Raw genomic sequence first — 57,671 nt, forward strand, 5'->3', positions numbered from 1 at the left:
GTTACGCTAAATGGGTATAATAAAGTTATTCAAACTAACTCAAAGGAAGTTGCCTAAATGAGCTCTAATAAACTTGATAATTTAGCAAAATTACTTGCGGATCCAAAGGTAAATCGAATTTTGGAGGCGGCTAGACCCAAAAAGGGGATTACTGTTAAGCAACTCGCTAAGATTTTAAAAGAAAAGCCATCTAACCTATACTATCCAATTCAAAAAATGACAGATTTTGGGCTCTTAAAAGTTGTGGCTGAAAACGAAATTAAGAATTTAACTGAAAAAGTGTACAGTTCGGCATCATTGTATAAACGTTCTCAACAAAAGAAACTAGGCCTTAAAGAAAATGAAATTGATTTAAGTAATGAGTATGTTTTGAATCATACGGATGATCTTTTAGAGTTTTTTATGATTAATCAAAAGCGAATGCTAACAAGCTTTGAAAAAAATATGGATTTTATCCAAGCTGGTGGAAAGGTAAACGAAGTGAATTTTTCGTGGGCAGTGTCCACTCTTGAGCTTTCTAAGCGAGGGCAGATAGAGCTATTAAAAAAAATAAATCAGTTAACCACTGATTTTAAGGATCCACATCCAGAAGATCCTCAATTTTCCTTTAACCTTGATATGACGTTATATTCTGATGATGAGCCAAAGGATAAATAGATTTTTATTAAGGATAAGTGAATTTAACAATCAAAGCTTTTCAATTGAATTAAAATATTTTTGTGGTTAATGAGTATATTTTGCGTAGAATGTTGATGCCTGATTAATTAAGTACTGTTTTGATATAATGTTTCACGTGAATCAAAAACATTTAGCTTTTCTTTTTCCATAATAGACAACATTAAAATTCTTTATTTGTTTTATTTTGTAATCACAAAGGACAGAAAGGGTGTCTTTATAAAAAGCCGGATAGCTTATTGCTCCACTATTGTCAGCGGCACATACCAAAACAACTTTTTTCTTAACAGCATAGTTAACAGCTTGCTGCAATTCACCATCGCTATCACTTCTAGTACCCATGCTTATATTAATAATATCCGGATGGAATTCATTTATGCTTTTTTTGATACTAGAAGCTAAGTCTCTCGCCCGAATCATATGGTTATCATTAAAAACTTGTACGGAAATGATAGTACTTTCTTGTATATAATTATCAATTATTTTTGTAACCGCAGAGCCATGATTCATACTAGAAGTCTCATTTTTTGAATTGTAACTAGATGAATTATATCTAACTATTTTATTTCCGTTTTGACTTTGGAAGGAATAGCAGCCCCCGTCTAAAACAACAATTTTCAAATGCATCACCTCCAGATAGTGCCATTCTGAATACAACAAACGCCTTCAATAAAATTTTGAAGGCGTTGTATTGCTATAAATATAATTAACCAACCGTTTCCTTGTAAAGTTTTACAAGTTCATCAGCGGTTTCAACTGGTTTCTTAAGTTCCTTTTTCATTGTAATTCATCTTTTTTCTTTATGTAACTTATGACCTACTTGGAATCTTTGTAAGATTCAATAACAGGACCGGCTACAGCTACTTGTTGTTTTTGACGTAATACTAAGTTTGAAAGGATTTCTTTTAAAGCCATCAATTTATTTGTCATAAGTCTCACCTCCTTTCAATTCAATCAAATTTTTAATAATGTTTACCGTGATCTTAGGAGTGGCACCCAAAAGTTTTTGAGTACTATTGGTATCAATTACTATGTTAAAAGCAGTTTCTAATTCAATTAAAAAATTTACCATTGATAAAGAATCCATGAATACTTTCTGATTATCCTTTTGTATCACAACACCAATGTCAGAATAAATAGAGCTAATTTTTAGCTTAATTTCATTTTATGAGATTGTTTTAATTTTAATCGCCTTCCTTATCATCATTTTCTAATTGACTACGAATTTACCATCATTATTTATCTTTGGCAAGGTGAAACGGACGCTTTTATTAATATTTGAGAACAAAAACATTAATATTTGATTAGCTGTTTTCCGCTTAAATAGGATCGTATTTGAAATTAATTATTTTAAATAACCATATAGAGAGAATATCGGTTATTGGTAATTTATATGTGTTAAAAAACAGGCTTTAAATTCTCCTTCTACTGAGAACTTAAAGCCTGTTTTTTATATTAAAAGCAAGTTAACCTGCCAAGATTAATAATTAGTGAAAGCCTGTGGTAAGTTCTTTTAACACTCACGACAGGCTTTTGTAACATTGGTTAGTCATAAATAGGAGGGGTGCCCAATGAATTCTCAATTTTCATATTTCCCCGTTAACAATAACAATGAAATTGCTAGGAATTTACTGTTTCATGCTTTTGTAAAGTTGCTTGCCAGTAAACCGATGACCAGCATTAGTGTTGTGGAAATTTGTAAAACGGCTGGTGTTGCTCGTTCAACATTTTATTTTAACTTCCATTCTAAAGAAGATATGTTTGATAAATACCTTGATAGTCAACTGTACGTTATGACGCGGCGCTTACGTAGGGCTGGTAAAAGTCCACATATCAATGGTTACAGCTATTTTGTTAGTTATTTACAATTGCACAAATTTTTAATTGACTTGCTAATCAAAAATAGAATGGAGGAAACTTTATCTGAACATTTGTCTACGATTGTAAAACAACTATTGCAACAAGATATTTTTATCAAAACTATTAATGCTAAATTCCAAGTTAGTTTTATTACCGGAGGCTTAATCGCCGTTATCATCACCTGGGCGCAACAAGGATATAAAGAAAATAATCAGCAACTCATGAATATTATCCTGAATTTACTGCAAGTCTTTAAAAAATAAGGAAGCACTGGTTTCAAAAACGGCACAAATTGTTCCTGTAACAGTGAGCAAGAATTTTTAGTAATTTCGAAACAACACATTTGGGGGTATGTATTTGAAATCCGAGATTGAAGTGACCAAAATTTTTGTCCGTTATGTTCAACAAGCCATTATGCACCGCTCGTTTACGCTGTACAGAAAGGAAAATCATAAAGTAGAAATTGTCTCTTATGAAAATTTGGTTATTGAGAAGCTACTGCATTATGAATCACCACACATGCTGGAAAAAATGAGCTTTAATAATATCTGGGAAATGGAGAACTTCATTGACAACAATCAACTAGCCATTGCAGTTGGGACTCTGAACACACGTCAAAAGTTTATTCTGTATTGTAAGTTTGTTGAAGAAGCCTCTGACGCTCGGATTGGTGACTTATTGGGAATTAGTAGCCAAGCCGTGAGTAAACAGAAGCGTAAAGCAATTGACTGTATTGTTGAACACTACTTTGATTAGTACGAAAGGAACTCGACAACATGGAACCCATTAATTTAGTCCCATTAATCTTAGCTGCTCAATCTGGCGATGAATTAGCCATGGCCGACTTGTTAACGCGGTTTAACCCGCTCTGCGTAAAATATGCACGATATGGTCGCGTTAGAATGAGTGATGACTATTATCAAGAATTACGGATATGTCTTGTAGAAACTATCTATAAATTCAATGTTCAAAAATTCATGACTAGCTAGCACATAAAAAAGATTGGCAAAATCGCCAATCTTTTTTTGTTTTTGGTTTCAAATTTGATTTTTTATGTGCCTGTATTAAGTGAACAGGAGTTAATCCTGTGTGCTCTTTGAAAACTTGATACTAACTGCTAAAGACATAAATCTTTAAGCGAGCCCGATTAGTTTAGCGCGATGACCAGCAATGTGAGCGATGACTGAACTTAATCAAGGTAGATTTACCACCTACTGCGTTAACCTTAAAGATGGATAATGATACTTCTGCGAAGCTCCCACGTAACGAGGAGAGGTGCGATTCCTATGTGCTTGTTGGTCACGAGCCTTTAGCGGTTTGTTGTTTCTGATTCTGATATAATGAACTTGCAAAGTCTCACTTTCAAGTTCATGCAACTATGAAAGGAGGTCTTGCTGTGCCGTTACTAGTTACTGTCACGAAAAGCGATTTAGTCGCGTTAGGTTATGGCCCGTCACGTTCAACTGATATCATCAGACTGACTAAGGCCGTAATGGTTAACAAAGGGTTTGAATACTATCGTGCTAGAAAGCTCGGCCGGGTACCGGCATCAGCAGTTGAAGAAATTTTAGGCATTCCCATTAGTGAGCTGATTGTTCCCACAAGCGGTATCTCTACGGTTAAGGAGGAACTATCTTGACCACTAAAGATATCTTTAAAAAACAAAAAAACGGAACGTATGCATTCAGAGCTAATATCGGATTTGATTCTAAAACTGGTAAACGTGTTCAACGACGTGGCAGTGGCTACCGTACTAAAATCGAAGCCAAAGAAGCCTATCGTAAAATGATGGCCGATGGCCTCGATAAGTCAGCAGAGTTATCCCAAATGACTTTTGAGCGTTTTGTAAATGATATTTTTAAGCCGTGGTACAAAACACAAGTTAGACCACAAACTTATAAACATCGTTCAGGAATCATAAACAAGCAACTATCTTATTTCTCAAATTATCTAGTTGACCAAATCAAACCGTTAGATATTCAAAAGTGGCAGATTATTCTGTTGAAAGGCCATTCTCCATCGTCTGCACGGGCCATTAATCTAATGCTAGCAAATATTTTAGAACGAGCGAAAACCTTAGGAATTGTGGAAACTAACCAGGCTCGAGTAATTGGGTACATCAAAAAGCAACAATCCGAAATTGATTTTTGGACCAAGGAAGAGTTTCAAAAAGTGATTGACCATACCGATAAAGCCGGTACCTATACCCAACATTTTGAATTTATGGTGTTGTGGTTCTTATTTATGACTGGTTTAAGAAGCGGTGAATCACGGGCCTTGTTATGGGACGATATCGACTTTGTCCATGGGACAGTTGATATCAATAAAACATTAATTTTTTACAATGCCAATGACTACTACTTCTCCACGCCAAAAACGCAAGCAGGTAAACGGGTAATTGTTTTAGATGCACAAACTAAGGAATTTTTACTTGAATGGTACGAAGACCAAAAATTAATGACGAGTTCTAAGTTTGTATTTTCGCTTGATGGTGTACCAACGCCAACAATGACCTATACACGGATTGTTACTGCTTACGCCGAAATTGCGGGTGTCCATCGAATTACCGTTCATGCGCTACGGCATTCGCACGCATCAGTGTTAATTGACATGGGAGAAAATTCATTAGCAATCAAGGAACGTTTAGGCCACGCGGACATAAAAACGACACTCGGAATTTATGGTCATCTGTACCCCAAAAGTAATCTTGAAGTTGCCAGCCGATTAAATGGTCAAATTAAGGCGCCACAGTGACAAAAAACTTAAAAACGCCAGAATGTGCCATTTTGGTGCCACTTGGCATATCTAACGCTTCAAAACATTGATATTAAAGAGTTTCAACGCAGTTGTTATGTTTCACGTGGAACAACACACAAAAAGATGGTCTGAAAAAGATCATCTTTTTTAATAACAAACTTTTAACGATTGTATCAATCACTGATTCCTTGCGGTAGCTGCGGTTGAGAAGAGTTTTTAGGCTGATTCAGTAATTTTTGTCTGCTCAAGGTTAAGACTACTGAAGTGGTGAAGATGATTAATAAAATACCAGTAATGGCAAAGATTGGCAAAGCTGACAGATGATCAAATAAGAAACCAAATACAATTGTCCCAAGTGGCATTAATAACATACTGATCGTGCTAGTTAGTGAGAAAATCCGTCCTTGCATGTGCTGCGGGATTAATTGTTGCATATACATGCCCAAAGGCGTGTTAATGAAGACCAATATTATACCGTTTAAAGTATTTAAGGCAATAAAGTAAATGGTATTTATATCGGCAGATAAGTTTAGAATTTCTGGAATTCCTACAGCAATGAAGACGAGTGATAAAAAGCCGATGTTTAAATATGAAATTAGAACTGGATGGTGTTTTAATTTCATTAGGCTCAATAAAATTCCTCCAAGAAACATCCCAACGGCCAGGGATGAATCTGTGATCCCATACTGGGTGCTGGACAATTTCAACGTTTTAACCAGGAAATAGGGTTCGCCAACGTTGACAGCAGAGAAGAAAAAATTAATGGCTGCCGAAGAAATGATTAAAATACGCATTAAACGTTGGTTACGTAAATATTGAAAACCAGCGCGAAAATTCTGCCAGACTGTTTTTGTAGAGCTTGCATCTGTTGATTGAGGTTTTTGCTCTTGAATTGCATTCTTAAAACGAAGAAACATGATTGTGAATAAAGCAATTAGTTCAAATCCAATTTCAATAAATGCAAAATTGTCTATAGAAATCAATGTATAGACGAGAGCACCAATAATTGGTGCCAAGAAAGAAGCTAACGACGAAACAGATTGGTTTAACGAATTTACTTTCTGTAGTTCATCCGAGTCAAATAATTGAACAAGGCTTGCAGTGAGCGTTGTACTGAGAGAATTATCGGTAATTTGAAGGATAACAATTAGGCCGATAAGTTCCGCAAAATATTGGGCTGGCCATAGCTGAAAAGTAAAACCAAATAAAAGTAATCCAAGACTAGTTGTGATTTGAGCGGCAATCATAACTTTACGATGGTTGAAAGTATCCACCACAAAGCCAACGAAAGGAGTCAAAAGTAGAGAAATAATTGGTCCCGTAATTAATGACACACCCATACCTAACGCAGAACCGGTTCGATGAAGAATATATAAACCGGTGGCAAAAGACAGCATGCCACTGCCAAACCCACCAGTGAACTTAATTATCAATAACCTAATGGTTTGTGCAGATAATTTAATTTTATTCATAATAGCATCCCCAATTTTGAAGTAAAATTGTCCTTCAATTATTGATTAATAGTTTCTAACGCTAAACATAATGAACTGTAATGTCGCCGATATTAAAGTTCCCGGTAATCGTGACTAAAGGTCCAGTTTTTGTGGGCTTTTCTCCTGTTTCAGCAACTTCAGTGATAAATGAACTTAATTTAATTTGTGTGTGCCATTCTTTGGGCACATACAGGTAAATCTCACCCATGCTTCCGTTGAGGCTGATATTGGCTTGATCAGCAACGATACTTGCTTGATCAAAATAAATTTTAGCGTCCCCCATCGTCACATTAATTGTTGCCTGCTGAAAATTAGCAGATTGGACGTAACGAATAGCACTCCCCATGCGTACATTGACATCGACGTAGGATTCATAGTCCGTTGTTGTACTTTCTGAATAACGCTGACCATTGCTATCGATCGTTTTATTGACAATAATGTGTTGATGGGGATGAACTTTTCGTTTTAAAGGCTGTAACACGAGTGATAATCCAATACTTAGGAGTAAAGCAGCACCCAGAATTGTCCAGGGAACTAAATTGGTGATGCCAAGGGGTTTCGCATAAAGAATACTGATAAAAGCCAGGCTGAAGACAGTGCCGCTTACGCTAAAGTAAGCCATGCTCTTGATAGTAGCAGCCACCAAAATTAAAGTTAGAAAAAGTGTCCACATCCCGATATGATAAGTAAGCCAACCTGCTTTACTAGCGATTAAGACAAAAGCACAAGCTAAGAAAAATACTCCCCAGAACCAATGACCCCATTTTATTTTTGTATTCATAATTATTACCTCATTTCATTTAATCGTTCTTGTAGTTGTTTGTAGTAACGGCGCGATGCGTAAATTTGTTTATGCGAATTGCGAAATGAAATCAGACAATTTGAAATGGATTTCGACAATGCATTAACTTGGTACAGATTAATTAAAGCTGATTTCGAAACTTGGAGAAAATAACCAGGAAGTGTATCAGCTAATTTGTAGAGATGCTTTGTACTCGTGTAAATATTGTCTGCTGTATGTATTTGTAATCGCCGGTCTGCAGTTTCAATAAAAAGGATACTATCCAACTTCAGAAAATATTCGGTTTTATCTTGATAGCACTTGATGGTGTCCGCAGTGGTTGATTTTTCCAACAAGTTTTTGAGATGTTGAACGGTCGCATCATCTTTAGGTGTTTTAATAACAACTTCTGGCTCTTGTAACGAGCTATCAATTTCTAGTCGCACTTTCATTCGCATTGCCCCCTTCCTGTTGCTTTGATATTATTAGACTACTTTTAAATGAGGAATGGAATACTTTTTGTTTAAGTGGCACAAAATTACGCGTAACCGGTTAAATGGTGAACAGCTGAGAATCTAGTTAAAAAGTTGAAATAGGTATCAAAGAACATACCATATTAGTGGTAAACTATTGCTAGTTTATTAGAGTATTGAGGATGAAAAATTATGAAGCAAAAATCACAATGGATATTACTACTGGCAACTTCAATGGTGTCATTTATGTCAACAATTGATGCCAGTATTGTTAATATTGCGGTGCCACAACTTTCCCACGACCTTCATGTTCCTATGAATGAAGCTGAATGGGTAGTGTCCGTTTACTTAGTGTTAATCTGTATGTTACTAATATTTTTTGGAAAATTGTCGGATCAAATTGGCCGTATTAAACTTTTTCAGATTGGCACTTTAATTTTTGTCATTGGCTCACTAGGCTGTGGCTTAAGTATGAATTTGCCGCTTATGCTGGGAGCTCGGGTAGTTCAGGCAATTGGAGCTTCTATGACTATGGCGACAAACTTCGGAATTATTACGCAAATTTTTCCACGCAATCGTCATGGGGTGGCATTAGGTGTTAATAGTTCATTTGTTCAGGTGGGAAATATTATGGGTCCGGGACTAGGCGGACTAATTCTTTCTGTTCTTTCCTGGCATTTTATCTTTTTCATTAACGTGCCAATTGGTTTGATTGCTTTTGTGTTTGGATACAAAATTTTTCCTAAAGAGCCTGCAATCCATGAGAAAGTACAAATTGATTTTCCCGGCTATTTGGCCTATGTGCTCGCAATAGTTAGTTTTTTCGTGGCCATTTATTGGGGTCAAGAAGTTGGGTTTGCCAAACTGAAAATCCTGGGATTATTCTGCTCAAGTGCCATTTTTATTGCCATCTTTATTTTTCACGAAAACCGAGTCGGCAACCCACTTTTAAATTTACAAATTTTCAAAAATGTGGGATTTTCAATCGGTGTTATTTCAACAATGCTAGTATTTGCGGTTGGTTATTTTAATAATATGATCATGCCTTACTATTTGCAGGAAACTCTGAAATATTCGTCTGCAGTCGCTGGGCTAATCTTGATGGCCGTCCCACTTTTGAATATTTTTTCAGCACCAGTTGGTGGCATGATTGGTGATCGAATTGGTGCGGACGAGGTTTCCTTAATCGCACTTGTGATCTTTTTAATTCCTGAACTGATTTTTATGTTCATTACGCCTAATTGGGGGATTGTTTGGCTGGTTATTGGGCTAATGTTGTTTGGTTTGGCGAATGGGGCGTTCCAAAATAGTCCAATGATAATGGGAAATGCTGGCAAACAGTTTCAAGGAATTGCGGGATCGATTGCGGCGTTGGCACGCAACTTAGGGATGTCAATTGGTCTGTCGTTGTCGACATCTCTGTTATATTTTGGTATTAGTCAAAAAGCGGGTCGGCATATTACCACGTACCCAGAACATAATCCAAACTGGTTTGTTTATGGTATGCATTTTAGTTATTGGTTTGCGTTTGCTCTGATCGGAATTGCACTGGTTTTATTGATTACTTTAGTTAAGCATCAGAAGAAGGCAGTCTAAAAAAGCGAGATTAAGCAAAAGGATTTTTCTGCTTAATCTCGTTATATTTTCCGGATATTATTTCTAAAAAGTGAAAAGAAGCAAGTTCTGCTCAGAATCTAACTGCTTTTCCCCTTTTTTATGTTTAATTACCTAGTTATTAGTTAAAAATTTAGTTAATTGAACTTCAAAAATTGGTGTCCAAACTTGCTTGTAACCCATTTGGGTAGGGTGGGCATCGTCAGCCATAAAATAGGGACTAGTTTTAATCAAATTATGGAGGACAGGATCTGCCCAGAGATCGATGATGGCGAAATGCCACTTTTTCTGTAGTTGGTATAACTGACTGATCAAACTTGCATAATCTTGATCTGGCTTACGCATGCAAGTGTAGAAAACAACAGGACAGCGAAAATGGGCTTGAACGTAAGCTAAAATATCTTCCATGGCGCCAAGGGTTGTCTCACGATCAAAACCGTCAGTTTGCACATCTGGAGTAATTTGGCCTAGGTCTTTATTAGCCCGGCTATCATTTGTAGAGAGCTGACAAACAAAGAGATCATAATTAGCTTGATCATCAAAATCGGTTCGAAGGCGACTTGAATACGTCTTTGGTTCGAGTCCTGCTAAAGTGGTGCCACTGATGGCTGATTTAGTAGGAATAATACCGTCTTTTGTTTGCAAGTACTCTACAAAAGACTTGCCTTTTGCAGCTGCGCCATAGGTAATTGACGAACCTAAAAAGGCAATACGTTTACCATATAATTTGGAACTGGGGTTCAAAACTTCTGTTGAAGGAAGATAAGCAGGCAAATTGCCCAACATGATTGCTTTTAACGGACGGGGAATTTTGTGAATCCCAACGGCAGTCGCTGCCAATATACCAGTATTTAATAGGAATTTTTTCATGTGAATCACCTCAGAATTATTGTAGCACGGAATAAAAAGCTGAGATGAGTTTTATGAGGAAATAAGGGATGAAAATGAACCCTTGTAAAGTTGTCAATTTGGATTTTGACTATCAAATTATGAAGAATTTATATCAGTTTAAACTTTGAACGAGATTTTTGGCAGAGTTTGCACTAAAATAGAAAATAAATAAGTTAATTGAGGAGTTTCCATGAAAACTATAAAAAGTATTCTAAGTTGGGTAGTACCGATTCTAATTGGGTTAGCAATTGCTTTATTAGTTCGTAGCTATCTGTTTGAAATCGTACGGGTTGATGGCACGTCAATGGAACCCAATCTGGTTAATAATGAACGCGTTTTTGTTTTAAAACAAGAAAAGATTAAACATCTGAGTGTCATTGTTTTTGATGCCTATGGTGCTGATCCCCAAGCCACTCCAGGGACGGAGTATGTGAAGCGAGTTATTGGGATGCCAGGTGATAAGATTTCATATAAAAATGGCAATTTGTACGTAAATAACAAGTTAGTACCTCAGAAATTCATCAGTGCGCACGAACGAACGACAGGAACAGAAATTGGAGCAGAAGCGACAGATTGGAACTTAGCTTCTGTGGCGAAAGCCCGTGGCTGGGGGAATAAGCCCGAAAAGGTGCCAGCTGGTGAGTACTTTGTGTTAGGTGATCACCGAACTGTGTCTAACGATAGTCGTTATTGGGGTTTTGTGAAGAAGAGTGAGGTTATGGGAGTCGTTAAGGTCCCATTCTGGGGTAGTACCGCTGCTAAAAAGAACGTCAATGACCGAACGAGTGATTATTAATCAACTAAACAAATTAGTGTTGAAAACGGATAAATTCCGATTTAACACTTTTTTTCTGGAGAAATTTGCTATTTGCGGAGTCTGCACTAAAATAGAAAATAATAAGTTAATTGAGGAGTTTCCATGAAAATTATAAAAAGTATTTTAAGTTGGATAGTGCCGATTCTAATTGGTTTAGCAATTGCTTTATTAGTTCGTAGCTATCTGTTTGAAATCGTGCGGGTTGATGGCTCATCGATGGAACCCAATCTGGTTAATAATGAACGCGCTTTTGCTTTAAAACAAGAAAAGATTAAACATCTGAGTGTCATTGTTTTTGATGCCTATGGTGCGGATCCCCAGGCCACTCCAGGGACGGATTATGTAAAGCGAGTTATTGGGATGCCAGGCGATAAGATTTCATATAAAAATGGCAATTTGTACGTAAACAACAAGTTAGTGCCCCAGAAATTCATCAGTGCAAACGAGCGAACGACAGGAACAGAAATTGGAGCAGAAGCGAAAGATTGGAACTTGGCTTCTGTGGCGAAAGCCCGTGGCTGGGGAAATAAGCCTGAGAAAGTGCTAGCTGGCGAGTACTTTGTGTTAGGTGATCACCGAACCGTTTCTTACGATAGTCGTTATTGGGGGTTTGTGAAGAAAAGCGAGGTTGTGGGAGTTGTTAAGGTTCCATTCTGGGGTAGCACCGCTGCTAAAAAGAATGTCAATGATCGAACGAGTGATTATTAGTTAATTAACAAATTAGTGTTGAAAAGGGATAAATTCCGATTCAACACTTTTTTTAGGAAAAATTTGCTATTTATGGTAAAAGTATTAAAATATGATTAGTTTATTCTTAATTTTATGTTTAATTTTGGAGGTGCCACATGGGAAAAGAAGTTTCACAAGAAAACGTTGCTAAGTTTCGAAAAGTTTTTAATGAGGATAACCGCAATGCTGTTGTCCAACGGGCAGCTACAAAAAACGGTGTTTTAAATGCCAGTGAAGATATTGCCGCTAAAGTACGCTTAGATCACACTTTCTCCGTTGAAATTGATACTGGTAAAGTTTCCAACCAGCTACATAGTGGTCGTTGTTGGTTATTTGCGTTATTGAATACCCTTCGGCATCAAGTTGCTGATAAATATAACGTCAAAGATTTTGAATTATCTCAAGCTTATTCTTATTTCTGGGATAAGATTGAACGAGCCAACATTTTTTACGAAAATATTATTCGCACTGCTGACAAACCAGCGAATGATCGTGAAGTTGAATTTTACTTAGAAGGACCTGGTGGTGACGGCGGTCAGTGGGCAATGGCGGCCGGATTAGTTCAAAAGTACGGGGTTGTTCCTTCATCTGTGATGCCTGAAACTTTTAATACAAATGATACGACCGGTTTCGGGGGTGCTTTAAATAACAAGTTACGTAAAGATGCTATTGAATTACGGGAATTAACAAATAGTGGTGCTTCTGAAGGTCAATTGAACGCCAAACGAGATCAATTGTTGGGTGAAGTTTATCGCATGACAGCCATCGCAGTTGGCGAACCACCTGTAAAGTTTGATTTTGAATATCGTGATGACAAAAAGAATTATCACCGAGAAGCCAACGTCGCACCAAAAGAATTCTTTGATAAATACGTTGACGTTGATTTGGACGATTATGTGGTTGTTAGCAACTCACCTGATAAACCATTTAATAAGTTATATAGTTTACCAGCTGAAGATAATATCGTGGGTGGAAAACCCATTACGCTTTTAAATGTCGAAATGGATGTCATACGAAAAGCGGCCGTTGCTCAACTTAAGGATGGCGAGACCGTCTGGTTTGGCAATGATGTTTTGGAACAGATGGATCGCAAAGACGGTTTATTAGATAGTAAACTTTATCAAACCGACGCGCTGTTCGACGTTGATTTGAGCATGAGTAAGGCAGAACGTTTGCAGTACGGACAAGCAGCTGTTTCACATGCCATGACGATTACTGGTGTCGATGTGGTCGATGATGACGTCACAAAGTGGAAAGTCGAAAATAGTTGGGGCGAAAAGAACGGCGATAAGGGATACTTTGCCATGACCGATGACTGGTTTGAGAACTATGTCTATCAAGTTGTGGTCCATCGCAAATATTTAACGGCTGATCAGTTAAAGATCGCTGATTCGAAACCAGATCCGTTACCAGTTTGGGATCCAATGATGTAATTAAAAGAAATTCGCGAAGACCGGTGTAAAAAGCCTGGTCTTTTTATTTTGGCAAAATAGGAAATAGTCTACCGTGAAAAGATTAAATAAAAATAAAAGAAAATTGTTTACATTTATTTTCGGAACGCTTATAATATCCTCTTGTATATTAAACTGGACATTGAAAGGAGATAAACATGCAAAAGCTTGTGAAAAATCATGGGATTGCGCTAATTGTTTGGATTGGCATAATTTTAATTAGTATTTTTAGTTTACCTAATATTGATCAATTAGTAAGATCTCATGGTGATACCAAGATACCTAGTGCTGCACAAAGCCAAATTGCAAATCGAATTCAGTCCAAATGGGGCTATGGACAAGGGAATACGACGCAAGTAGTTGCTATTTTTAATAATGGCAACAAAAAATTAACCGCAGATCAAAAAGAGAATATCAATAGTACCATTAATTATCTGCGCGATAACAAGAAGAAATTGGGAATTAAGGATATTACGGCTGCATCGGATAATGCGGAAACCCGTAAACAATTAATTTCAAAAGACAAGACAACAGAACTTGTTCAAGTGTTGGTTTCAAAGGATCATGGTTCTTATAAAACCATTGATCGAGAACTAACCAAAGCCGTTAAAACCCCTAATGTGAAATCTTACATTACCGGTGGTGACATTCTGAATGAAAAGTTCTCGGAAGCTACCCAAGAAGGGGTTAAGAAAACTGAGATTATTGCGGCAATTTTCATTTTTATTGTCTTAATTTTAGTTTTCCGATCACCAATCGTCCCATTAATTTCCGTTTTTACAGTGGGTGTGTCGTTTATCACAACGCTTTCGATTGTGACGAACTTAGTTTCACGAGCTAACTTCCCATTCTCAAACTTTACCCAGGTCTTTATTGTGGTGGTCTTATTCGGAATTGGAACTGACTATAATATTTTGCTGTATGATCAATTTAAAGAGCAGTTAAGTAAGGGTGAAGATCGGCATACGGCTAGTAAAAAGGCCATTCGAACGGCCGGGCGCACCATTTTATACAGTGGTTCTTCTGTATTTATTGGTTTCCTAGCACTTGGTTTAGCTAAGTTTTCGATCTATAAATCAGCAGTGGGCGTTGCTTTAGGTGTCGCTGTTTTAATTGTTGTTTTATTAACCTTGAACCCATTTTTCATGCACGTATTGGGCAAAAAGATGTTTTGGCCATCTAAGAAATTTGATGGTCATTCACAAAGCAAGATGTGGCATGCTTTAGCGAATTCTTCAATTTTGCATCCACTAATTGCTTTGGCATTAGTGTTACTTTTAACTGTGCCTTTTGTGATAACTGGTTCAGGAACTTTAAATTATGATGATTTAGATGAATTGAGTGATACATTACCTGAAAAGGTTGGATTCAATGTAGTTAAGGATCATTTCTCAGCAGGAACTGCTGAACCATCCACACTATATATTCGCTCTAACAAACGTTTGGATAATGAAAAAACTTTGAAGTTAGTTGATCAAATTACCAAACAACTTCAAAAAGAAAAAGGCATTAAAACGGTCGCTTCTGCTACCCAACCTGGTGGTTCTGAGATTGGTAAATTGTATGTGAAGGGCCAAGTCAAAACAGTTACAACTGGGATTGATAAAGCTCACACAGGCTTGAATACAATTGGTAAAGGTCTAACTAGTGCGTCTGATCAGTTAGCCGCAACCAATATGAGTAGTGGTTTGAATAGTGTTCAAAAATTAATTGATGGAACTGAAGTTTTGCGTAATGGTTCCTTGAAGATTACAAGTGGTGCTAACCAACTTTCAAGTGGGGCTTCCAAAATTTCTTCTGGAGTTTCGTCAATGGGAACCCAAATGGAACCTTTAGTTAGCGGTTTGAACCAATATGCTGGTGGTGTTGACACTTTAAGTTCTGGTCTAAGCCAACTTGGTAATAGGTCTGGAGACTTAACCAGTGGTTCACAAAGCTTGCTGAATTCAGCTCAAAAACTGTCAACTGGAGTTTCTACACTGAATAGTGCAGCAGTCCAGATTGATTCACAATTGGATACGCTCCAGCAATCATTAAGTGATGGAAATGCAGCAATGAGTGAATTCTCTGGTTTGAGTAGCAAGGTGAAAGAATTAAATGATTTAAAGGCAGAGTTGGCTCAATCACAAAACGCAATTATTAGTCTTGAAAAATTGGCACCATTATTGACTGAGTTGGAATCGGCTAAGAAAATTAATAGTTTATCTGCTAGTTTAGAAAAAGTTTCTACTGCGTTAACTTCAGCTGCAACAGATTCTGCACAAGCTGCGGATTCTAATACAGCCGCTCTTAAAACATTGCATGGTATTGATCAAAGTACACTGTCATCTGCTGACAAACAAAAATTAGGACCAAAATTAGCTACAGCTGAATCACAAATTGAGAAAGCGGGCGCTTCAGCACAAACGATTAAGAAGACTACCGGTGAAACATTAAGTGGGCTTTCAAGCGTCAAGACACAGGTCAAAAGTCTTGAAAGTCTTGAAACAAAATTGGATGCAGTCCATATTGATTTCAACACACTCACTGAGCTTGAAACAGTGATGAAGAAAGCAAATACATTGAATTCAACAAACATTAGTGATAAAGAGTTGAGTTCATTGAGAACACAATTACAGAGTGCTTCTGGTAGCATTTCAAAACTGAAACAGTTTACGGCTGGTGTTGAGCAACTTAACACGCAGGTCAATAAGAATTCTGCTTTAGTTAACGGTGTTTCTCAGCTGAATAGTGGGATTAATACGTATGCTAGCAAGGTTCAACTTGCTTCAAGTGGTGCTTCCACATTAGCAAGCAAGAGTAGTGAACTAACTAGCGGAGTAGGAACTCTTACTAGTGGTTTAGGCACGTTAACAAGTAGCCTTAACCAGCTTTCAAGTGGTGCAAGTACTTTGGCAAGTTCAACGCCTGCTATGACAAGTGGTCTTGATCAGGAAGTTTCTGGTCAAAAGCAAATGTACAGTACTTTGAAAGGCTTATCCGGAAAAGTAACTACGCTTCAATCCGGTTTGAAGACAGCCGCAAAAGGAACTAAAACGATTGGTTCTGGGATGACAACTGCAAATAGTTACTTAAACGGTATGGGGAATTCTGCGGTAGGTAAGACCTTCTATATTCCTGCAAAGCAAATTCATGGCAAGTCATTTAAACCCGTTTTGAAGACTTACTACTCTGAAGATCGGAAAGCAACCAAGTTAACAATTGTCCTTGATTCAAATCCTAATTCAGCTGCTTCGATGAAGAAGTCTAAAGCTATTCAGAAGCAGGTAAAGGATGATCTTCGTGGAACTTCGCTGAAGGATGCAACAGTTGCAATGGGTGGTCAAACCTCACAAACTGCAGATATTAATAAGGTTGCCGGAAACGACTTTACTCGTACTGCGGCCATTATGATTGTGGGAATTTTAATTGCTTTAATGTTTGTTACCCGTTCAATCTTGATGCCATTTTATATTATCGGCACGTTGTTGTTGGCTTATTACAGTTCCTTAGAAATTACTAAGGCAATCAGTAATATGTTCTTGGGACAATCTATGTTGACTTGGAACACACCATTCTTTGGTTTCATCATGATTATCGCGTTAGGTGTGGATTACAGTATCTTCTTAATGATGAGGTATCGTGATTCCAACAAGAGTTTGAAACCAAGCGCAAGGATCTTAGAAGCTTCAGGAGTCATTGGTGCTGTTGTCCTTTCAGCCATGATTATCTTGAGCGGAACCTTTGCCGCGATGATTCCATCTGGAGTGTTGACGTTAATTCAAGTTGCCTTGGTAGTTATTATTGGGTTGATTATTTTAATCATTATCATCCCAGTACTCTTACCAGCCTTGATTAAGTTAACGTACGAAGGAATTTCATTTGGGAAAAAGAAGAATAAGAATAAACATTAACTTGTAGTTTTCTACAAAGGAGAAGTGATGATTTTAAATTGTCACTTCTCTTTTTTGTATAGAGCGTACAATGGAGTTATATAACTATTTTCAAGGAGGCGAGATCATGGACTTTGATCCAAACTGTGTATTCTGTCAAAAACAACCATCAGATTATGTACTTGAAAACAAACTCGTGATTGCGTTCTGGGATATTCATCCAGTTAGCAAGGGACACTTACTTATTATCCCTAAACGGCATGTAACGCAAGTTTGGGACGTTACGGACGCAGAAAAAGCCGAACTAGTACAAATGATCGCAGATGCAAAAAAACTGTTAGACGCCAAATTTGAGCCTGATGGGTATAATGTCACAATTAACTCTGGTGCTGCGGCCGGTCAAAGCGTTTTTCACTGTCATATTCATCTAATCCCGCGTTATTGGAATAAAGTAACTAAACGGGTTGGCGCAATTCCTGGTCAGTTTTTGGTACCCAAGTCGCGACCAGAGTTCAAGGATCTTAAATAGTTTTGATAGCGAGAAACAACAAAACGACGTATAATTTAGTTAGCAAATGACGCAAGCAAAATGGGGTGAGCGCGATGAAAAGATTTAAAAGATTAGCTATTTTTATTGGAATATCAGTTTTAGGATTAAGCTTGGTATTAACGGGTTGTGCGCAATCTGGAACTGATTCGGGAAGATCCATCAAATCCAGCGCACCAAAAGTTTCTAAAGTGTCCGCCAGCAAACAAATTCGGAATAATAGTGGGTTATGGTATTTTTCTAAATCAGTAAAGGCCAAGTCCAATTCTGGAATAGAGGCGTTTGTGTTTTCAAAAAAAGGAACTGTTGAAGCTTATAACGTAAAAAAGTACTATTCTTCCTATTCAGCAGCTAAAAAAGCTAAGGGTCTTAATAAATTTGGTAAAGGAACTTATAAACTTAAAGTAAATAAACAAAAACAGACAATTGTAACTTTAAAAATGAAACTTTCTGGGATTCCTGCTACTTATCAATTTAAGTTAAAAAAGGGGTTGGCCAAAAAGTATAAGGGACTCATTTTTCATGGCTTTAATGCAGCCCGGACTGTTGATAGCGATAGTGTCAACGGTGTGTTAGTTCAAGTTAGAAAGTAAAAAAGAAGATTATCGCAATTTAAAATGCGGATAATCTTCTTTTCTTGTATCTTGAAGGGTGAAGTAAGCCGGTGACTCCCACGAGGATTTACCAATGATTTTAAACCCTTGTGCTTTATAAAAAGCAAGTGCGTTGGTATTTTTACGTACGCATTTTAAAATAACTGGGGCAGTTGCTAGTTGGCGGACATGGTCAATTAACTGGCGGCCAATTCCTAAATGCATATATTCAGGGTCAATAAATAAAAGATGAACAAAATTATCCTGTTCATAAAAACTAATGAAGCCCACAATTTTGTCATTTAAAACAGCCTTTAAGGTTAATTCACCTTTTGAATCACGTTCAAAGTCAGAATGGGTGGGATGTTTGACCCACGGAAAGGTTTCTTGTCGTGAATGCAGATACACCTGGGCTAACTGCAAAGTATCTTCTGCTTTGGCGGGTAATATTTGGACTTTGTTAGTTTGTGTCATCGCGTACTTTTCCTTTTTAAATTTAATTTTAAAAATGTAATTTAACTGCAATATTGTCTTCACAAAATATTCACAATTTGTGGATATTATTAATCATATAAATAACTTTTTCATTTACTCCCCCCATAAAGTGAATGGATGATCATGTATATGGTCATGTTACTTATTTTCCGTTGCCGCGGCAACGGTTTTTTTGTACCCAAAATTTAGAAACACCAAACTGGTTTGGAAAAGAGATGATCTTTTTAAACCAATTTTTTTGCAAAAAACCAAAACCGGTTTTAAATATGCCTATGTAAGGGTAGAATAAACACATGACACTGGATGCTGCTTATTTTGTTACTATTTGTCGAAACGTTAGTGCATAAAGTGTGCATTTATTATAAAAATTAGTAGTATATTAGCTATCGGGGGATAATTATGAACTGGGTACATATTATCATAGAAATTATTGTTGCAGTGAACTCACTAGCTGCTATTGTGACTGTTTTTCGTGAAAAACGAGATATTGCTGCAACGTGGGCTTGGTTACTTGTCCTCTTTTTTCTTCCCGTTGTCGGTTTCATCTTTTATGCGTTTGCAGGACGAAAACTGCCTAAAGGTAAAATGTTTCAATTGAGAAAAGAAACTAAAATTGAATTACAACGAGTTTTAGCTCGACAAACACAAGAATTAAATAGTGATCATACAGCGGCTGACAAGGTTGTTGAAGATGCAAGCGGGATGGCAACTATGTTTATGAATGCAGATTCCGCCTTTTTGAGTCACCGAAATCGGGTGAAACTAATTACGGATGGTAAAGAATTATTTCATGAAATGTTCCAAGATATTGAACGTGCAAAAAAGCATATTCATATTGAATTTTACACATTTTATGCTGATGAAATTGGTCATGATGTACTCCATCTATTGGAAAAGAAGGCTGCTGAAGGCGTTGATGTGCGTGTTATCTGGGATTCTTGGGGATCAATGGGTACCAAGACTAAATTTTTTGATCATCTTCGTGAACTTGGTGGGCATGCTTCACCATTCTTGGGGACTCATTCACCAGTCACCGACTTTCGTTTAAACTTCAGAGACCATAGAAAAATTGTGGTTATTGATGGTCAAGTTGGGTATACAGGTGGGTTCAATATTGGCGATCAATATTTAGGTCGAAAGAAAAAATTTGGGTATTGGCGTGATACGCATATGCGGATCGCTGGCTCTGGTGTATATGGTTTACAGGCTCGTTTTATTCGTGATTGGAATGCCACTGAACCTGAGCACTCAATTGATAAAGTATTTGATCCCGGTTCAACCTATTTCCCTGTGGCCAAGGTTAATGGTAATACCAGTTTGCAGGTGGTCGCGAGTGGCCCGGATTCGGATACAGAAACCATTAAACTGGGCTATTTGAAGTTGATTTATTCAGCTCATCGTTCAATTTGGATGCAGACCCCCTATTTAATTCCGGATGATAGTGTGTTGGATGCTTTACGAGTAGCGGCACTATCAGGAATTGATGTGCGGATTATGATTCCTCACATGCCAGACCATGCCTTTGTTTACCGTGCAACTCAGTACTATGCACGACAATGTGCTAAATGGGGTATTCAGATTTATAACTATGATGCTGGATTCTTACATGCAAAAACGATGGTTGTGGACGGAAAAGTAAGTTCAGTCGGTTCAGCCAATATGGATTTTCGTAGTTTTAAACTAAACTTTGAAGTTAATACGTTCCTGTACGACGAAAAAGTAGCTGAAAAGTTAGAAGATATATTTAAAGCGGATATTCGAAAATCAACTTTACAAACCTCGAAAATGTATGACGAACAATCAGCATGGCTGAAGTTCAAGCAATATTTTTCTCGCCTGTTATCACCAATTCTCTAATTTATTTTTAATTTTTAGTTGACGAGAATTTTTTGGCGTGGTAAGATGCATTCAACTTAATATTTAACGTTAACTTTCATACCAAGTAGCTAATTATCTGGGTGTCAGAAAGTCGGTGGTTGCTGCGAACCGATCAGGATAATTTAGATGAAATACCATGAAACAGTTTCAATTGAACGGATAATAACTAGAGCCGTTACCTTCTAGTGAGTGGAGAGAATCTGTTTTTGGGATTCTTTCAATTTGGGTGGTACCACGGTTTTATCGTCCCTGTTGTATAAATTACAGCAGGGACTTTTTTGTTCCCTAAAATTTGGAAGGAGCGGCAGAATTATGGAAAAACGAACATGCGGAGGAATGCCTCGTTATTAAGGCTTCCTTAGAAATTACAGGTGGTCAAAATTTTTAAGAAAACTAAAAATGAGGTGCAATATGAAAAATAAAGTGAGTTTTAAAGAAGCAGTTATTGTGTTGTTAGCAATGTTAATCATTATGGGATTAGGCGTAATTAAGTTCGGTTTATCGCCACAAGTACCCGTATTATTGGTTTTAGTCGTGGTTACATTTTGGGCGCGGATTCGTCACTTTGCCTGGACAGATGTCGATAATGGCATTAAAGAAGGTATTCAAACCGGAATTATTCCAATTTTTATTTTTATTCTTGTCGGCGCATTAATTAGTACTTGGATTGCTGCTGGGATTATTCCTTCAATGATGGTTCTAGGATTCCACATGATTAGTGTCACTTGGTTTGTGCCATCGGTATTCTTTGTTTGTGCCTTGGTTGGAACTTCAATTGGCTCAGCGTTCACCATTATTTCCACAATTGGAATTGCCTTTTTCGGAATGGGTATGACAATGGGTGTCAATCCTGCATTAGTTGCTGGGGCAATTATTTCCGGCGCAATCTTTGGTGATAAGTCTTCACCACTATCAGATTCCACAAACTTAGCTTCTGCCGTTGTCGGTGTTGACTTGTTTGATCATATTAAAAACTTGATGTGGTCCACGATTCCTGCCTTTTTAGGCTCATTGATTCTTTACGCCATACTTGGTTTTCACGCTACATCTTCTGCTAATTTGGGAAAGATTGATCAAACTGTGGCAGTTTTACAAGCGCACTTTAGTGTTAATTTCTGGGCAATTATTCCAATCGCTTTGATGTTCTTCTGTGCTTGGAAGAAAATTCCTGCAATTCCAACTTTATTTATTAACATTGTCGTTTCCGTGTTGATGGTATTCATTGAACAACCCCAAACTCAAGTAAGCAAAATTGCCACGATTATTGAAAGCGGGTTTGTATCTAAAACGGGGAATGCAAGTGTTGATGCATTATTGACTCGTGGCGGCATTGGTAGCATGATGGGCACTGTTTCCTTAATTATCCTTACCCTGTCGTTAGGTGGCCTTCTAATGAAGTTTGGCTTGATTCAAGCCGTGATGGAGCCCTTAACAAAGCACTTGAACTCAGACGGTAAAATGGTCACTGCCACAATTCTTTCTGGAATTGGGGTCAACATCTTTATTGGTGAACAGTACTTATCAGTGATTCTACCAGGAAAAGCTTTCAAGAAGGCGTACAATAAATCTGGGTTAGCTAACCTTGCCTTGAGCCGTGTCCTTGAAGATGGCGGAACAGTTATCAATTATTTGATTCCATGGGGGGTTGCGGGCGCGTTTGCCGCAAATACATTGGGTGTTTCGACCCTCCATTTTCTGCCCTTCGCATTTTTTAGCATCTTGTCACCAATCTTCTCGATCATTAGTGGCTTTACCGGGATTGGATTGAAGCATACAACTGACGAAAAAAAAACGGCAACTAAAGAGAAACTCGTTGCTGATTCTGAAAGTAGTTTGAACTAAAAAAGACTAGGATTATCTGATCTTAAAGCTAGTTAAACATCAAAATATGATTTGCCATAATGTTGCAGTAAGACTTGCGAAAGGTTTTGGGCGATGATCTTAGAGCCGTTTAGGTCGGGATGCACGCCATCTGTATAAGTGATTGGCCAAGCGCTTGTTTCAATTAAGTAAATTAGTTGAGGAAATCGATCGGCCAATTGCTTAAGTTCCTTAGCAAAACTCTGATTAAATGGAACTAAGACATTTAAATGAGCGTCCGGAAATAGCGCATGAAGTTCTTGGAAAAAATTTAAGAACTGTTCTTGGACGAGTAGAGCTTCAAAACGGCGGTCATTTGTACCAATATTCACGATGACTTGGTCGGGATGGTAGGCTGGGGCGGGCGTTTCAAAATCGATATATTTCACAAATCGGGGCGCTACCGGCACTCCACCAGTACCATAGCGCAACAAACCAGCTGCACTATAAGCGATACGAATATCTTGCGCATTAAGCAATCTGGCAGTCTGTGCAGCGTAGTTTTGTTCCGCTGCATAGCCAGAAGAAGGGATGCGTTTTAACACCCAACAACCAGCTGTAATTGAGTCACCTACAAACGCAATTGTTCTACCAGCAGGCTTAACCGCAATGAGATTTCCGGAAGTAGGCACGGAAATTGAACTGATTGCTAAGCCTTGCTGATGTAACCAGACCTCATCTGCATCTGAATTTCCCGCAAAGGTAATCCGGATCAGATGGGGCTTTTTTGTTTCAAATTGAAGTTCGCTATGTACTTCATTGACCTTCAATCGAAGCTCGGGCTGGTCATCAATAAAGATGGCGATTTCGGGCTGAAATTTAGAAGTGGGTGTGGTATTTAAAAACTTAAGCTTAAGCCGATTGGTGTTTTTAGTCATCATTAGTAAAGAGGCACCTAAGTTTGTGGTGTACATCACGGATTGATTATCAATCGTTTTAGGTACCCAACGACCCATAAAATAAACTCCAGAGAAGAGCCCGTTAGCCTTGGTTTCAACGTATTTTGCCTGTGTCATAATTTGTTAGCTCCTCTGTAATTAAAATTAACCAGGATTATCCATACAACTGATTTCATGATCGTTTACTAGTCCAATTGCTTGCATAAATGAGTAAGTGATCGTGGGACCCATAAACTTGAAGCCACGTTTCTTTAGATCCTTAGCGATTTTCTCGGAGAGTGGTGTTTTAGAATGAATTTCGACAGGAATGCGGATGTGATTATTTACCTGACGATTATTGACAAATTGCCAAATGTAATGATCGAAACTTCCAAATTCCTTTTGAATTTTTAAAAATGCCTTAGCGTTGCTAACTGTGTCTTGAATTTTTAAACGATTTCGAATGATGTTGGGATCTTGGAGAAGTTTTTCAGTATCTTCTGCCGTCATTGCGGCAACTTTGTTTAAATCAAAGTTGGCAAACGCCTTTTGAAAAGCAGGGCGCTTTTTTAAAACGAGTTCCCAGTTCAGCCCGGCTTGAAAAATTTCTAAACTCATCATTTCAAAAATATACTGGTCATCGTGGGCTGGCTGACACCATTCATTTTTATGATAGGCGCGAATTTCTGGGCCACCAGTTTTCGCCCAAGTGCAGATAAAATCATCTAATGTTTGTTTCATTTCATGTTACCTCCGCTGGTTGCCAGTGAGGTGGGAAGCTGACAACGATTAATTAACTTTATTATATCGCATTTTGCACAAGAACTTGATTTATTAAAATTTGATGATAGAATAAATGCATTATTAATATTAATGCGATGAAGAGAAGAGTAAGTCCAGCAATTGCTTAGAGAGTTCCGATTGGTGAAAAGGAATCGATTGTCAGGATTGAAGATGGGCTCAGAGCTAATGTTTGAGGTGCAAGCTTTAAACACGTGAGGATACGATATAATCCCAGATATAAGTTTAGTTTACGTTTGTATCGTTGAGGTGCTGTTTGTGAGAAGAGCATAAACATGGGTGGTAACACGAAGTTTTCGTCCCTAGTCTTTTAATTAAGACATAGGGCGGAAACTTTTTTTATTGCAAAAAAGAGGGTGATTGGATGACTGAAACTATTATTGATTTAAAGAAAATTACGGTGGCATTTAAGGATGGTGAAAACCAAGTCCAAGCAGTTAAGGGCGTTGACTTACAAGTGGAAAAAGGTGACATCTATGGCATTGTTGGTTATTCAGGCGCTGGGAAAAGCACATTGGTTCGGGTGATTAATCTATTACAGAAACCAACATCTGGTGAAGTGCATATTAATAACCAAAATTTACTGAAGTTAAAGCCAGTTGAATTACGCCAGGCACGCACCAAAATTGGCATGATCTTTCAGCACTTTAACCTGATGAAATCCAGAACAATTTTAGGCAATGTTGAATATCCACTGTTGAAGACAAAGCTATCCAAAAAAGACCGCATTCAACGGGCCACAGAATTACTAAAGCTGGTTGGTTTAGAGCAGCGCAAAAATGATTATCCTCGTCAGTTATCTGGCGGTCAAAAACAACGAGTGGCAATTGCCCGGGCATTAGCAAATAATCCCGATATTTTGATTAGTGATGAGGCCACAAGTGCCCTAGATCCAAAAACAACCTTGTCGATTTTAAAATTATTAAAACGCCTAAACCAAACTTTGGGATTGACGATTGTTTTAATCACCCACGAAATGCAGGCAGTGAAAGAAATTTGTAATCACGTGGCGGTCATGCAAAAAGGCAAAATTGTGGAACGGGGCAACATTGAAGATATTTTCTCAACGCCGCAAAAGAAGTTAACCCAAGAATTCATCAATATTGCGACCAACGTGGGTCCGGCTGTTGAAAAAGTGACGGAAAATCCAAGTTTTAAACTACTCACGCAAAAACAACAGTTGGTTCAATTGAACTTCATTGGTCATTCTACTGAACAGCCGATTATTTCCACTTTAGCAAAACAATTTGATGTGGATGGCAATATCTTGTTTGCCAATGTAGAACAACTGCATGAGGAAACATTAGGATTCATGATTTTAGTTTTAACGGGTGAAAGCAAAAATATTGAAACGGCAATTCAGTTTCTGAAAGAAAATCAAGTTCGGGTAAAACGACTTAATGAAGTGCCCAAAAGTGAGGTGCAAAGCTAATGGCAAGTTGGTTTCCAAATGTAATTCATATGCAAACAGAATTTGTTCAAGCCACATGGGAAACTGTGTACATGACGTTAATTTCAGCCATTATTGCGGGCGTATTAGGTCTGGCAACCGGTATTTTCCTGATTGCAAGTCAGCCAGGGGGAATTCTAGAGGACAGCTTCATATATGGTCTCCTAGATAAGATTGTAAACTTGTTGCGATCGATTCCATTCATAATTTTATTGGCTGTTATTGCCCCGTTTACTCGGTACTTAGTGGGTACCACAATTGGTACAACGGCGGCATTGGTTCCTTTGATTATTTGAATTTTTCCATTCTATGCCAGACAGATTCAAAATGCTTTAACGGAAATTGATCCTGGTGTGGTGGAAGCAGCTCAGGCCTCCGGGTCAAGTCCCACCGAAATTATTTTTCGTGTGTACTTGCGTGAAGGGTTACCAGATATTATCCGAGCTTCAATTTTAACGATCATTAGTTTAATTGGTCTAACCACCATGGCGGGAGCAATTGGGTCTGGTGGTTTAGGTGATATTGCAATTAGCATCGGTTATGCGCGATTTGAAAATGACGTCACAATTGTCGCAATGATCATTATTTTAGTCATGGTGTTTGTTATCCAGTTCGTTGGGGATTGGTTAGCAAAACGGTTAGAGCATTAAAAGAGGCGATCTTAAATGAAGTTCAGAGATAGTGTGGGAGGATTAGTACGAATGTGGTTTGAGCAACTATAAACAATAATAAAGACAAGGGGAGTTAGATATGAGAAAAAGTGTTTGGTGGGTTTTAGGGATAATTGTGGTATTAGTCGCTGTAGTGGTTGGGATTCATCAAATAAGCCACTCGGCTAAAGCTAAAACAGAAACGATTACAGTTGGTTCAATGGGTTCGGATTATGACATCTGGAAGCATATTGCCAAGATTAAGGATGCTAAAGAGGCAGGTTTAAAGATTAAAGTACAGCAGGTCACAGATGGTGTGCAACTGAATAACGGCACGGCGCAAGGCAACATTGATGTAAATGCGTTTCAATCTTATTCTTACTATGAAGCGTATAATAAACAACATCAAAAACAACAGTTATCTGCTTTAGGAACCACTTACTTGGAGCCAATGGGAATTTACTCGAAAAAGTATGAAAAAGTTTCCCAGATTCCGGATGGCGCAACGATTGCCATTGCCAATAATCCCGCTAACACGGCACGCGATTTATTATTGTTGCAGTCAGCAGGTTTAATCACATTGAAGGCTAATTTTAGTTCATTAGGTAATGTGAGTGATATTAAGAGTAATCCCAAGAATCTGAAGTTCAAAGAAATTGATGACACAACTGGACCACGCGTTTTAAAGGATGTGGATGCAGTTCTTATTTCCAATACAGTGGCTTTGGAGGGCCATCTGCATGTACTTTCAGATTCGATTTTTCATGAGAAAGCTGATCAAAGTACGCGTGCTAATATTAATATTTTAGCAACTGCCAAGAAGCATGCGAGTAACAAGCAATACAAAAAGTTGGTAAAACTGTATCATAAGAAAGATATTCAGCGTTATATCAAAGATAAATATTACGGCACTAAAATTGAAGTTCAAAAACCGATTTCTTATTTGAAGTAAATAATTAGTTTAACAAGACATCTCAGCGGTTATTAAGTAACCGCTTGAAAAAAATAATTTTCGGATGCAAAATAGACAGTGTATACATGAAAGGAAGTTTCTAAATTATGGCAAAAGTTGAAAGTTTTACATTGGATCACACAAAGGTTAAAGCACCATATGTTCGTTTGATTACAGTTGAGAGCGGTGCAAAGGGCGATAAGATTTCGAACTTTGATTTACGGTTAGTACAACCCAACGAAAATGCGATTCCTACTGCAGGATTACACACGATCGAACATTTATTAGCAGGTTTGTTACGTGACCGTTTAGACGGCGTGATTGATTGTTCACCATTTGGTTGCCGGACAGGTTTTCATTTGATTACATGGGGCGAACATTCTACCGAAGAAGTTGCTAAGGCTTTGAAGGGCTCATTAGAAGACATTGCCGACAAGATCGAATGGAAAGACGTTCAAGGTACTGACAAGTATAGTTGCGGTAACTACCGTGATCATTCATTGTTCTCAGCCAAAGAGTGGTCAAAAGCCATTCTCGAAAAGGGAATTAGTAGCGACCCATTCAATCGTCAGGTTGTTTAATATATAAGTGAATACGAACTAAAAGAGGCTGGAAATTCTTTCCAACCTCTTTTTTACACTTATTTGACTATCTAATTAGATTTATGAACTTCAGATTTTGACTCATCACCCTGCATACCATTGAAAAACAAATTCAAAACGACGGCGACGATGCTGGCAACAACGATTCCATTCGTGAGTAACATCCGCGCGGCAGTTGGTAAAAATTGGAAAATTTGTGGGTAAACGGTAACTCCGAGTCCCATTCCAATTGACAGGGAGGTAATTAAAATATTTTTATCTTTTGAAAAATCAACCTGTTGGAGAATCTTAACACCTTGGGCACCGACAATTCCAAACATGACGATCATGGCGCCTCCTAAAACAGGATCAGGAATAATTGTAGCTACAGCACCGGCCTTGGGAAGCAATCCTAAGATAATTAAGAAGAAGGCTGAATAGTAGATTGGTTTACGAGTTTTTACTCCGGAAAGTTGAAGAACGCCCACGTTTTCCGAGAATGTGGAATATGGGAAAGTATTAAACAGTCCGCCAAGCATAGCAGCAATTCCTTCGGCCCGGTAGCCCCGCTTTAAATCATCTTCTTCAATTTTTTTACCTGTCAAATCGCCGAGGGCAAAGAAAACGCCGGTGGATTCAATCATTGTGGTTAAAGAAACCATAATCATTGTAATAATTGCGGAGCCGTGAAAAGTTGGGGTTCCAAAGTAAAATGGTTGAGGCAAATGAAACCAGCTGGCCTGGGCCACGGGACTAAGTGATACCATGCCCATTGCGCCTGCTAATAAGGTACCGGCAAGAATGCCAATTAGAATTGCAATCGAATGCATAAATCCTTTTACCCAAATGTTGACGGCGACAATGATAATGACGGTGACGAAACCAATGATTAAACTCTTGGGATCCCCAAATGATTTGGAAGAAACCGTACCGCCACCCAGATTCTGGAAGGCAACTGGAATTAGGGTAAAACCAATAATGGTGATTAAAGAGCCGGTAACAACGGGCGGAAAGAGATTTTTTATTTTTGAAAACAGACCACTAATTAAGAAAACAAACAGGCCTGCACACATAATGGCACCGTACATCGCACCAATTCCTAAAGCCCCACCAATATTTTGCAACGGTTGAACAGCCTGAACGGCACAGCCAAGGACGACGGGTAAGCCGATTCCAGTTAGCGCCGTTTTTTTTAGTTGTAAGAGCGTGGCAATCCCACACATGAAGATATCAATAGAGACTAAGTAGGTCATTTGAGAAGCTGTAAAATGCAAGTAACCACCAATTAACAACGGGACTAAAACATCTCCAGAATACATGGCTAAGAGGTGTTGCAAACCTAGTAAGGCCGCTTTGGGCTGTGAGATAGTTTGAATTGGTTTTGCATGAGTTGCTTCAATAGACTTCAATTTAGTTCTCCTTTTCTGTCACTTACAACGTATAAATTGAGAATATGAAAGTAAAACAGGCCACAACATTGCTGTTGTGACCTGTATAAGTCTGTCGTCTATTGTTAAAGATACGCCAAAAATAGCTATCTAAAACACTATTCGCCCATAGTCCAACATTTAAGGTGTCGGGTAGAAACTTATCAACCATATTATGACATTATACAGGTAAGTGCTATTAAATTCTGTGGTGCTTAGTTTAGCATATTGTGTTTTGATTAACAACTGGTAAATTTCAAAGAAAGACTAAATCTAAACGGCAATTTTACTTTAATTTAAGTTCATTGAACACTTTGATTAAGTTAAATTAAGCTAGTTTTTGTAAGCCATCACGAATAATTGCAATCCCAGTTTTGATTTCTTCTTCCGTGATTACTAGAGGCGGTTGAAATCTTAAAATGTGGTCCATAGTAGAAATCATAATCAGGCCATGTTCAAAACAGTACTCACTTAAGGCGGTCACAAAAGCAGATTTAGTGGCTTCAAATTCAATACCGCCATTTAATCCGATCATGCGCACCTGTTTGATAATTGGAAAGTCTTGTTGCAATTCTAAAAATTGGGTTTTGGCGAACTCCCCCAATTGTTGCGAGCGTTGAGGTAGATTTAGCCTTTCAACCTCATCTAAAGTTGCCAAACCAGCTGCACAACAGATTGGATTGGCTGCAGTAGTTGTGGCATTTGCAGGTGAAGCTAGACTATCCATGATTGGGACTTTTCCAATGACAGCTGAAAGGGGCATGCCAGAAGCTAATGATTTACCAACAGCCATTAAATCAGGTTCTAAGTTAAAATGATCAATTGACCACATTTTGCCACTTCTGCCAAATCCTTGATTGATCTCGTCTGTACAAAACAAAATCCCGTTATCATGGCAGAGCTGATACAAACCTTGCATATAGTCATTGGGGGGCATGATGATACCCGCATCACCTTGAATTGGTTCAATCAGAACAGCCGCAATTTGGTCGGCAGGAATATCATGTTGAAACAAATCTCGAAGGTCGTCCAGATATCGTTTCGAAAAATCTGCCAAGGTTTCGTTTGGAAATCTCTTTTGTGGATCTGGGAATGGCAAATGGTGAATATCTGGCACTAATGGACCGATATCTCTATGCATATTGGCATCAATGGCTGAAAGGCTTGCCGCTCCTAAAGTTGTGCCATGCCATGAATTTTGAAACGTTAAAATAACGGAACGTTTGGTGTAACTGCGGGCAAATTTTACAATTCCTTCGGCTGCTTCAGAACCAGAAGTGCTAAACGATACCTTCTTTGGCGAGTTTCCGGGTGCTAGGAGTGCTAAGCGTTTAGCGAGTTCGATTGCTGGTTCATGATAAAAGTAGCCTGAAATATAGTGAACAAGTTTGTCAGCCTGTTGCTGAATTGCGGCCACTACATGGGGGTTTCCATGACCGATATTGACTGCCGAAGCACTTGCTAAAAAATCAATGTAACTATTGCCATCAGCATCCCACACAGTAGCGTCTTTAGCGTGATCCACCACTAAATCAAACTTTGAAACTCGGCCGGCTGGAGCCACGTATTGATGATCCAGTGCGATCAAACGATGGCGATTTGGATTTTTTTCAAAAGTCACTTACAACACTTCCCATAGTCATTAATTTGAATTGATTATAGCACAGCAATTTTTGTGAGTTCGTTTTATAATGAAGTTACGACATAAATGAGGAGCAATCGACATGAAACAGCTTTTGGTTATGGGTGTTGGTGATAGAGTTGGGCAGGCATTTTTTGAAGCTTGCCAAGACGAAAAAAATAACGAACTTCAATTTAACTTCATTGAAGAAGAAAAGGATATTCCGACGGGGTTTCAAAATGTTCAAGCTGTTGATTTGCAGGACGCTGAACAACTGACTGCTCATTTGAAGCATGCAGATATTTTAGTTATTAATGTGAGTGGCTGGGATGTAGATTACGTCTTGGATGCAGTAATGGATGCCATTGAAGCTCATCAAATTAAATTAGAGAAAATTATTTTTCGATCCGTAGCCGGAGTCAATGATGAATATCCAATTAAAAATATTCAAGCAGTGACGCACGATCAAGAAGAGTTTGTAAAACAGCAACAGTATGCGGGCAAACTAGTCGACGAATCAGAAATTCCGTATACTATTTTGCGTCCGACAAATGTTTTAGATTCAACTGATCTAAGTTATCGGCTTGTGGATGAAGGGACCACCATGGACAGTGCAAAAGATGTGGGTGCAAAAGCCGTCGCTAAGGTAATTTTAGAAACCGTCAAAAGTGATCAGTACAAAAATCAATCGATTGGAATTTGTGGCTGAAAAATGTGGTTAAATCAAGTATAATAAAAATAAAACGAACATACGTGCGTATCTTTTTGATAGGAGGTTCTTATGACTTTAAAATTTATTTTAGGTAAGGCCAGTCGTGATCAACGACAGGCGATGATTGATGAAGTTGGTCAAGTTTTGGAGGCCGATTCGGAATCACAAGTTTATTACATTGTGCCTAATCATATCAAGTTTCAATCTGAATTAACTGTTTTAAATGCTTTACGAAAAAAGCACAACGGAAACGAGGCCACCTATGCCCAAAATCAATTGCAGGTGTTCTCGTTTTCACGATTGGCTTGGTATTTTATGAAAAATGAACCAATCTATCAAGTGCCAAGATTATCCAAGGCTGGCATAGGAATGTTAATCGACAGAATTATTTTGGAACATCAAGATGAACTGACGGTTTTTAATGGTGAACAGACGCAAACTGGCTTTATTCAACAACTAGCTAGTCAATTTGATGAACTTCAAAAGGGACGGATTACTGCTGAGGATTTTGAAACTTTGACTCAAAAAGTTAATGCTGACGAAAATTCCACAATTGATTTAACGGCCAAAATGCACGATTTAGCAATTATCTATACAGCTTTTGAAGAAGAAATGTTGGGAAATTATGTCGATAGCAATACGCTCATGGAAGCTTTGTGTGAGTACTTAGCCGAGCAAGATTTAAGTCACATGGTGTTTTTATTTGACAGCTTTTCGTCGCTTACGGCTCAAGAAATGAAGTTAGTGAAAGTCCTCATTCAAAAATCAAAAGCAGTGATTTTTAGTTTGACCCTGGATCACGCTTACACGGATTCGAAACCTCAAGAAGAAGATCTTTTTTACGAGTCAGCAAAGACCTATTATCAGCTGTATCATTTTGCGCACGCAAATGCCATAAAAATCAAGACAGATAGTTTTGCAGATCAAACACGGGTGAGTGCTGACCTTGTTAAACTTGAAAACTTCTGGCTCCAGGCGTCTAACCTGCAGGATTCTCAACCCGAGAGTTTAACGGATGAAAATAGTATTCAAATTAGGCATGCAGATAGTCGCCAAACTGAAATTGAACAGGTCGCACGGCAGATTAGACAAATGGTCGCAAACGATCCGCAGATTCATTATCATGATTTTCTTGTATTGGCGCGCCATTTAGATACTTATGAAACAGTTTTAACACCAGTTATGACGGAATATGAAATCCCCCATTTTACTGATTTGCAGATTTCAATGAAGGATCATCCGTTTGTAGCTTTAATTGAAGCTTTGTTTGCAGTAAAGTCTCATTATTATCGCTATCAAGATGTGATGCGCCTCTTGAAAACTGAATTACTTATTCCAAAAATTGATGATAAATTTATGGATATTCAAGCCTTTCGCCAAGCAAAGGATTTAACTGAGAACTTAGTTTTGAAGAACGGTTATGAAGGTGGCAAATGGCTGCAAAAAGATGACTGGCAATATATGCGGTTTAATCCCAGTGATTTTGGTATTCAGTCTGATCGTGACATTGCCATTACTAAACAAGTCAATAGTATTCGCAATTACATTCGGCAAACTCTGCCACCGTTTTTCAAAGCTTTGGATCAGGCAAAAACGGGGAAGGAAGCGGTCACTGTTCTCTATCAATTCTTGATTAATCAAGGCGTGGCCGAACAACTTAAGAAATGGCGTGATACAGCGGTTAATGAGGGCAATTTATCCAAGGGTGCTCAACCAGAACAAACCTGGCAGACCTTTTGTGACATGTTAGATGAGTATGTAGCCATTCTTGGAGATCGCGAGTTTACTGTGGATAATTTTGTGGCATTATTGGAAGCTGGTTTTGAAGGTGCTTCCTATTCATTAATTCCATCCACATTAGATCAAGTTATGATTTCTGAAACAGGGATGGCCCAGATGAATGATCGTAAGTACACCTTTATTATCGGGGCTACAGATGCGGTGATGCCAGAGCATTTTAATGATCAAGGAATCTTGTCGGATGATGACTGTGCAGCTCTAAAAGACGACTTGTCTGACGAACAATTTTTTACTGATAATACGAATGAACAAGCGCATTTTGAGCGATATTTGAATTACGTGGCGTTCCTGTCGGGATGCCAAACAGTAAGCTTCTCGTACGCGGATACCGATAGTGACGGTATCGAACAAAAATTATCTCCGTATGTACAAGAAATTCGTGATCATTTTAAAATTGAAGTTCAGCGGAGTTTTGATCGCCCTCGTTTAGATGAAGAATCAGTCAGTGAGTTTTTAGGCTCAAAACGAAGTACGTTAACTCACCTGCTACAGGTGAGCCGTGATAGTAAAGATATTCAAAAAATGATTCAACCTAAATGGCAGTATATTTATCGTGTCTTAACTACCGATTTGCAGTTACGTCACCTAACCAACCGCGTATTTCAAAGTCTGAATTATAAAAACGAACCCGTTAAACTTCAACCAGAAATTGTCAGTGATTTATACGGGGATACCATCAATACTTCAATTTCAAAGTTAGAGGAATTTTATCAAAATGAATACGCCTATTTCTTGAAATATGGCTTGAAACTGCAGGAAAGGGATGTATTTGAACTTTCTCCAGCAAGTACTGGTGAATATTTCCATATGGTCTTAGATCACTTCGTAAAGCTGATTAACCAGGAACAAGTGGATATTGCCAATCTGTCTGATTCTGAGATGGAAAACTTCTTAAATGCTGTGGTTAAAGATATCAGAGATGAACCCCAGTTTGAAATTTTAAAAAGTTCAAATCGCATGCATTATATTAACAATCAATTGAACCAAACAATCAAGCAAATGTTGAAAATCTTCGTATTGCAAAGTTCTAGTTCCAAGATGCGTCCAATTAAGACCGAAGTTCTGTTTGGTCAAGTTGGGTCAGAGACTGGCATAAAGTCCTTAGATTTTGATGTTTCACCTACTCAGAAGGTGCGGGTTCGAGGCAAGATTGACCGAATCGATGAACTTAAATTAACTTCAGAATCGGGTAAATCAAGACAATATTTTGGCATTGTCGATTATAAGTCGAGCCAACACGATTTTGATTTTCGGGATGCCTATTATGGTTTGGCAATGCAAATGTTGACCTATATTGATGCTTTGAAGAAAAATATTGCCTTAATTGATCAGCACGCAGTGGATCCATTGCTATCAGGGGCACTGTACATGCATTTACAAAATCCATCCGTTGATATTGCTAAGCTAAAGACAGCGGATCCCAAGGAAGTTCAAGTGGCACTATTGAAGGACACCAAATACAAAGGCATTATTTTAAGTGATCCGGAATTACTAGATAATCTGGATACGCAATTGGATTCGGGATCCTCGTTAATTTATCCATTTAGCAAAACTAAGGGTGGTAAGTACGGCTCAAGGAGCAATCAAATTGTGACGAAAGAAGATCTTGAGCGTTTGATTAAGCATGCCGAGAAAAAGATTGTGGAAGCTAGCAGAAAGATTTTTGCTGGTGAGTTGAAGTTGAATCCTGCTCGGTGGACGGATCAACACACGGCATTACAGTATTCACCATATAAAGCGATTATGCAGTTTGATGAGATGCTTCCGGAAAACAATTATCATAAATTGGAAAATTACAAAGCAAAAGATGTTCTAGAAATGTTAAAGGAAGAAGATGACAAGCATGGGCAAAACTAATTTTACGGATGATCAACGACATGCGATTTATCATGATGGTCATAATGTGCTTGTCTCTGCTTCTGCGGGTTCAGGTAAAACGTCGGTATTAGTTCAACGTGTGATTGAGAAAATCCTGAATGGGACAGATGTCGACAAATTATTAGTTGTGACTTTTACTGAAGCGGCAGCTAAGGAAATGCATGATCGAATTCAAAAAGCGATCAATGATCAAATTCGCGTCAAAAAGGAACCTGCTCAACGGCAGCATTTAGTTTCCCAGCTCACAAAGCTAAATACAGCCAATATCAGTACAATCCATGCGTTTTGTATGTCAATTATCAAACGCTATTACTATGTGATTGACTTGGATCCCATTTTCCGATTGCTAACAGACGAAACAGAAGGAATTTTGCTTCGTGAAGAGGTTTGGGGTGACTTGCGTGAATCATTGTATGAAACAGATGGTGATATTTTTGCACAGTTAACCGCCAATTTTTCAAATGATCGCAGCGATGATGGTTTTACTGATTTGATGCTGAAACTATACGATTTTGCAAATGCAACCCCCAATCCGAAAACTTGGTTATCCACGCTTTCTCAACCATATCAGATTGATGGAGATCTCGATGATACTTCGTTTTATAAAGAACAAGTTGTTCCAGTTATTAAAGATGAGCTAACTAATAGTTTGGAAGAAGCTCACTCTTTACAAGAACTTATTCAAAATGGTTCAGAAGATCTTGAAAAGCTGCGCCCCATTATTGATGCTGATGTGAATCAAATGCAAGAAATTTTAGATAGTGGATTATCTGACTGGAATGATTTACGAGGGAAACTCCGTAGTTTAGGTTTCAAGAGTATGAGCGGTGGTAAAAGAAACGATGAAGTGAAAGAATTTAAGGCACGTGTCAAAGAGGTGCGTGGGGATACAAGCCATAAAAATGGGTACAAAATGCGGATTCAGGAACTGACGCAGAAGTATTTCAGTTTAGACAAGGACCAGATGACAAAGGTCATGAAGCAGTCTGAAGCACTGATTACAGAGTTAGCCAAAGTTACAAGTACCTTTAGGGATGCCTACGCTAAAGAAAAACGGCATCGACAGATTCTTGATTTCAGTGATCTTGAGCATTTTGCAATGCAAATTTTGAATGGCCCGTCAGCAGAGTCAAAAAGTGCTCGTGCCGCTTATCAAAAACAATTCGAAGAAGTCATTGTGGATGAGTACCAAGATATTAATCCCATTCAAGAAGCTATTTTGACCAGTGTGACTACTGAAGATCCGGGTAACATGTTTATGGTGGGGGATGTCAAACAGTCTATTTATGCTTTCCGGTTGGCCGATCCGCATCTATTTATCAGCAAAGATCGAGCTTATCAGTCAGATGATGTAACGGGAGAACGTATTATTTTGTCACAAAATTTCCGTTCGGTTAAAAACGTTGATGCATTCACCAATTTAATTTTTGAACAGTTAATGGATCGTAAGTTAGGTGAAATTGCTTATGATGATGACGCTAAACTGGCATATGGCGCAATATACTATCCAGCTATAGATCACAAGGGAGAAGCAATTTCAAAGAGCACCGAGGTTCTTGTTTATGATGATGAGAAACAGACCAGCAGCCAGCCGAGCGATGAGGTTGAAGCGGGTAGTTTTGAAATCGATGATAAATCACGAGGGCAAGTTGCTATTGCGGGTCAACGAATTAAAGAGTTAATTGAAAATAAAACGGAGATGTATGATCGGCAAATTAAAGACTGTCGGAAATTAACTTATGGCGATATTGTTTTGTTAACGCCAACTAGAAAAAACAATTTGACTATCGTAGCGTTGTTTAAACAGATGGGGATCCCAGTTGTGGTAAATGACGCGCAAAACTATTTTCAAACCACCGAAATTGCCATTATGATGGCGTTGTTAAAGATTATTGATAACCCGTATCAAGATATTCCGTTAGCTGCCGTTTTACGATCACCAATTGTAGGTTTGAATGAAAATGAATTAGCTTTTTTACGAATTAATAATCGGACAGGAGACTACTTCCAGGCAGTTAAAGATTTTCAGAGTAATTTTAAGGATAACGAAACGAATCAATTTCAAAACCAGTTATTTGCAAAGGTGACACACTTTTTGGAACAGTTGACGCATTTTCAAGATATTGCAAATCAAAATCAATTAGCCACTTTGATTTGGACAATTTATGATGAAACTGGTTTCTTGGATTATGTGGGTGGCATGCCAGCTGGTCAGCAACGTCAAGCCAACTTAAATGCGCTATATGATCGCGCAAGAAGTTATGAGCAAAGCAGTTTCAAAGGCCTATTTCAATTTGTTCGCTTCATTGAAAGGATGCAAAAGCAGAGCAAAGATTTGGCTGAGATTCCTGTGACTAGTGATGAGGCTGCTGTAAAGGTCATGACTATTCATGGGAGTAAGGGTCTCGAATTTCCAGTGGTATTTTTGATGGATGCGTCTCATCAATTTAATACAACTTCTATGAAGGACAGGTACATTCTGGACTCGAAAGCTGGAATTGGGATCACCTATCTTGACCCGAATACACGAATAAAAGTAGATACACCACAAAAACTATCGATTTTAGATCAGGTAAAACGGAATAGTTTGGCTGAAAACATGAGACAACTTTATGTGGCTTTAACCCGTGCCCAACAAAAACTCATCATTGTAGGCGCCTGTGACGCTCAAGAAAAAATCTTAAAGAAATGGCAAACAGCTTCACGCAGTAAAGAGATGTTACTGACAGAAGCCACACGATTAACCACTCATAATTTCTTAGACTGGATAGGAGAAGCCCTAATTCGCCATCCTAGTTTTGATCAAGGTAGCGAAGACCAAACCCAACTTGCTGAATTAAGCGGAGATACGACTAAGTTTGAAGTTCAGTTTAAGACAAAGACAGATCTGCAGAATGTTGCCGTTATGCAGGCTGGAAAGCCCCAAAAAGATTGGTGGCAGAAATTTCAAACGGCTACGCAAAAATTAGATGTCAGTGATCTAAATACGTATCAAATTGATCAAGTTTTAAACTTGAAATATCCGCATAAGGTAGCGACTGAAACAACTGCGTATCAATCTGTATCTGAAGTGAAGCGATTATTTGACGATCCGGATAGTTTGGAAATGACACAGTCCACTGTTGAACGCGATCGAAAGCTAAAAGTGCAGAATCGATATGTTTCAAATGAGCTAGCAACACCAAAATTTTTACAAACTACTGTCAAACCAAAACCAACTGAAATAGGAACGGCCACGCATTTAGTATTACAAGAAATTTCGTTAAAAACGAAGCCTACCGAGGATAGTGTTCGGGATCTGATTGCTAAACTGGTTACCAACAAAGTGTTAAGTCCAGAAGTTGCCAACTTAATTGAAGTTCAGAACATTTTACGATTCTTTGATTCTCAGTTGGGAAACCTACTACTGGCACATCCTGATCGGGTTCACCGAGAAGTACCATTCTCACTACTGATGCCAGCTAACCAATTATTTAGTGGTTTTAAGGACTTCTCGGATACAGAAGAAACGCAAATCCTGATTCACGGAATTATTGATGGTTATATTGTCATCGATAAGCGAGCAATTTTGTTTGACTATAAGACGGACTACGTTAAACCAGGAAGCACAAAAAATGGAGTTCAAAATATCATTAATCGTTATGCCGGCCAGGTTAATTTATACGCGGCAGCATTGACAGATATTTTAAAACTCCCAGTAGAAGAACGCTATTTGTATTTACTTTCAATTGGTGAACTCGTTGAAGTTCATTAAATAAATCACTTTATATAAAAAGTTGATAGGCCAGTCGTAACTCAGATGGATCGTGGTCCATTAATACTGTTCCGCGATAGTCAAAGCCACTTTTGGTTATTAAGTGTTGCATCAGTTTGTTATCGGGGTGAGTATCAATGCGGACCTGATGGTAGCCAAACTGACTTGAAAGCGTGAGTAATCCAGAGATCATCTTTTCAGATAAGTGTTGACCGCGAAAATCTGACGACATGGCAGTACGATGAATAGCGGTGTATTTAGCATCCGCGGCACCTTGCCAAGCACCATCAGCGATCACATCGTAATTTGAATCATGATCGGGGAGTAAGGCTGCTGTTCCCGCGATTTGATTATCAATTATCAGCACATAGCCGCTTTGATTTTTGACATCGGCTTCAAGTGCTTCTAAGTCTGGGTAGCCATCCTGCCACTGATCAATGCCTTGAGCTTTCAGAAATTCTTTAGCAGATGTAATAATTTTTGAAACAGTTGGTAAATCTTCAAGGGTTGTTTTGCGTAAATATGAAACCGTCAATGAAGCCACTTCCTCAATGTTTTTTAAAAATCAATTTTAGCGCAATTTAACTACGCTGTCATTAAAATGATTAATATACGGTAAAAAAGCTTGTTTCTGTAAAACTGAAGTTCAGTTTTCTGGAGACAAGCTTTTTCGATGCAGGTAAATTTTACCTTTTGAGGGCTTTGCTTGTTTGATAGAAAAATGCAGCAAAAAAATAGCATTAGAAAATCAATCTGATTTCCTAATGCTATCCTTTTTAGCCTAGATATTATCTTTGTCATCAACGTGCTTGTTGATCTTTTTAGCTGCTTTATCTTTTACGTCAGCAGCCTTATCTTTAAGCTTACCTTTTTCTTTTTGTGTTTTACCTTCTAACTCTTTGGAATCATCGTGGGTCATTTTCCCAATAGTTTCTTTGGCTTTACCAGCGGCCTTATCTTTTAATGCGTCTAACTTATCATTAGCTTTTGACATTTTGAAAACCTCCTTATGGTTTATATAATTATTATCTTTGATTTTGGGGGAATCGTCAATGTGTTTGCTTATGAATGGAATAATGTTGGAGTGTAAATAGTTGAAACTCAAACTGTAAGTATTATAATTACAATTGAAATCAAGAAAGGGGTTTTCTAAATGAGTAAAGTTATTATTTTGGGGGCAGCTGGACACATTGCACGCCTGGCCGCAAAGCAATTAATTAAAGAAACAGATGATCAATTAAAGTTGTTTGTCCGCCATCCTAAGAAGTTGACCGATGTTGATAAGAATCGTGAAACGGTAGTTGTTGGTGATGTAAATAATGAATCAGAATTAGCAGCTGCATTAAAAGGACAAGATTTGGTGTATGCCAACTTAGGTCCGGATGATACGGATAAAATGATTCCTCATATTGTGAATGCCATGCATGAAGCTGGCTTGAAACGGTTGATCTGGATTTCAACTTTAGGTGTGTTCGATGAGGTTCCTGGTAAGTTTGGTGATTGGAATAAACAAATGCTCAATCCGAGTGGTTATCTTCCAACTCAATCCAAGGCAGCTAGTGAAATTGAAGCTTCCGACTTGGATTACACGATTATTCGTCCCAACTGGTTAACAAATAAGGATGAAGTGGATTATGAAGTGACGGGCCGCCATGATGAGATGAAGGGGACTGAAGTTTCGCGTAAGTCAGTAGCAGATTATGTGGTCAAACTTGTTCAGAATCCCAAAAAAGATGTTCGGACATCTATAGGGTTAAACAAACCAAATACAGATGGTGATAAACCAAGTTTTTATTAGAATTTATAAAAAATGATCAATTGAAAGTCGGGTAAAATTCCGAATCAATTGATCATTTTTTTAACTATTAAATTATTTTTGACTTAAAATCATGGGTTGCTGGATCATATGCGTGTTTATAAAGTAAGTTTTCGTGTTTTTCGAAGAAGACGTTACTGTATTGGGGATCAAGATAGAAAAATGAGCTATCTTCACCGTTTTTAAACAAAATACCGGCCTCAGGATCCGTGACTTCTGTCAATGAGGCAGTGGGAGTTGCTAGATGAGAAGCGATATATTTTTTAATCAATCGATAGTTCATGGTTAGTTTTCCTCGTTTGAAATTGTATTAGTCGTCGTTGTTTCATCAGTGTTGAGAATGTATTTACTCAAAATATCTGACGAAATTCCGGGCGTCTTTTTGATGATAAATTGCGCCACTTGTGAATCTGAAAGCTGGGCTTGATAAGTGTCGTTGGGCAGAAATTGGCTCACAATTAATAGAATAAAAATGACAAAATAAGCAATCACAAGGCTAATAAGGCCACCTGCCAGTCCGTTGACTTGTTTAATGACCGGAATCCACGTGATTAAACGGGACCAGCGTGCGATCAGACGCACTAATAGCCAGCCAATGGCCATGAGAATGAAAAATGAAACGGAGCTCATCATGGCAGTGCTGCTGGTGGAGCTTTGGTCACTGCTAAAAGTTGTGGATAGGAACTCGGCAACTGGCGTACAAAGGACTTTGGCAAAGATAAAGACGGCAAAATAACCGATTGTATACAGAAGCTCGATAACAAATCCTTTATGGAGCCCACTGATGAATTTCCATAATAATATAGCAAGAATGATAATCGAGAGAAGCATCACGCAACCTCCTTTAAAATGAATACTCTGAATTTACCATATTTCACAAAGAATTGCTTGTGGGTAGTGGAAACTTAATACAATTTAAATGAGTGTGGCAAGGATGTGGGAGATTGCTGGGAATGAAAAATCAGTATCCATAGAAGCTGTAATGGATACCGATTTACATATATTGTATCAGTCTTTTCGAGTGCTTCCTATAGTTTTGAGTGTACCATCTTTTATGGGTTCAGATGAGCATTCTAAGGCAGATTCAGCTTGTTTTTCATATGGGGAATTGTATGTAACTGTGAAGGTAAAGACACGTAAGGGTTGATTTTTATTTTTGCTGTTACTGCTTGTCAAAAAACAGCAAAACGTGTACCATTGTTTTGTAAACAAAAAATAACTAGGGATGTTCCTCCCCAGTCTGTGTGGTCAGTATATGATTGCAACTTGTAAAATAACTTGTTAGCGCTGATTGTTAATAGATTGCTCTATCTTAAACCGTTGCCTCCAAGCAAAGCGGTTTTTTATTTTGTCTACAAAACCTTACATACCATAAGTGTTAAACACAACACGATAATAATAATTGTACCTAAAACACCAAACTGTACACGTTCTGAAAGACCATGCATAGCATTAATAGTTTCAGGGAACCATCTAAATTTTGGTAACACTGGATAGACGCTGTCCCCAGTACTCCACATAATTAAATGTCAAAACAAAAAGTTTTTGCATTGGCATCGCCTCCGTTTTTAAATTTCAGCGCTACCATGCAATTTCACAAATACACTTATCACAATAATAAGGATAGCACAAAAAAAGTTAAAATAAGGTCTTGAAATTAAGTGGTAAATGGTATTGGTTTTTAAGATTAATGTTATTGACTGTCACCACAAAAAAATTGTTATCCAAAATGGATAACAGTTATTCCCGACCGCAAGGGCTTATTAAATTATCTTAAGTTATTTCGTGAATGTCCTTTGATGATTAAAAAACAATACAAAACTAAATAAAAAGACTGATACAGCAGGCATTTAAGCCACATGTCTGTATCAGTATTTTCCTATCAATGGACCCTAACGGTTTTGACACCACTAATTGATAAAATGTTTTAACACCGCGGATAAGCAAGGCTTTACAGGTCGCTTGAAATTATTATACTGTCATTTTTACTGTCATTTACTAGAAATTCATGTAATTTTCGAACTTTTCAACGGCTTCATCATTCTGCTTTTTAGTGACATGAGTGTAAATATCGAGCGTTGTTTTTACGTCTGAATGCCCTAATCGTTCTTGAACTTCTTTAATGCTTGCACCTGCTGAAAATAAAGCAGACGCATGAGAATGTCTGAAACCATGAATAGTGATTTTGTGTAGCTTACTTTTGGTTATCAAAGGTGTCAACCATTTAGCGGGCGTGTTCAAAGACTTATATTTATTCTTGCTATTGGCGAATAAAAGTTGTCCTTTATGCAAGGTATTAAAGCCAAGCATTAAATAATACTTACGTTGTTCTTTACGCCACATCTTCAAGTAATGAACGGTCTGTTTATCTAGTTTAATAGTACGCTGACTTTTACGCGTTTTAGGTGCCTGTATGATCTGAACGCCTTTCATTCCTTGTGTGAGGGTCTTGTTAATTCTCAAAGTTTCCTGTGAGAAATTAATATCATCCCACGTGAGAGCTAAACATTCCCCACGCCGTACACCAGTGAATGCAAGCACCCTAAAAAGCGTGTACTTTTCGGTGTCGGTAGTGGGATCAATACAAGTGAAGAACTGTTTCATTTCTTGTTTGTCCCAAAAATTAGGGGTCTTGTCTCCGTACTCTGTGGGCTTCTTAGGGATGTTTACAAGATTAGTTGGGTTGCGGTCAATGTATTCATGTTTAACGGCGTAATAAAAGACCATAGATGTGTAGTTATACCATTTACGATAGTTATAACTAGCAATCTTAAACCAGTCGTTAATGGCCTTTTGACATTGAGCGATTGAGATTGTTCGAATGCGTTTATTGCCAAAATACGGTAAGATATGATTATCGAACATTTTTGAAACCCGAGCCAATGTGCTCTCACGAACGGTATTTTCATATGCTTGATACCATTGTTCATAAACTTTCGAAAACAGAATATTATTATCTTGTTGAATGCCACCTTGTGAGATTTCAAGTTCTAGCCTTGAAGCCTCTAGAGTGGCCTTTTTTTGTGTTTTAAACCCACGTCTGCTTAAATGCCTAGGTTTTCCAGTCTGCGGATTAACACCGGCATATAACTGAAATCCATAGCGTAAACCGTCTTTAGTTTCATAACTTTTAATACTTGCCATGTTACATTATCCCTTTCGTACCGTGGCGGGTTTTCAGGGATGAGCCCAAGCTTTTAATGTCATCGTGAGTATTGGACAATACTTTAATATGCTTTTGTTGAAACAAAAAGAAACTTTTGTTGCTTATTATTGTATTTCCAGTAAGAAAACTGATTAGCAGAAGCATCAAATTGTGTCCAACCGCTATGGTTGTCGATGTATGGCATAGGTTTTTCAGTTGAAATAATACCATCATTCAGATCATTTCGAAAATAAGCAGATGGGACTGCCGTAGGTGTTCCGTTTGTCGGGATGATTGAATAAGCTATATCAGTTTGTACTACGTCATAACTAGTATTACCAGCCTGTATTTCTGTGATTTCTTTCGATTTGTTAATGTCTTGTATAGTTAAACCTGAAATCTTTGTGCCAGCTGGAATATTTGTTCCGTTATCAGTAAAAAGTTCCCTGTAAGTTACGTAAGTTTCAGTTGGATGTTTCAAAGCATATTCAGAACCATTATCATAAATATATTTTGTATTGTTCATTGAAAAACTGGAAGTGGAAAATTTAGAATTCTTTATAATAAAACTTATTTTTGTGCCTAGTTTTAAAGCAGGCATACTAAGTTTAAATCTTTGTAACATACCCACACCTGTGTATGACACACCTGAAATATGTTTAGCGGTGGCTATTTTTTTATTGCCGACGTAAGCATAAAGTTTAGAATTTAGTGGTGCGTCAACCACAACTTTTGAAGCAGATGTTGAACGAACAAAACTTGGCTTTTCAAAAAGCACACGATTTGCTACTTTGACATTTTTAGAAATAGTTTTGTAACCACTTTTTGAGCTCTGGACAGTAATGGTCCATTTTGGTGTAACTTTTTTTGTATTAACTGTGAAACTGCCTTTAGAATTCGCATATGTTTTTCCTAAAATAGTTTTTCCGTGTTTAACAGTTATTAAAGCCTTATTTTTTGTTGTTCCAACTAATTTAGACGTCTCATCAGTAATATATTTGGTAGTTAGCTTTAGGCTATTTGTTTTGGGTACATATTTAGATACCTTGATGCTCTTGGAAATAGTTTTGTATTTCTTTTTCGAACTCTGGATTTTAATGGTCCATTTTGGAGCTATTTTTTTTATTTTAACTGTGAAATTACCTTTTGAACTGGCATGATCTTTTCCAAGTGTAGTTTTCCCGTGTTTGATACTAATTAAAGCATTACTCTTTGTTTTCCCGCTTATTTTTGTTGTTTCGTTTGTTATGTGTGTTGTAATTTTTAAACTATTTGATTTTAATCTACTTTTTGCGTTTGTAGATCCCATTCCAATTAACATAAAAACTGACAAGGAAGCTAGTAGTACCGCGAATTTTTTCATTTTTGATCTCCTATAATGTAATTAAAGTTTTCAAAAAGCTTTTAATGTCATCATGAGTATTGGACAAGACTTTAATTTGAAAAGTAATTAGTTATTTATTCGTGTTCTTGATCAATAATATTCTTAACTTGTTTATCAAAATCAGATGTTATTTTTTGAGTTTTATTAAATTCATCATATTCTTTTGAAGCTTTGCTTTTAGCGTTCTTCATTGAGATAGAGCCATTATCTGGCAGTATCGCATATTCTCGGAACGATAAGAAACGATCAATGCTATCAGAGAACTCTTGCATAGTAAAAGTATTATGCCGTTCGGTCAGATCTTCAACATAATCAAAATAGCTAGACACATTACGTTCAAGTTTCCTAATTTGATCTTTATCTAGATAATTTTTAGCAACTTTAGTATCGGACTTTAAAACTCTACCGTTGGGTGAATTTTTCCACGTGGTCAGTCCCATATGTGGCTTGTTATGGTCAGCATGCTTGTAAATGATTTCGGCACCTGTTTGCCCTGTAATAGCATAGTGAAATTTATTTTGTACAGTTGCATAGAAATTCTTGGTTACAGGGCTTTTGGGGTCATAATCTGAACTGATCTCGGCAAATATATCTGTGACCTTTTGCCATACTCTTCTTTCACTGGCACGAATTGAACGTACTCTTTCAAGCAGTTCGTCAAAGTAATCTTTATCAAGTAAGTTAGATCCTTGTTTTAACCGTTCGTCATCAATAGCAAAGCCCTTTATCATATATTCATCAAGTGTTTGGGTAGCCCACTGACGGAAGTGAGTAGCTTGTATAGAATTAACGCGATAACCAACTGAAATAATGGCATCTAAATTATAAAAAGAAGTTTTACGAGTGACATCCCTACCACCTTCGTTTTGAACGGTTTCCATTTTGGAAATAGTTTCATTTTCCTTTAATTCGCCTGATTCAAAAATGTTTTTTAAATGCTTATTAACGGCGGGAGTTCCAACTCCGAATAATTCGGCTATTGATTTTTGAGTAGCCCAGATGGTTTCATCACTGATAATAACATCAATACTGACATCTCTATTGTCAGTTTTGTAGAGTAAAAACTTAGTTTTTTCGTTACTCATTAGTTTCCTCCATTTCTAAAGCAGGTCTTTAAAAAACTAGCAATACTAGACCTGCTTCTTTGTTTTCCTACGTCTGTACTTTCTCGCATGAAAAACACTATGTTTAACTTTCTTCATTACTTAAATATTTATCTTTATCCATTTCATAATTAAATTTAAGCTCGCTAACTTGTTCATTCATTTTCATCACTAACTCGCCTAACTTGGCATCGTAATAACCTTCAAGTTTATCTTTTGTTGTTTTTTCTATAGGTGAATTTTGAGTATCCTTTAAATATTCCTCAAAGGAATTTGCGGGAGAAAAACTAAAGATGTCAAAATCACTTAAGTAGTTCATAAGAGCGCTGGCTTTCCCCTCAAAAGCTCGTTCTTGCTTAACTGACAGTTCAGCGAAAGTACTAGATAACACTTTGATAATTCTTTCATCTTCATATCTAATATTGTCTTTTGTAAGATGGTCTGATATTAATTGATAATTGTCTTCAAATGCATTATCTATATATTGTTTGTAAACACTGTCTGCATCGTTAAACTTTTCGTTTATATACAGGCTTTCCATTAATCCGTGAAAATTAGTTGAAATGTCTAAATAATGTTCAACTATAGTTTTTAGTTGAGAATCTGAAATATTGATCTCTGATAAATATAACTGGTAGACGTATTGTTTATAAGATCCAAACTTTATATAATCCTCGGATACACCAAAGAAATTAGATAATTTTGCTAGATATTCCCGATTTGGTGTTGATCTTCCCTTTTCCCACTCATTCACTGTACTTTTACCCGAAGCACCAACCTTGCTAGCTAGGGTCTCCATACTCAAATTGTTTTGTTGCCTTAAGTTTTGTATACGTTGCCCTATTTGTGATTTGTTTACTTTCAAACTATCCACCTCTTTATACAACTTTATCTAATACGAATTGTACTACTAAGTACAAAATAAGTACATATAAACTATTGCCTTTTGGCTTGATAAGGTTTATATTAGAAGTACAGTATAAGTACAAAGGAGATTTTAAAAATGAGTAAGAAACATAAATATTTTAATTCTGTAAAACGTTTCAGACTTTTTGCGGGGCTTTCTCAAGAAGAACTGGCCGAACAAACAAATATCAAATTAGGAACATTTCAAGCTAAAGAACAAGGCCGCACTTCATTTAACGATAATGAGAAAATGCGAGTTAACCAAATATTATCTAAGTATATTGACAATGTAAGCATTGAGGAACTTTTTTTTAGAGAAAAAGTACAGAATTAGTACTTGAAATTGAGGGCGATTTTTATGGAGTTACAAGTTACTTTACCACCGGAATATGATGAACATCTTAAACAGGAAGTTATGAGCACGATTACCGAGGCGGTACAGGAGGCACGGCGTCAAACGGCCATTGACTCGCCTTGGATCTCGAGTAAACGTACATGCGCTAGATGGTTGGGTGTGAGTGTAGAGACATTAAATGCGTTGATTTTGCAGGGAATGCCAATACACCAGCAAACAGGCAAGAACTTTTTTAACAAGAAAGAAATTACACAATATTTATTAAATAACTAAATCCGTGGCGGGTTAGGGATGTTTAAATTTAGTGAGATTAAAAAGAAGAGGTGATTTGTATGTTTGGTTGGTTTTTATGGTTTGTGGTCACGATTGTAATTAGTTTGTTTGCAGGCGTGGCGTTTGGTATTGGTATCGGGGAAACTCGAGAAATGAACAAACATAATCATTTTATTAAACGGTATTAAGGGATGTATCCCTGTAGAAAGGCAAAATTATGAATGAGAGTACAAAAAAATGCCCGTATAATCTTTGGACGGATTACGGACAAGTAAAACACTGATACAAGTGTGTTTGTACCTTCATTCTATCAAACATGGAGGAATTAACCAATGGATATTTTAAACGAGGTTGCAGAGACAAAGAGAGCACTTAAACAAGATAACAGGACGGTATCAGCCAATATGACAGCACTTGATCTTTTAGATAGTGCGTTTCAAACCATGAGCGATAAAGAACCCGTTTCATTTGTTCGTATGGATCATGAAAAATTAGCAAAATTAGCAGATGAATACAATATGTTTATTTATAAAATGCGATCGGTATTACAAGGCACTGTAGATGACTGGTACAACGGTTCTTCGGGCTACCTTCGTGGTATTGATGCTTTAGAAACGGTTGAGGCACGTGAGGAACGTCTAGAAAAAGTACATACGTTACTAAAACAACGAACAATCATTGAAGATTTTGAAAATATCAGCAAGCAAGATACACACGATATTTTGTTTGAGTATGATTGCTTGCTACATGATATGAGCGTGTTACTAGACGGAGATTACAATGCATTTGATAACGATATGGCATACAGCAAGCATGTTAAAAAAGAGGTGTAACTTATGGCTGACAACAAAACAGAAGAAAGGCCGAATTACTACTCGATTTTGCCCGCTAATGTTCGCTATGATCTTAAACTTTCGGCTAATGCCAAGCTTCTATATAGTGAAATAACTGCTTTATGTAATAAGAGTGGAACATGCTGGTCAACTAATGCCTATTTTGCAAAATTATATCAAGTTAATAACTGGACGGTTTCAAGTTGGATTAATCAACTTAAACAACAAGGATATATATTTGTAAAATTTGAATATTTTCCTAAGACAAAGCAAATCAGTAAAAGAATTATTAGTCTTAATCCAGTAAAAAGCCAAGATAATACCCATAGTGAAAAATCACAAGGGGTCATTAGAAAAATCACAGGGGGGTATAGTGAAAAATCACAAAGAGGTATTGTGAAAAACCCCAAAGAGAATATTACAAGTATTAATACTACAAGTACTAATAAAGATAAAGAAGAAGGCAACTCAAACACAAAAATTAATTCAGAGACGCAAATCGAAAGAAAGGCCGTTTTTGTGTTTTGGGAAAACAATGGTTTTGGTTTAGCATCCCCAACCTTGTATCAAAACATAGATTATGAAGTTGATGACTTTAAAAAATTGGGGTTAGTTGAAACAGTGGCATACGAATTAATTAGATATGCTTTGCGGGTTGCTGTTGATCACAACGCCAGAACATGGAGCTATGTACGAACTATTTTAAGTGGATATCAGCAAAAGAATCTTAAGTCGGTTGAGCAAGTAAAAGCCAGTGAGAAGCAGTTTAAAGCTAAATATGCTAAGCAAAGGCCTTCTTCAAGCAATTCTATTCCTGATCGTGGGGAATATGATAATGATGAGCCATTGCCATTCTAAGGGGATGAAAACAATGTTAGATACTGAAATGAGTGGGCTAGGATTGATATCATCCCGTCAAGAGTTTATTGATACCATGTTCAAAAAAACGGGACAAGCTTGTGAAACTTGTGGTGCACCTATGTATATTTTTAAGGATAACGGTAAAAGCCCAATTTGTTTTGAATGTGGTCAAATGGAACACGAGGGTATTAATTACCGTGAGCAAGAAGCTATTAAAATGACCAAGCAGGCAACTAATCACGAAAAGCAGAAAATGCTGTTAAACAGTTCCTACATGCCTAATACAGGGACTAAATTATTAGAAAAGACGTTTAATGATTTTGAGGTTTATCCCAATGAACAAGAAGCAGATCGAAAAATATTAAGCCAAGCTTTAATAATTTGTGAACGGATCAAGTCGGGAAATATACAAAACTTTGCACTGATTGGGGCTTATGGGGTTGGTAAAACATTGTTAGCCTCTGCAATGTTAACAGATATTAATAATAGTTCTGATCCACAACAGAGCTGTATGTTCGTGAGTGTGCCCGCTCTAATGGACTTAGAACTTAGTTCACGGCTTGGAAATGTTAACCCGTCACAAAGGGATGAGTTTATTCAAAAAAGAAACTTAATTGAAGCTTCACTAGCAAAAGCTGACGTGGTTGTATTTGATGATTTAGGATCAGAAACGACACTCAATGCAGGGGGCAGAGAAGCTAATGACACAGTTCAAAAGGCGTTTTTTAATATTTTAGAGGCACGTAATGACAAGGTAAATATTATTACCACCAATAAGTACGGCAAAGCACTTAAACAAATTTATAACGGTAAAATTATTAGTCGTTTATTTACGCATCACGCTGAAAATGTAATTAATTTCAAAGGATTAAAAGATAAACGAAATGGGTAGCAAGGGACACAGTGCATCCCAATGATAAAACGATATGAATTGAGGTGGAAACATGGAAAATGAACAACCTAAAACTAAAGTTGAGCAGGTTCAAGAATTAATCCCTTATGGTTCAGATCATCCAATTACTGCCAAGCAGATTAGTAAACTTACAGCTATCCCTTTACGCGCTGTGTATGGGATTATCCGTTACTTGCTAGTACATGGCAATTTCCCATTGGGGCGTTAAGAGATGATCACAAACACGGCTATTTCCTCATTACCAGCGAGGAAGAACGACAGACAACACTGGCCCCACTTTGTAGCCATGCTAAAGAGATTGAAGAACGAATTAGCTGTATCAAAACCGTAGAAATTGGATAAAAAGGCAAAAAAATAAGCCACCTTCAAGGTAGCCACGTGATCCGACAATTAATTATATCACGCTACCAAGGGAGTTGGTTTTTTTGTTACAAGTAGATGAAAAACAAACAATGAAGAACGCTAAAACGATTTTAAAACAATATCCACACTATGAACGCATGGCCAGTCGTAAATTTGATGATGAAATAACAAAAGATGCTGTTAAGCATGTTCAGGCCGTTGAAGAAAGCTTAGAGCAACTTGACAAATTAGAGAAATTTATACTTGAGAATCGTTATATTAATTGCTATCGGTTCACGGATGTAGCTAAGCATGTAGGCATGGGAACAAGTCGGTTTAGTGATTACCAGCAAAGGGCATTACTTGAATTTGCAGAGGCATACACACTTGATAACCTTATATCGTTAGCAGGTGCTTAAAAATGGATGAATTAGACCGTCAGTTACTATCCGAGTATCTTTATACTCAAAGCAGAAAAAACACTATTAAAGGACATTTAAAAGAGCTTGAAAGCATCTACCATAATTACTCATTTATTAGTAGTCCATTCGCTTACGAGAGTGATGGAATGACACCCGTCAGACATCCCCCTTTTGACATAATTGTGAATGATTTTGTGGATATGGAACAAGAAGCAAAGCAGTGCCTTCAAATTGAAGACTACAAGCATAGGGAATTTATGAAATATTGGGGTACTCTTAGCCAAGACGAGCAAACATACTTAAAACAAATTATTGGAAAATGTGAGCATCAAAAAAATAATAATGTACTTGAAATTCAAACGTTAAACGAAATACACCAGATTGAGGAAGCAACGGGACATAAGTTTAACCTTTCCTATGATGTTGCTATTGATCAAATTACCAATGTAGATGATGTTCAAAGCACTATGAACCAAGTTTTGGGGATGTTAACTAATGGCCAAGGTTTATAATTTAGAGCCTATTACCAAGAAGGTTAACAGTTTAAAGCCTTTTTCTGATCAACAGAGATTAGTGTCCATGACTAAAACGGGTGTAAATAGTCATAATTTAAAGCCTATGTATGAAGATGATCCTGATAAGTGGCATATATTCATGACTACCAACAATATTGATTACAATAAACCAGCTTATGAGCGTGACTGGAATATAGCAGAGAGAACGCGTATTTTAAGGCAGTGGCGGACGTTAGACAGTAATTTAAGTGAATTACCCGAGGAAGAATTAAAACTAATACAGAGCTTCTATATACGGTTCTCATATCTCAATCAATCCGAGCAAGCTCTTTTAATTAAAACATATCATTCAAAAGAACCGCGTAAGTTAACTACCATACCACGTAGGGAACACACGCTACTACAAAAGATTGTTAATAAATTGGGTAAATTTAAGGATGAACCTAGACAGATTGTTAAGAAATGATAAGGTTACATGCCTATTTACTAAAATAAGGTATGGGCAGATTGGGCAGGCTATAAAAGGCAATGTATTCCAATAAATCAGAGTCCCTAAAAAGGAACGTAAAATCTTTGAAAACCTGTTATTAATTTGGACACATTAGAGCCTTCGAAGAAGCTGAAAGACATAACGAGAATTAAATTTGTGTCATAATTAATCAGTGTTGAGGGCTTGCTGTTCCTAAAAGGTGTTAATCATTCATATTGGTTAACACCTTTTTATTATGGTTTAAAATCAATAAAAGATAACATGATTAGTAATTTGAGTCCTAAAGTATTCATAATTGTGAACAAATATGAACATTTACCCGTATCTAATTAGCCTGCTAAAAACTGTTATGAGTCGTGATACGAGGAGATATTAAAGTGATGTTCACAATTTGCAAAGGCCAGCAACCTGCTATTTCTGTTATACAGAAACTTTTAAAACCTATGGTGAAATATTGATATCATTCGGCAATTTCCGACATTTTGCACAATCTAAAAACCTTACAAAACCTTACATTATTTTTAAACGGCTACCTCAAAAAACCTAGGATAAAATGCTATATGCTTGTATTTGTAGAAACCTTACAAAATTTGACTTTTTGAGAGCATCCTTTAGTTATAGGTACGCCTTTTTTTATAGATACAGAGACGTATTCTAAGGTGGTTTTAGTTTAATCTATATGTGATCGTACATGGTTATGAAGCTGATGAAAGTACAGGCGCACAATGAATCAAGCTATAATGCTATTTTTGAACATATGTGAAAAAATGTTAGGTTTTGTTAGGGTATATGGTCATTTAGATCTAACAAAAAATAAGGGTTATTTAGTGCACATATTTAGAATCGCGAACGTTCGCTAGTTTTACGAGTAAAGGTAATTACCACAAAATACTACATAAAATTGCTTAGAAATGACAAGGTAAGGGATGTTTTTACTTATTTCTACTTGTTTAGTAGAAAACCAATGCTTTGCAAGTTGTAAAGCTATGTTAATGCGGTTCGTAAATTGGTATACTTGCCATTTATAATTTTCAAGAACGCATTAGAAGGATTTTATCCTGATTAGGATGTATTGAAACGTATTGGAACCTTTTGAGTTTTACATTAATTGGTATGAAATGGATTGGTATGCTTGCATATAAGCACATAAAAAGTTAGAATAATACGTGAGCAAAGGTGCATGTCATACTCTTTGCTGATATTTTGATAGATGTCGATACGGTTGAGGTACACCGTGTTGCCTGGAGGAGGCTTTGTATCCTACCACTAGTCGCGATTAAGGACATCTCTTGATCCGTACCCTTTATTTTGATAAATATTTGGCCGTCGATTTTGTATATCGGCGGTCTTTTTTGAAAGTGGGATTTAAGTATCATGCGTGATATGTCTGAAATAGCACTGCATCATTTATTAGTTAGCAATACAAACAAACTAAATTTTAAAGAAATATTAGAGGATTATAGAGAATGTTTTGCAGGTCATGAAGCAGTTATTCAAACCAATTATAATTTGCTTAGTTCAGTTAAGGTTTTATTTAACGAACATGATGTTCCTCACCTTATGGGATGGGAAAAAGTAAGAACAAAACATAAAAATGCTAGTGCAATAATTAATGATATTGATCAAGGTACTTTCACAGCAGAAGTGGCAAGAAAAAGCCATGAATATTTTAGAATCAAAAAAAGAATGCAAAATTATAATTTTATGCATAGAATTTTTATAGATTGTGATATCAATGTATTTGTATATACCCGTGATATGAAACCTAACAGGCTAAAACTTGATATTGTTTTTTGCTACCTTAAAGAGCCAAAAGAAGTAGTTGTACTAGGATTGCGTAAAGCCGAAGGGCGTGATGTTTTTGTGCCAACAACCTTACATACAGAATCTGCAAGGAATAATATTTATTTATGTCGCAAACGAACTCAAATAAATTCATTAGATTGGGAATTTTAGGTAAATAAAAACTGCTATCCAAAATGGATAACAGGCATCCCTGATCGCCACGGTTTATTAGATTATTTTCCTACTGTCATTTATACTGTCATCTGTACCTTGTAATCGGGTTTTTATCAGTTGTCTAAAAAAATAAAAAGGTTGGTATAACAGGCGTTTCAAGCATCCCTGTGTACCAACCTTTTTCTATCAATGGACCCTAACGGATTTGAACCGTCGACCTCTTGCATGCGAAGCAAGCGCTCTCCCAGCTGAGCTAAGGGCCCAAAAAGCTTACTTAATTAGTATACCGCAAAATTAGTGAAGAGAGAATTCAAAATTTAATTGAAATTTTGGAAATGTTTTTGCTTTATGAAAATCATTGAATTATGATTCTTAATCAACTATTGAATTATAAGTATCAATAAAATTAATGTATTTAGCTGACGCGCCCGTGCAAATGCACAAAATTACCACCAATTCAAAACGATTTTCACATTTTCATCATCAAACTAAGATATAATAAAGAAGAAAAGGGTTTCACTAATTGAAACTATTCAAATGGTGAAGCGACCACTTTAATATAAAAAGATTGATTGGAGATGATGACGTGCATACAAAAAAAGCTTTAAAAATCGCCGGCATATCGTTGATTGGTGTGGCAGCCAGCCTAGGCATTAGCAGTTTAGTGAGTTATCAGATGGGAATTATCAATTCTGATGCGCATAAACGACGCGCAATTCGAAATGCCCGTAGTAAAGACAACACGCCAGACACATATAATTGGTATAAGCAACTGATTAAGCAGACGTGGTTTATTCGTGCGGAAGATGGGATTCATTTAGCAGCTGCCTATATTTCAAACAATAGTGATAAGACAGTCATTCTCGCACATGGATACCATCATGCTCATGAACAAATGATTCCATATGCTAAATTATTTATGGATTTGGGCTACAATGTTTTGATGCCAGATGCTCGGGGCCACGGAGTAAGTGACGGAAATATTGTCGGTTTTGGCTGGCTAGATCGGCGTGACTACATTAAATGGATTGAAGAAATCAATTCGCGTAGCAAAACACCTCAAAAAATTGTTTTATTTGGGATCAGCATGGGAGCTGCAACTGTATTGGCCACAGCAGGTGAACCTGATTTACCTGACAATGTAAAAGCTGTAGTGGAAGATAGTGGCTTCAGTTCGGCCCAGAAAGAATTTAGTTATCGTTTAGGGCATCATTTTTATTTACCCCCATTTATTAGCACGTTTGTGAGTTTAATGACGCGAGTTACTGGCGGTTATTCCTTAAAAGAAGCCGATATTGCGCATCAAGCGTCAAATATTACCATCCCAGTGTTGATGATTCATGGGGATGCCGACCGTTACGTGCCGGTTGAAATGATGGCAGAAATTAAAGCATCACTGGCAAAACAATTGCCTAAGGAAAGTCATGAAGTTCCGGGCGCAGATCACGTGGAATCACGCTTAACAGATCCGCAAAAATATCAACAGACCATTGCCCATTTCTTGAAGCAGTGGATAAAAGAGGCTTAATCAATGAAGGATTGCATCCACGAAATATTAGGGTGCAATCCTTTACTGTTTTTTCATGTTTAACTTTTATAAAAAATCAGTTAAGGTCGCAATAGGGCTGGTTTATGTGTGAATTCATATGTTAAACTAATTCGTAATGATTACAAGTTAAGTGTGGTGAATTCAAATGACAGAAATACGACCGAGTTTTTTGATGGTGGTAAATGTCTTTGCGGGAGCAGGGAAAGCTAAGCATATCTGGCAAAAAATTGAAGTTCAATTGAAGGAAGAAAAGGTTGATTATCGGGTAATGATGACCAACCATCCTGGACATGGCGTCCAATTGGCGACTGATTTTGCCCTCCGTCATAAGTATGATGCAAAATGGGTCGTTGTGGCTGTTGGCGGCGATGGAACTTTACATGAAGTTTTAAACGGATTGCATCGTGGTGGGGGCGATCAAATTCCATTAGGTTATATTCCGGCTGGATCTGGAAATGATTTTGCCCGCGGAATCAATTTGCCAACTCAACCGTTAGTGGCGTTGCAAAAACTTCTTGAAGTTCAGCATGCGACTAGCTTAGATGTGGGCGCCTATCAAAATCGATTGGATTCACACGCCACTCTGTTTACAAATAACGTGGGAATTGGGTTTGATGCTTCGGTGGTTCATGCTGCCAATGCTGGTCAAAAAGACCATTTGCGTAAATATCATTTGGAGTCCGGCGCATACGTCTCTTCTTTAATTAAAACCTTTTTCAAACAAAAATCCTTTGGTTTATCTGTAAAAACGGAACAGGATCAGCACCGGTTTAATCGTGCGTTTTTGGTCACGACCACCAATATTAAATATTTTGGTGGTGGGGTTCCGATTATGCCAATTGCTGATTTACATGATGGTAAATTGGACTTAATTGTTGTGGAACAAATTGGCGTGTTACGATTTGTAAAGCTATTTGGTGAAATGCTGACTACTGGTAATCACCTTAAGTCATCTGCTGTTCACCATTTTCGTTCGCAACGATTACATATTCAAACTGATTTACCTGAAAACGGTCAGGTAAATGGTGAAAATATTCAAAAGCAAAAATTTGATCTGAATTTTTGGGTAACTCAGCGACCATTTTGGATTAGTTAAACATTTACAAGTAATGACTAGCGCGTTTAGACAATCGTTGTCTAGACGCGTTTTATGTACACACGTAGAGCTTTCTTTTGCCCTCATAAAATAGTAGAATGAGCAATGTTGCCTATTAAGTAGGGTGGCAACCTAATTTAAATGTAAATGGGGGATTTAAATGAATGCAGCAACCATTTTTGTTCACGGCTTTAATGGTGGCGTGGGCTCAACAAGTCATATGATTTCAGCGGCTCAACATGCAGGTTGGGCCAAACAAATCATGACGGCAACCATTACGCGTTATGGTCGAATCTCTATTACCGGTTCTGAAAAAATGAATGTTAAAAATCCAATTATCCAAGTTTTGTTTGAAAATAATCGTGCTCCAGAGTTTGTTCAAATCAATTGGTTACATAGTTTGTTGATCCTCCTAAAAC

54 protein-coding genes, 1 tRNA gene, 1 pseudogene and 1 riboswitch (1 of these 57 running past the window's edge) are annotated in these 57,671 nt (G+C 37.4%); of the genes and pseudogenes, 37 read left to right on the forward strand and 19 right to left on the reverse strand.

Going from position 1 to position 57,671, the window contains the following annotated elements:
- The first annotated feature begins 57 nt into the window (after positions 1-57).
- Positions 58-657 carry a winged helix-turn-helix domain-containing protein gene (locus tag PPA04_RS02480; RefSeq protein WP_057782910.1) on the forward strand — a complete coding sequence of 200 codons (600 nt, stop codon included), beginning with the start codon at positions 58-60 and terminating at the stop codon, positions 655-657.
- Between the two features lie 141 nt (positions 658-798).
- On the opposite strand, the gene PPA04_RS02485 is transcribed toward PPA04_RS02480, so the two are convergent.
- Positions 799-1,296, reverse strand: a complete 498-nt coding sequence (locus PPA04_RS02485; RefSeq protein WP_057782912.1) for a S8/S53 family peptidase — start codon at positions 1,294-1,296, stop codon at positions 799-801.
- 950 nt (positions 1,297-2,246) lie between these two features.
- Between PPA04_RS02485 and PPA04_RS02490 the strand changes: the two genes are divergently transcribed.
- From PPA04_RS02490 to PPA04_RS02510, 5 genes are all read left to right on the forward strand, one after another.
- On the forward strand, positions 2,247-2,798 hold the full coding sequence (locus PPA04_RS02490) for a TetR/AcrR family transcriptional regulator (protein ID WP_057782914.1): 552 nt from the start codon (positions 2,247-2,249) through the stop codon (positions 2,796-2,798).
- A 94-nt stretch (positions 2,799-2,892) separates the two neighbouring features.
- The gene (locus PPA04_RS02495) at positions 2,893-3,291 is read left to right on the forward strand and encodes a sigma factor-like helix-turn-helix DNA-binding protein (RefSeq protein WP_057782916.1); all 399 of its coding nucleotides are present in this window, start codon (positions 2,893-2,895) and stop codon (positions 3,289-3,291) included.
- A 20-nt stretch (positions 3,292-3,311) separates the two neighbouring features.
- Positions 3,312-3,524: a helix-turn-helix domain-containing protein gene (locus tag PPA04_RS02500; RefSeq protein ID WP_057782918.1), complete on the forward strand. Its 213-nt coding sequence runs from the start codon at positions 3,312-3,314 to the stop codon at positions 3,522-3,524.
- Between the two features lie 389 nt (positions 3,525-3,913).
- Entirely contained in the window at positions 3,914-4,174 is a 261-nt protein-coding gene (locus PPA04_RS02505) for a DUF3173 domain-containing protein (protein ID WP_057782920.1), read from the forward strand.
- Positions 4,171-5,289, forward strand: coding sequence for a site-specific integrase (locus PPA04_RS02510; RefSeq protein ID WP_057782922.1), 1,119 nt, complete (start codon positions 4,171-4,173; stop codon positions 5,287-5,289). The genes PPA04_RS02505 and PPA04_RS02510 overlap by 4 nt, the downstream gene beginning before the upstream one ends.
- 176 nt (positions 5,290-5,465) lie before the next feature.
- On the opposite strand, the gene PPA04_RS02515 is transcribed toward PPA04_RS02510, so the two are convergent.
- The 3 genes from PPA04_RS02515 to PPA04_RS02525 all read right to left on the reverse strand — a co-directional run bounded on the left by PPA04_RS02515 (position 5,466) and on the right by PPA04_RS02525 (position 8,018).
- On the reverse strand, positions 5,466-6,764 hold the full coding sequence (locus tag PPA04_RS02515) for an MFS transporter (protein WP_057782924.1): 1,299 nt from the start codon (positions 6,762-6,764) through the stop codon (positions 5,466-5,468).
- A 61-nt stretch (positions 6,765-6,825) separates the two neighbouring features.
- Positions 6,826-7,566 (reverse strand): LiaF transmembrane domain-containing protein, encoded by a 741-nt coding sequence (locus tag PPA04_RS02520; RefSeq protein ID WP_057782926.1) that lies wholly within the window; start codon positions 7,564-7,566, stop codon positions 6,826-6,828.
- A gap of 5 nt (positions 7,567-7,571) precedes the next feature.
- The gene (locus PPA04_RS02525) at positions 7,572-8,018 is read right to left on the reverse strand and encodes a LytTR family DNA-binding domain-containing protein (RefSeq protein ID WP_057782928.1); all 447 of its coding nucleotides are present in this window, start codon (positions 8,016-8,018) and stop codon (positions 7,572-7,574) included.
- A 213-nt stretch (positions 8,019-8,231) separates the two neighbouring features.
- On the opposite strand from PPA04_RS02525, the gene PPA04_RS02530 reads away from it, so the two are divergent.
- Entirely contained in the window at positions 8,232-9,635 is a 1,404-nt protein-coding gene (locus tag PPA04_RS02530) for an MFS transporter (RefSeq protein WP_057782930.1), read from the forward strand.
- A 132-nt stretch (positions 9,636-9,767) separates the two neighbouring features.
- Here the strand turns inward: PPA04_RS02530 and PPA04_RS02535 are convergent, their stop codons facing one another.
- On the reverse strand, positions 9,768-10,523 hold the full coding sequence (locus PPA04_RS02535; RefSeq protein WP_057782932.1) for an SGNH/GDSL hydrolase family protein: 756 nt from the start codon (positions 10,521-10,523) through the stop codon (positions 9,768-9,770).
- Positions 10,524-10,734: 211 nt separating this feature from the next.
- Between PPA04_RS02535 and lepB (PPA04_RS02540) the strand changes: the two genes are divergently transcribed.
- From lepB (PPA04_RS02540) to PPA04_RS02565, 6 genes are all read left to right on the forward strand, one after another.
- The gene (lepB, locus tag PPA04_RS02540; RefSeq protein ID WP_186806938.1) at positions 10,735-11,340 is read left to right on the forward strand and encodes a signal peptidase I; all 606 of its coding nucleotides are present in this window, start codon (positions 10,735-10,737) and stop codon (positions 11,338-11,340) included.
- A gap of 123 nt (positions 11,341-11,463) precedes the next feature.
- Complete coding sequence (lepB, locus tag PPA04_RS02545) at positions 11,464-12,069, forward strand: signal peptidase I (protein ID WP_186806939.1); 606 nt, start codon at positions 11,464-11,466, stop codon at positions 12,067-12,069.
- Positions 12,070-12,206: 137 nt separating this feature from the next.
- A complete protein-coding gene (locus tag PPA04_RS02550) occupies positions 12,207-13,523 on the forward strand; it encodes a C1 family peptidase (protein ID WP_057782934.1) in 1,317 nt (438 codons plus the stop codon).
- Positions 13,524-13,699: 176 nt separating this feature from the next.
- Positions 13,700-17,434, forward strand: a complete 3,735-nt coding sequence (locus tag PPA04_RS02555; RefSeq protein WP_057782936.1) for an MMPL family transporter — start codon at positions 13,700-13,702, stop codon at positions 17,432-17,434.
- Positions 17,435-17,540: 106 nt separating this feature from the next.
- Entirely contained in the window at positions 17,541-17,942 is a 402-nt protein-coding gene (locus PPA04_RS02560; RefSeq protein ID WP_057782938.1) for an HIT family protein, read from the forward strand.
- Positions 17,943-18,016: 74 nt separating this feature from the next.
- Complete coding sequence (locus PPA04_RS02565; protein ID WP_057782940.1) at positions 18,017-18,553, forward strand: hypothetical protein; 537 nt, start codon at positions 18,017-18,019, stop codon at positions 18,551-18,553.
- Positions 18,554-18,562: 9 nt separating this feature from the next.
- Here PPA04_RS02565 and PPA04_RS02570 read toward each other — a convergent pair whose 3' ends face one another.
- On the reverse strand, positions 18,563-19,027 hold the full coding sequence (locus PPA04_RS02570; RefSeq protein WP_068808471.1) for a GNAT family N-acetyltransferase: 465 nt from the start codon (positions 19,025-19,027) through the stop codon (positions 18,563-18,565).
- 420 nt (positions 19,028-19,447) lie between these two features.
- Between PPA04_RS02570 and cls the strand changes: the two genes are divergently transcribed.
- A complete protein-coding gene (cls, locus tag PPA04_RS02575) occupies positions 19,448-20,905 on the forward strand; it encodes a cardiolipin synthase (protein ID WP_057782944.1) in 1,458 nt (485 codons plus the stop codon).
- A 432-nt stretch (positions 20,906-21,337) separates the two neighbouring features.
- Positions 21,338-22,768, forward strand: a complete 1,431-nt coding sequence (nhaC, locus tag PPA04_RS02580; RefSeq protein WP_147206699.1) for a Na+/H+ antiporter NhaC — start codon at positions 21,338-21,340, stop codon at positions 22,766-22,768.
- Positions 22,769-22,800: 32 nt separating this feature from the next.
- On the opposite strand, the gene PPA04_RS02585 is transcribed toward nhaC, so the two are convergent.
- Positions 22,801-23,802 (reverse strand): SGNH/GDSL hydrolase family protein, encoded by a 1,002-nt coding sequence (locus PPA04_RS02585; protein ID WP_057782948.1) that lies wholly within the window; start codon positions 23,800-23,802, stop codon positions 22,801-22,803.
- A 27-nt stretch (positions 23,803-23,829) separates the two neighbouring features.
- Positions 23,830-24,405: a DNA-3-methyladenine glycosylase I gene (locus PPA04_RS02590; RefSeq protein ID WP_057782950.1), complete on the reverse strand. Its 576-nt coding sequence runs from the start codon at positions 24,403-24,405 to the stop codon at positions 23,830-23,832.
- A 424-nt stretch (positions 24,406-24,829) separates the two neighbouring features.
- Here PPA04_RS02590 and PPA04_RS02595 point away from each other — a divergent pair, with 424 nt between their 5' ends.
- From PPA04_RS02595 to PPA04_RS02610, 4 genes and pseudogenes are all read left to right on the forward strand, one after another.
- Positions 24,830-25,897 carry a methionine ABC transporter ATP-binding protein gene (locus tag PPA04_RS02595; protein WP_057782952.1) on the forward strand — a complete coding sequence of 356 codons (1,068 nt, stop codon included), beginning with the start codon at positions 24,830-24,832 and terminating at the stop codon, positions 25,895-25,897.
- Positions 25,897-26,565: pseudogene (locus tag PPA04_RS02600) on the forward strand (methionine ABC transporter permease). Before PPA04_RS02595 ends, PPA04_RS02600 begins: the two are co-directional and overlap by 1 nt.
- Before the next feature lie 100 nt (positions 26,566-26,665).
- Positions 26,666-27,517: a MetQ/NlpA family ABC transporter substrate-binding protein gene (locus PPA04_RS02605; RefSeq protein WP_057782954.1), complete on the forward strand. Its 852-nt coding sequence runs from the start codon at positions 26,666-26,668 to the stop codon at positions 27,515-27,517.
- Between the two features lie 107 nt (positions 27,518-27,624).
- Positions 27,625-28,098 carry an S-ribosylhomocysteine lyase gene (locus PPA04_RS02610; protein ID WP_057782956.1) on the forward strand — a complete coding sequence of 158 codons (474 nt, stop codon included), beginning with the start codon at positions 27,625-27,627 and terminating at the stop codon, positions 28,096-28,098.
- Positions 28,099-28,169: 71 nt separating this feature from the next.
- Here PPA04_RS02610 and PPA04_RS02615 read toward each other — a convergent pair whose 3' ends face one another.
- On the reverse strand, positions 28,170-29,498 hold the full coding sequence (locus tag PPA04_RS02615; protein ID WP_260280958.1) for a nucleobase:cation symporter-2 family protein: 1,329 nt from the start codon (positions 29,496-29,498) through the stop codon (positions 28,170-28,172).
- A gap of 137 nt (positions 29,499-29,635) precedes the next feature.
- A riboswitch (purine riboswitch) is annotated at positions 29,636-29,734 on the reverse strand.
- Between the two features lie 119 nt (positions 29,735-29,853).
- A complete protein-coding gene (locus tag PPA04_RS02620) occupies positions 29,854-31,146 on the reverse strand; it encodes an aminotransferase class III-fold pyridoxal phosphate-dependent enzyme (RefSeq protein WP_057782959.1) in 1,293 nt (430 codons plus the stop codon).
- A 103-nt stretch (positions 31,147-31,249) separates the two neighbouring features.
- Between PPA04_RS02620 and PPA04_RS02625 the strand changes: the two genes are divergently transcribed.
- The 3 genes from PPA04_RS02625 (at position 31,250) to addA (ending at position 39,290) form a co-directional block, all read left to right on the forward strand.
- The gene (locus PPA04_RS02625; RefSeq protein WP_057782962.1) at positions 31,250-31,855 is read left to right on the forward strand and encodes an SDR family oxidoreductase; all 606 of its coding nucleotides are present in this window, start codon (positions 31,250-31,252) and stop codon (positions 31,853-31,855) included.
- Positions 31,856-31,927: 72 nt separating this feature from the next.
- Positions 31,928-35,515, forward strand: coding sequence for a PD-(D/E)XK nuclease family protein (locus PPA04_RS02630; RefSeq protein WP_057782964.1), 3,588 nt, complete (start codon positions 31,928-31,930; stop codon positions 35,513-35,515).
- The gene (gene addA, locus PPA04_RS02635; RefSeq protein WP_057782966.1) at positions 35,502-39,290 is read left to right on the forward strand and encodes a helicase-exonuclease AddAB subunit AddA; all 3,789 of its coding nucleotides are present in this window, start codon (positions 35,502-35,504) and stop codon (positions 39,288-39,290) included. Before PPA04_RS02630 ends, addA begins: the two co-directional genes overlap by 14 nt.
- A 10-nt stretch (positions 39,291-39,300) precedes the next feature.
- On the opposite strand, the gene PPA04_RS02640 is transcribed toward addA, so the two are convergent.
- Together PPA04_RS02640 and PPA04_RS02645 are read right to left on the reverse strand one after the other, a co-directional pair.
- On the reverse strand, positions 39,301-39,825 hold the full coding sequence (locus PPA04_RS02640; protein WP_057782968.1) for a GNAT family N-acetyltransferase: 525 nt from the start codon (positions 39,823-39,825) through the stop codon (positions 39,301-39,303).
- A gap of 246 nt (positions 39,826-40,071) precedes the next feature.
- Positions 40,072-40,284, reverse strand: a complete 213-nt coding sequence (locus tag PPA04_RS02645; RefSeq protein WP_057782970.1) for a CsbD family protein — start codon at positions 40,282-40,284, stop codon at positions 40,072-40,074.
- 159 nt (positions 40,285-40,443) lie between these two features.
- Here PPA04_RS02645 and PPA04_RS02650 point away from each other — a divergent pair, with 159 nt between their 5' ends.
- Positions 40,444-41,088: an SDR family oxidoreductase gene (locus tag PPA04_RS02650; RefSeq protein WP_057782972.1), complete on the forward strand. Its 645-nt coding sequence runs from the start codon at positions 40,444-40,446 to the stop codon at positions 41,086-41,088.
- A 67-nt stretch (positions 41,089-41,155) separates the two neighbouring features.
- Here the strand turns inward: PPA04_RS02650 and PPA04_RS02655 are convergent, their stop codons facing one another.
- The 6 genes from PPA04_RS02655 to PPA04_RS02680 form a co-directional block, all read right to left on the reverse strand.
- Positions 41,156-41,389 (reverse strand): hypothetical protein, encoded by a 234-nt coding sequence (locus PPA04_RS02655; RefSeq protein WP_057782974.1) that lies wholly within the window; start codon positions 41,387-41,389, stop codon positions 41,156-41,158.
- 2 nt (positions 41,390-41,391) lie between these two features.
- Positions 41,392-41,937: a CvpA family protein gene (locus PPA04_RS02660; RefSeq protein WP_057782975.1), complete on the reverse strand. Its 546-nt coding sequence runs from the start codon at positions 41,935-41,937 to the stop codon at positions 41,392-41,394.
- A gap of 1,167 nt (positions 41,938-43,104) precedes the next feature.
- Positions 43,105-44,250 (reverse strand): site-specific integrase, encoded by a 1,146-nt coding sequence (locus PPA04_RS02665; RefSeq protein ID WP_057782979.1) that lies wholly within the window; start codon positions 44,248-44,250, stop codon positions 43,105-43,107.
- 83 nt (positions 44,251-44,333) lie between these two features.
- The gene (locus PPA04_RS02670) at positions 44,334-45,614 is read right to left on the reverse strand and encodes a hypothetical protein (protein ID WP_057782981.1); all 1,281 of its coding nucleotides are present in this window, start codon (positions 45,612-45,614) and stop codon (positions 44,334-44,336) included.
- A 95-nt stretch (positions 45,615-45,709) separates the two neighbouring features.
- Positions 45,710-46,720, reverse strand: coding sequence for a virulence RhuM family protein (locus PPA04_RS02675; protein WP_057782983.1), 1,011 nt, complete (start codon positions 46,718-46,720; stop codon positions 45,710-45,712).
- Positions 46,721-46,823: 103 nt separating this feature from the next.
- The gene (locus PPA04_RS02680; RefSeq protein WP_057782985.1) at positions 46,824-47,603 is read right to left on the reverse strand and encodes a helix-turn-helix domain-containing protein; all 780 of its coding nucleotides are present in this window, start codon (positions 47,601-47,603) and stop codon (positions 46,824-46,826) included.
- A 138-nt stretch (positions 47,604-47,741) separates the two neighbouring features.
- Here PPA04_RS02680 and PPA04_RS02685 point away from each other — a divergent pair, with 138 nt between their 5' ends.
- The 11 genes from PPA04_RS02685 to PPA04_RS02725 all read left to right on the forward strand — a co-directional run bounded on the left by PPA04_RS02685 (position 47,742) and on the right by PPA04_RS02725 (position 54,604).
- The gene (locus tag PPA04_RS02685; protein ID WP_057782987.1) at positions 47,742-47,978 is read left to right on the forward strand and encodes a helix-turn-helix transcriptional regulator; all 237 of its coding nucleotides are present in this window, start codon (positions 47,742-47,744) and stop codon (positions 47,976-47,978) included.
- 24 nt (positions 47,979-48,002) lie between these two features.
- Complete coding sequence (locus tag PPA04_RS02690; RefSeq protein ID WP_057782989.1) at positions 48,003-48,272, forward strand: hypothetical protein; 270 nt, start codon at positions 48,003-48,005, stop codon at positions 48,270-48,272.
- Between the two features lie 59 nt (positions 48,273-48,331).
- A complete protein-coding gene (locus PPA04_RS09775; RefSeq protein ID WP_260280957.1) occupies positions 48,332-48,460 on the forward strand; it encodes a hypothetical protein in 129 nt (42 codons plus the stop codon).
- A 144-nt stretch (positions 48,461-48,604) separates the two neighbouring features.
- Positions 48,605-49,105 (forward strand): hypothetical protein, encoded by a 501-nt coding sequence (locus PPA04_RS02695; protein ID WP_057782991.1) that lies wholly within the window; start codon positions 48,605-48,607, stop codon positions 49,103-49,105.
- Between the two features lie 3 nt (positions 49,106-49,108).
- Complete coding sequence (locus tag PPA04_RS02700) at positions 49,109-49,963, forward strand: DnaD domain protein (RefSeq protein WP_057782993.1); 855 nt, start codon at positions 49,109-49,111, stop codon at positions 49,961-49,963.
- 13 nt (positions 49,964-49,976) lie between these two features.
- Positions 49,977-50,858, forward strand: coding sequence for an ATP-binding protein (locus tag PPA04_RS02705; RefSeq protein ID WP_057782995.1), 882 nt, complete (start codon positions 49,977-49,979; stop codon positions 50,856-50,858).
- A gap of 52 nt (positions 50,859-50,910) precedes the next feature.
- Positions 50,911-51,087 carry a hypothetical protein gene (locus PPA04_RS09540; RefSeq protein WP_186806940.1) on the forward strand — a complete coding sequence of 59 codons (177 nt, stop codon included), beginning with the start codon at positions 50,911-50,913 and terminating at the stop codon, positions 51,085-51,087.
- Positions 51,088-51,304: 217 nt separating this feature from the next.
- Positions 51,305-51,640, forward strand: a complete 336-nt coding sequence (locus tag PPA04_RS02710) for an ArpU family phage packaging/lysis transcriptional regulator (RefSeq protein WP_057782997.1) — start codon at positions 51,305-51,307, stop codon at positions 51,638-51,640.
- Between the two features lie 2 nt (positions 51,641-51,642).
- On the forward strand, positions 51,643-52,155 hold the full coding sequence (locus PPA04_RS02715; RefSeq protein WP_057782999.1) for a hypothetical protein: 513 nt from the start codon (positions 51,643-51,645) through the stop codon (positions 52,153-52,155).
- Positions 52,139-52,624 (forward strand): hypothetical protein, encoded by a 486-nt coding sequence (locus PPA04_RS02720; protein WP_057783001.1) that lies wholly within the window; start codon positions 52,139-52,141, stop codon positions 52,622-52,624. Before PPA04_RS02715 ends, PPA04_RS02720 begins: the two co-directional genes overlap by 17 nt.
- A 1,398-nt stretch (positions 52,625-54,022) precedes the next feature.
- Positions 54,023-54,604, forward strand: a complete 582-nt coding sequence (locus PPA04_RS02725) for a PBECR4 domain-containing protein (RefSeq protein WP_057783003.1) — start codon at positions 54,023-54,025, stop codon at positions 54,602-54,604.
- A gap of 193 nt (positions 54,605-54,797) precedes the next feature.
- Here the strand turns inward: PPA04_RS02725 and PPA04_RS02730 are convergent.
- A tRNA-Ala gene (locus PPA04_RS02730) sits at positions 54,798-54,870 on the reverse strand.
- A 323-nt stretch (positions 54,871-55,193) separates the two neighbouring features.
- On the opposite strand from PPA04_RS02730, the gene PPA04_RS02735 reads away from it, so the two are divergent.
- The 3 genes from PPA04_RS02735 to PPA04_RS02745 form a co-directional block, all read left to right on the forward strand.
- The gene (locus PPA04_RS02735; RefSeq protein ID WP_057783005.1) at positions 55,194-56,135 is read left to right on the forward strand and encodes an alpha/beta hydrolase; all 942 of its coding nucleotides are present in this window, start codon (positions 55,194-55,196) and stop codon (positions 56,133-56,135) included.
- Positions 56,136-56,301: 166 nt separating this feature from the next.
- Positions 56,302-57,252 carry a diacylglycerol/lipid kinase family protein gene (locus PPA04_RS02740; RefSeq protein WP_057783007.1) on the forward strand — a complete coding sequence of 317 codons (951 nt, stop codon included), beginning with the start codon at positions 56,302-56,304 and terminating at the stop codon, positions 57,250-57,252.
- A gap of 160 nt (positions 57,253-57,412) precedes the next feature.
- Positions 57,413-57,671, forward strand: partial view of an alpha/beta hydrolase gene (locus PPA04_RS02745; protein WP_057783009.1) — the start only. Its footprint extends 569 nt past the window's final position; 259 of the gene's 828 nt are visible here — the first part of the coding sequence; its start codon is at positions 57,413-57,415; the stop codon falls past the right edge of the window.

It is taken from the genome of Pediococcus parvulus (assembly GCF_007990205.1).
Taxonomy (GTDB): Bacteria; Bacillota; Bacilli; order Lactobacillales; family Lactobacillaceae; genus Pediococcus; species Pediococcus parvulus.

Coding starts and splice junctions, on each gene's coding strand:
- PPA04_RS02480 (WP_057782910.1), top strand. CDS start 58: ATGAGCTCTAATAAACTTGATAATTTAGCAAAATTACTTGCGGATCCA.
- PPA04_RS02490 (WP_057782914.1), top strand. CDS start 2,247: ATGAATTCTCAATTTTCATATTTCCCCGTTAACAATAACAATGAAATT.
- PPA04_RS02720 (WP_057783001.1), top strand. CDS start 52,139: ATGGCCAAGGTTTATAATTTAGAGCCTATTACCAAGAAGGTTAACAGT.
- PPA04_RS02715 (WP_057782999.1), top strand. CDS start 51,643: ATGGATGAATTAGACCGTCAGTTACTATCCGAGTATCTTTATACTCAA.
- PPA04_RS02630 (WP_057782964.1), top strand. CDS start 31,928: ATGACTTTAAAATTTATTTTAGGTAAGGCCAGTCGTGATCAACGACAG.
- PPA04_RS02505 (WP_057782920.1), top strand. CDS start 3,914: ATGAAAGGAGGTCTTGCTGTGCCGTTACTAGTTACTGTCACGAAAAGC.
- PPA04_RS02625 (WP_057782962.1), top strand. CDS start 31,250: ATGAAACAGCTTTTGGTTATGGGTGTTGGTGATAGAGTTGGGCAGGCA.
- PPA04_RS02685 (WP_057782987.1), top strand. CDS start 47,742: ATGAGTAAGAAACATAAATATTTTAATTCTGTAAAACGTTTCAGACTT.
- PPA04_RS02530 (WP_057782930.1), top strand. CDS start 8,232: ATGAAGCAAAAATCACAATGGATATTACTACTGGCAACTTCAATGGTG.
- PPA04_RS02590 (WP_057782950.1), bottom strand. CDS start 24,405: ATGAAACAAACATTAGATGATTTTATCTGCACTTGGGCGAAAACTGGT.
- PPA04_RS02525 (WP_057782928.1), bottom strand. CDS start 8,018: ATGAAAGTGCGACTAGAAATTGATAGCTCGTTACAAGAGCCAGAAGTT.
- PPA04_RS02550 (WP_057782934.1), top strand. CDS start 12,207: ATGGGAAAAGAAGTTTCACAAGAAAACGTTGCTAAGTTTCGAAAAGTT.
- PPA04_RS02585 (WP_057782948.1), bottom strand. CDS start 23,802: ATGACACAGGCAAAATACGTTGAAACCAAGGCTAACGGGCTCTTCTCT.
- nhaC (WP_147206699.1), top strand. CDS start 21,338: ATGAAAAATAAAGTGAGTTTTAAAGAAGCAGTTATTGTGTTGTTAGCA.
- PPA04_RS02560 (WP_057782938.1), top strand. CDS start 17,541: ATGGACTTTGATCCAAACTGTGTATTCTGTCAAAAACAACCATCAGAT.
- PPA04_RS02655 (WP_057782974.1), bottom strand. CDS start 41,389: ATGAACTATCGATTGATTAAAAAATATATCGCTTCTCATCTAGCAACT.
- PPA04_RS02660 (WP_057782975.1), bottom strand. CDS start 41,937: ATGCTTCTCTCGATTATCATTCTTGCTATATTATTATGGAAATTCATC.
- PPA04_RS02520 (WP_057782926.1), bottom strand. CDS start 7,566: ATGAATACAAAAATAAAATGGGGTCATTGGTTCTGGGGAGTATTTTTC.
- PPA04_RS02695 (WP_057782991.1), top strand. CDS start 48,605: ATGGATATTTTAAACGAGGTTGCAGAGACAAAGAGAGCACTTAAACAA.
- PPA04_RS02670 (WP_057782981.1), bottom strand. CDS start 45,614: ATGAAAAAATTCGCGGTACTACTAGCTTCCTTGTCAGTTTTTATGTTA.
- PPA04_RS02675 (WP_057782983.1), bottom strand. CDS start 46,720: ATGAGTAACGAAAAAACTAAGTTTTTACTCTACAAAACTGACAATAGA.
- PPA04_RS02665 (WP_057782979.1), bottom strand. CDS start 44,250: ATGGCAAGTATTAAAAGTTATGAAACTAAAGACGGTTTACGCTATGGA.
- PPA04_RS02570 (WP_068808471.1), bottom strand. CDS start 19,027: ATGACACAAACTAACAAAGTCCAAATATTACCCGCCAAAGCAGAAGAT.
- cls (WP_057782944.1), top strand. CDS start 19,448: ATGAACTGGGTACATATTATCATAGAAATTATTGTTGCAGTGAACTCA.
- PPA04_RS02705 (WP_057782995.1), top strand. CDS start 49,977: ATGTTAGATACTGAAATGAGTGGGCTAGGATTGATATCATCCCGTCAA.
- PPA04_RS02535 (WP_057782932.1), bottom strand. CDS start 10,523: ATGAAAAAATTCCTATTAAATACTGGTATATTGGCAGCGACTGCCGTT.
- PPA04_RS09540 (WP_186806940.1), top strand. CDS start 50,911: ATGGAAAATGAACAACCTAAAACTAAAGTTGAGCAGGTTCAAGAATTA.
- PPA04_RS02645 (WP_057782970.1), bottom strand. CDS start 40,284: ATGTCAAAAGCTAATGATAAGTTAGACGCATTAAAAGATAAGGCCGCT.
- PPA04_RS02740 (WP_057783007.1), top strand. CDS start 56,302: ATGACAGAAATACGACCGAGTTTTTTGATGGTGGTAAATGTCTTTGCG.
- PPA04_RS02690 (WP_057782989.1), top strand. CDS start 48,003: ATGGAGTTACAAGTTACTTTACCACCGGAATATGATGAACATCTTAAA.
- PPA04_RS02725 (WP_057783003.1), top strand. CDS start 54,023: ATGCGTGATATGTCTGAAATAGCACTGCATCATTTATTAGTTAGCAAT.
- PPA04_RS02515 (WP_057782924.1), bottom strand. CDS start 6,764: ATGAATAAAATTAAATTATCTGCACAAACCATTAGGTTATTGATAATT.
- PPA04_RS02565 (WP_057782940.1), top strand. CDS start 18,017: ATGAAAAGATTTAAAAGATTAGCTATTTTTATTGGAATATCAGTTTTA.
- PPA04_RS02500 (WP_057782918.1), top strand. CDS start 3,312: ATGGAACCCATTAATTTAGTCCCATTAATCTTAGCTGCTCAATCTGGC.
- PPA04_RS02605 (WP_057782954.1), top strand. CDS start 26,666: ATGAGAAAAAGTGTTTGGTGGGTTTTAGGGATAATTGTGGTATTAGTC.
- PPA04_RS02555 (WP_057782936.1), top strand. CDS start 13,700: ATGCAAAAGCTTGTGAAAAATCATGGGATTGCGCTAATTGTTTGGATT.
- PPA04_RS02610 (WP_057782956.1), top strand. CDS start 27,625: ATGGCAAAAGTTGAAAGTTTTACATTGGATCACACAAAGGTTAAAGCA.
- lepB (WP_186806939.1), top strand. CDS start 11,464: ATGAAAATTATAAAAAGTATTTTAAGTTGGATAGTGCCGATTCTAATT.
- addA (WP_057782966.1), top strand. CDS start 35,502: ATGGGCAAAACTAATTTTACGGATGATCAACGACATGCGATTTATCAT.
- PPA04_RS02595 (WP_057782952.1), top strand. CDS start 24,830: ATGACTGAAACTATTATTGATTTAAAGAAAATTACGGTGGCATTTAAG.
- PPA04_RS02650 (WP_057782972.1), top strand. CDS start 40,444: ATGAGTAAAGTTATTATTTTGGGGGCAGCTGGACACATTGCACGCCTG.
- lepB (WP_186806938.1), top strand. CDS start 10,735: ATGAAAACTATAAAAAGTATTCTAAGTTGGGTAGTACCGATTCTAATT.
- PPA04_RS09775 (WP_260280957.1), top strand. CDS start 48,332: ATGTTTGGTTGGTTTTTATGGTTTGTGGTCACGATTGTAATTAGTTTG.
- PPA04_RS02700 (WP_057782993.1), top strand. CDS start 49,109: ATGGCTGACAACAAAACAGAAGAAAGGCCGAATTACTACTCGATTTTG.